Origin of the sequence: Lactobacillus sp. M0393, assembly GCF_016102025.1 — a bacterium.
GTDB lineage: Bacteria > Bacillota > Bacilli > Lactobacillales > Lactobacillaceae > Lactobacillus > Lactobacillus melliventris.
Genome location: NZ_JACFPK010000004.1, coordinates 173015 through 230685, shown reverse-complemented (window position 1 = coordinate 230685; position 57671 = coordinate 173015). Strand labels below are relative to the sequence as shown.

Sequence of the window (57671 nt, the reverse complement as noted above, 5' to 3'; positions counted from 1 at the left end):
TTGCTGTTGATCCAGTAATGTTATTAAAAGATCCATCTGTAATGTCAACAGTAGTTATTATGTATCCAATTGCAATATTTCTTTGTGCTTTCTTACCAGGTAACAATTTTCTTCCAGTTGCAAGCTTAGCCGCTTTACCATATTGGATTGGCGGAATGGCTCCATATACCAAAGGAAATATTGTTTATAACGTCATTTTGACAACTATTTGGATAAGTTTAACAACTATAGCTGCAACTCAACTAGCTCCACTTACAACTCAAGCTGCGCAGATGACTCACGTTCTTAATGGAGTCGTTGGTGGAAAAACGTTAGTTAGTTGCTGGGATGAAGGTGGAAATTTATTGATGTGGATTGTTGTATACTTTTCGAAATTATTAGGATTTGGAAACTAGAAGTTTTAAGTAAGAGGTTAAAAATATGAAGGCTTTACAAATTGTTGATAAAGAGAAAATGGTTCTTAATGAAATTGAGCCACCCCAAATTAAAGATAATGAAGTTTTAATTAAAGTTGCTTTTTGTGGTATATGTGGCTCAGATTTACCGCGCTACTTTCAAGGTGCAGTTCACCAATTTCCTCAAATATTGGGGCATGAATTTTCAGGAACAATAGTAAAAATAGGTAAAAATGTTCAGAGTTTAAAAAAGGGGGAAAGAGTCACTGCTGCACCTTTGACGGTATGTGGTTCATGTGAATATTGTTTAGCGGGATATCCAGAATTATGTGAAAATTATGGCTTTATAGGTTCTCATCAACCAGGAGCTTTAGCTGAATACGTGGCTGTTCCAGAAACAAATATTATTAAATTACCGAGCAACGTAAGTCTTAAAACAGCAGCTTTAGTTGAACCCTTTACGATTGGACTGAGCGCAACACAAAGATTCTCGCTAAAAGTTAATGAAACTGCAGTTATATTTGGCGCAGGAACTATCGGTCTGATGATCTTAACCGCTTTAAGGGCAGAAGGTTTGGGGAAAATTATTATGATCGATATTAATGATAAAAAATTGGATTTTGCCCATAAATTAGGAGCTGACATTACTATAAATTCGTCAAAGACAAATTTGATTGATTATTTTAATGATCATGAATGCCCTACAATTACTTTTGAGGCAATAGGCAATCCAATTACACAAGTGCAAGCCATATTAGTAACTAAAAAAAGAGGAAGGGTAGTATATGTTGGAACTAGTACCCATGATGTTACCTTTAAGGCAAATGAATTTGAAGAAATTTTTCGTAAAGAATTGTTAGTTACTGGTTCAATGATGTCATATTCAGCGCCATTTCCAGGCTATAAATGGCCAGCAGCAATTAGCTTATTAAAACGGCGATTAATTAATTTAGATCAGATGATAACGGCAACTTATTCGTTAGAAGACGGGGCAAAGCCTTTCTATGATCTAACTAAGAAAGATTCAGCTAATATTAAAGTTTTATACCAAATAGGGGGTGAAGAATAATGACAGATGCACTTTTAGGAATTGATATAGGAACATCAAGTTGTAAGTTAACTGCTTTTACTATTGACGGTAAAGTTATTATTTCTGTTAGTGAAAAGTACCCCACTTATTATCCTGCTGAAGGTTGGGTTGAACAGAAGCCTGAAGAATGGTGGCATGCTGTTTGCGAAGCTACTAAGAAAATTGTAAGTAATAAAAAAATGGTAGATGTTACTATCCAGGGAATTGGCGTAGATGGTCAGGGTTGGTCAATGATACCAATTGATTGTAATGGAAAAGTCATTTTTAATAACCCAATTTGGATGGATACAAGAGCTACAGATCTTTGTAATCGTGTAAAAGAAGAAATTGGAGAGGAAAAAATATTTGAAGTCAGTGGTAATCCATTTCAACCCACCTACAGTTTACCTAAACTGTTATGGTTAAAAGAAAACCATCAAGAAATATTTAAAAGAGTTTATAAAGTGCTTCAATCTAATAGTTATATAGTTTATAAATTGACAGGTAAAATAACTCAAGATATTTCACAGGGGTATGGTTTACATTGCTTTGATATGAAAAAAGGTGAATGGAGTGAGGAAATGTGTGACGCGTTCGGTATTCCTTCTACCATTTTTCCTTCAATTTACAATAGCGATGAAGTTGTAGGTCACGTTTCCAGTAAAGCATCAGCTGAAACATGGATGGCAGAAGGGATACCCGTTGTTGCTGGAGGTGTCGATGCCGCCTGTGGTGCTTTAGGCACAGGAGTTATTTCAAATGGGGAAACACAAGAGCAAGGCGGTCAAGCTGAAGGAATGAGCATTTGCTTAAATAAATATATTGCAGATCCACGGCTAATCATGGGTTATCACGTTGTTCCAGGTCACTGGCTCCTTCAAGGAGGCACTGTTGGTGGCGGTGGTGTCATTGATTGGGTAAAAAACAATTTTTGTTTTGAAGAAAAGTCTAATGCACATTATCACGGTACTAGCACATACTATGAAATGGATCAATTGTCTGCACGAGTTCCTGCAGGTTCGGAAGGAGTAATATTCTTACCGTACATGAAAGGTGAACGCTCACCTATTTGGAATCCATATGCTAAAGGTGTTTACTATGGCTTAGATTTTACTAAGACCAGATCTAATATTATTAGGGCTTCGCAAGAAGGAATTGCATACTCACTAAGGCACAATTTAGTTATTGCCGAACAATTAGGTGCTAAGGTAAAAGAGCTGTGGGCAATGGGTGGCTCAGCTAACTCTACTATATTGACACAAATAAAAGCTGATGTAACTGAAAAAATAATTCGTGTTCCTTCATCTGATACTGCCACTACTTTAGGAGCAGCAATTTTAGCTGGTGTTGGTGTCCATGTGTATAAAGATTATGAAGAGGCTAGAGCAAAAACAGTGAGAATTCAAAAAGTATATAAGCCCAATAAAAATAATTTAGAAACCTATAATAAAGGCTTTGCAAAGTACTTAAAATTGTATGAAAGCCTGAAAGGCTTGATGAAATGACATGAGGCGAATACAAATTGATTTTAACTGTAACACTAAATGCTTCGGTTGATATTACATATCTACTTGATAAATTTCAATTAGGGAAGACAAATCGAGCCTTAAATATTACAAAAACTGCAGGTGGTAAAGGTCTAAATGTTACTCGTGTTTTAAATCAAGTTGGTAATAAAGCTGTAGCAACTGGAATTATTGGCGGAACTACTGGTAGTTTTATTAAAAGTCGCTTAAATGAACAAGAAATTAAACATCACTTTTTTGAAATAGACCAAGAGTCAAGAAATAATATTTCTATAATTACTGGTAAATTACAAACTGAAATTTTAGAAGCAGGTCCAAAATTATCATCAGAAACTTGCACGAATTTTCTTAACTTTTATCATGAGATTATTAAAGATTTTGACACAATAGTCGTTTCAGGTAGTTTACCGCAAGGATTAAATCATGATTATTATAGTAAATTAACTGAAGTTGCTGTAAACGAGGGGAAAAAACTATTACTTGATACTTCCGGTTCAGCTTTAAAAGCTAGTATTTCAAGTTCAATAAAACCAATGCTAATCAAGCCTAACGAACATGAATTGGAAAGCTTGATAAACCGAAAAGTTGAAGTTAAGGATATGGGTGTTTTAAAAAAATATTTGTCTATGCCACTCTTTAACGGTATAGAATGGATTGTTTTAACTTTAGGGTCTGAAGGTGCTCTTGTAAAACATCGTGAATGTTTTTATGAGGTTAAGGTACCAAAAATTAATGCAATTAATGCCATTGGGTCCGGTGATTCGGTAGTCGCTGGCTTGGCACTTGGTATAGATCAAAATGAATCAACCGAAAAAATTCTTTTACGGTCAATGGCATATGGCGTTTTAAATGCTCTTGATGAACATCCAGGACACTTAAAGCTTGATGAATTAGATGCGATTAAAAATAATATTACTATAAATAGAGTTTAAAAAGGAAATAAAAATGGATTTAATAACAGATAAAGCTGAAAAAAGGAAACATATTAAAGATTGGTGGCCGGCTTCAATGAAGTGGACTGAAGAGCAAATAGATAATCATTTGCCTGCGGGAATTGTCGTTCCAAAATCAGTTGATGAAATTAAACAAGCTGTTAAATATGCTTCTGAGCACAAGCTGGCAATTGTAACATATGGCGGAGCTTCTGGAGTTTTAGGAGGGATAGTTCCTGAGCAACCATCATTAACAGTAGATATGCAAGAGCTGAAGGGAATTATCAATTTTGACGAAAATAACCATTTAGTGACAGCATATGCTGGAACTTTAGGTGGCGAAATCGAAAAGTATTTAAATAAAAAGGGCTATACATTGGGACATTATCCACAATCATTGTATTTAGCTAGTATTGGTGGATTGGTTGCAACCAAATCTGCTGGAACTTTTAGTAGTAAATATGGCAATATTGAAAATATTGTACAAAGCTTGGAAGTAGTTCTTCCAAATGGTGAAATATTTGTTAATAGAAATATTCCTCGTTCAGCAACAGGCCCTTATATTCCTAATCTTTTCGTTGGCTCCGAAGGAACACTTGGAATAATTACTAAAGTTACTTTAAAGATCTGGAAAATACCTGAAACTAAAGAATTTAGAGGTATTGAGTTTGATTCTATTGAGGATGCAATTTTTACGGCGCGTGAATTTTATCGTAGGGATATAGTGCCAGCAGTAGTACGTATCTATAATCCTGCTGAAGCACAAAATTTATATTCAACAATTAACTATCAATCAAATAAAGTTTTGATGATTATAGGCTTGGTTGGTGCGAAGACAGTTGTACCAGAAGTATTAAAACAAGTTTTAATTACCGCTAAGAAAAGAACGGGTCATGATTTAGGGGCATCAATAGGAAACAATTGGGAGCGGGATCGCTATAATGCTGCATGGCTCAAGGAAGGAAATGATAGTAATACAAAGATTGCAGATGCAATTGAGGTATCAGGAAATTGGACAATGCTACCAAAAATGTTTCATCTTGTTTCAGAGAGATTGGAAAATAAAGTAGATAAATTATGGGCACATTGTTCTCACTGTTATCCAAGTGGAGCTAATATATATTTTATTATTTTTGCTACTGGTAAAGATGCAGCTGATACTTTAGCTAAGTATAATGAAATTTGGAAAATTGTGATGGATTCAGTTCATGAAGTTGGTGGTTCTGGTGCCCACCATCACGGAATTGGACGTCAGAGGTTGCCATGGTTCAATGAAGAAGTGGGTCCTGTCTCTTTTGATTTATTGAAAAAAATAAAATCAAGCTTTGATCCCAAAGGGATGTTTAATCCAGGTATTTTAAATTTAAAAAATGACGAAAAAGAATAGTCATTATAAAAAGGAGAATTTTATGGTAATTAAATGCACAAATCAAATTGGTAAAGAATTGAGACTAAGTCGCTTCTTGAATCCTAAATCAAAGCGATGTGTAATGGTAGCGTATGCACATGGTATTTTAATCGGACCCAATCCAGGAATGGCTACAAAAGAAGAAATAAAAAGGCAAAATGAAACTTTAAGAGAAGCAGATGCAATTTTGATGCCAATGGGATTTCTTCCCGCATGCCAACAACTGTTTACTGGGAAAAATGCGCCTGAGATGATTGCATTATATGATTGGCAAAATGTTTCAAGATCAAAAAATCAAGTTGGTTATGACGAAGGAGTTGCTGAATCAATTACTTCAATTGAACGCGTCCTTTCAAGTGGAGCAATAGGTGTAATGACTTATCTTTACATTGGACAAGATAATCCTGAGGTTGAAGCCAGAGAAATGAAACGCAACTTTGAAGTAAATGAGCTTTGTCAAAAATACGGGCTCTTGCATATTATTGAACCTAGAACAATTAAAAATAAAGAAAAAGAAGAAGACGGGACTATGAAATTTGATTTAATGAAAATCAATACTCGTATGGCCGCAGAAATTGGTGCTGATTTTATTAAGGTCAAATATCCAGATACGCCAGAACAATTGCAAGAATTGCAAGAAATTTCTACCGCACCATTAATGGTTGCCGGTGGCTCGAAGATTGCTGAATCTGAAGCTGATAAAATGGCTGAAGCTGCTGTTAGTGCAGGAACGGCAGGAATAGTATTTGGCCGTAACATATATCAGTCAAAAGATCCTGTAGCAGCTTTAAGACGCTTCAGAAAAATTGTCCACCAACAATGTTAACTACTTAGAAATTTTATTTATTCAATACTTTTAGTATTAAACTTTAACTCTATATTTAATTAAAGAAGCTGAAGAATAACATGCATAGTTATTTTTTCAGCTTTTTTGTTAGAAATAGCTTCTATTAGGTTAATCTAGAATTTTTTTAAAAAAGTGTAGACATAAAAAGAAACTTATGCTAAATTATTAGAAGTGGTCGAGAGACAACAACAAAATGGAGGATTAGCTCAGCTGGGAGAGCATCTGCCTTACAAGCAGGAGGTCACAGGTTCGAGCCCTGTATCCTCCATAATAATGGTGGTGTGAAGGGAAGTTCGCGCCGCCATTATTTATTGATTTAACTAATAAATTGAATCCTTGCATTTTCTTTCAGAATAGGTATACTATTGAATGTGCTTTGATTCAGAACAATGACCCGTTGGTCAAGTGGTTAAGACATCGCCCTTTCACGGCGGTAACATGGGTTCAAATCCCGTACGGGTCACTTTGGAGGATTAGCTCAGCTGGGAGAGCATCTGCCTTACAAGCAGGAGGTCACAGGTTCGAGCCCTGTATCCTCCATCGTTCTATGGCTACCGAACATGCGGTAGCCTTTTTTATTATCAATATAATATATAAAAATATAGAACGAAGAGTAAAAAAAATCGGTTCAAGTCCTGAGAGGATCCTTTAACGGAGATGCCTTGTAACCGAATAGCTATTGTCTATAGGGGGACTATTATGGAAAAACGTTTATTTACTTCAGAATCAGTTTCTGAAGGTCATCCAGATAAAGTTGCTGATCAGATTTCAGATGCAATTTTGGATGCTATTATCGCCAAGGATCCGCAAGCTCATGTTGCTTGCGAGACTATTGTCAATACTGGAATTGTCTATGTTTTTGGCGAAATTTCTACCACTGCATATGTTGACATTCAAAGCATTGTTCGCAAGACTGTTTTGAGAATTGGTTATGATAAACCTGAGCTTGGTTTTGATGGCAATAATTGCGCCGTTTTAATTGATATTGATGAACAATCACCGGATATAGCTCAAGGTGTTGATCATTCACTTGAAACACGTGAAAATCAATCTGATGATGATCAGCTAGATCAAATTGGTGCAGGTGATCAAGGCTTGATGTTCGGCTTTGCAATCAACGAAACGCCTGAATTAATGCCTTTACCAATTTCACTAGCTCACCGCTTAATGCGGCAAGTTGCAAAACTCCGTAAAGATGGCACTTTAACATGGCTTAGGCCTGATGCTAAGGCTCAGGTAACGGTTGAATATGATGAAAAGCAAAAGCCTAAACGGGTTGATACTGTGGTCATTTCTACTCAAACCGATGATAAAGTTTCTAACAAGGAAATTCGTCAGGCTATGATTGATCTGGTGATAAAAAAAGTAATACCTGAGAAGTACCTGGATGAAAAGACCAAGTTTTTGATTAATCCGTCGGGTCGCTTTGTTATTGGTGGACCGAAAGGTGATTCAGGTTTGACTGGCCGCAAAATTATTGTTGATACTTACGGTGGCTATGCTCGTCACGGTGGCGGTGCATTTTCAGGCAAAGATCCAACAAAAGTTGATCGTAGTGCCAGCTATGCGGCAAGATATGTAGCCAAGAATATAGTTGCTGCAGGCCTAGCTGAACGTTGTGAAGTTCAATTGGCTTATGCAATTGGTGTCGCTCATCCTGTTTCAGTTATGATCGATACGGCAGGAACGGGAAAAGTTAGCGATGATTTATTGACCAAAGCTGTCCGCAAAGTTTTTGATTTACGTCCAGCCGGTATTATAAAAATGCTGAATCTTAGACGACCGATTTACGAGCAAACGGCAGCTTATGGTCATTTTGGCCGGACAGATATAGATTTACCATGGGAAAAGACCGATAAAGTTCAAGAATTGTTAGACTTTGTTAACGAAAATAAGTAATTTTTTTCATAAGTAAGGGAGTTGTAATTTTGAAGAAAACAAATGTACGAGTAGTAATGATTGCGATTTTTATGACCACATTTATGACTGCTATTGAAGGTACGATCGTTTCTACTGCAATGCCGACAATTGTTTCTGATCTAAATGGGTTGGAAATTATGAATTGGGTTGTTTCAATATTTTTGTTTATGACCGCTGTATCAACTCCTTTATATGGCAAATTAGCAGACAGTATTGGACGTAAACCAATTTTTTTGTTTGGAATAGCGTTATTTGTTATTGGGTCTGCACTTTGCGGCCAAGCTCAAAATATGGTTGAACTGATTTTATTTCGTGTTATTCAAGGATTGGGTTCCGGAGCAGTTCAGCCAGTAGCTATGACAATCATTGCTGATTTATACAGTATTGAAAAAAGAACAAAAATGTTAGGCCTCAATTCAGGATTTTGGGGCGTAGCTTCAGTCATTGCCCCATTACTAGGTGGCTTTATTGTGCAAAACCTTTCGTGGCACTGGGTTTTTTATATTAATGTGCCAATAGGGATCATTGCATTACTATTAATTATCTTTTTCCTAAAGGAACCCAAAAATAAGAAAAAATCAAAACTTGATATTAAGGGAACATTTTGGTTAATAGTTTTACTTTTGACTTTGATGTTCACATTGCAAGATTTGGGAACAATCAAACCGCTTGTTTTAGCCGCTCTAGTCGCTTTAATCGTTATCAGTGCTGTTATCTTCTATCATGAAGAAAAACGCGCAGAAGACCCAATAATGCCACTATCAATGCTAAAGGGCAGAGAGTTCCTAGCTGTAAATATGATTACGCTGTTAGTCGCCGGCGTAGTTATTGGCTTCGAATTTTATATTCCAACTTGGATGCAGGGCATTAATGGTACATCTGCTACAATTGCCGGTTTTGCTGTGACCCCAAGCTCTGTAATGTGGGTTGTAGGATCATTTTTAATTGGCGGTATGTTAAGCCGTTGGGGTGTTAAGAAAACTTTCTTTGGCTTATTAGCAGTGTTGTTAGTGGCAGATTGTATGTTGCTGATTGTGCCGATACACACACCGTTTTGGGTATTCTGTGTGATTGCTACCTTAAATGGCTTTTCCTTTGGGGGAGTTTTAACTGCTTCACAGGTGCGCTCACAAGTTTTAGTTTCTAAAGAAAATATCGGTGTAGCCACTTCTTTTAACACCTTGATGAGATATTTAGGTCAAACCATGATGGTTTCAATTTTTGGTATTACCTTTAATACCATTGTGGCAAACCAACTTGCTAAACATCCCAACTTGACACAAGGTATGATGAATAAAATTGTTTCGTCAGCTAAGGCTCAAGAACTGGCTGCAAACTTAGTACCTCAATTAAGACAAGTGTTGTTTAGCGCCTTAAAAGGTGTTTACTGCGTTTCACTTGCTGCAATTATTATCTCCGTTATTTTTAACTGTATTTATCAAAAAGCAGATAGTAATAATTAATAATACAAAATTTAAATAATACCGCTGGAAGAATTGTCCAGCGGTTTTTTGCTTAAAATGTCTTCCTTAGTAGAAATATCTTTTCTTAAAAATTATAATTAATACTATTAAAAATAAAATTTAACGGGAGCAGTAAAAATGGTAAGGGAAATTACAAATTGGCGTTCCTTAGGCGGAAATGTTGGCGCTGACGGAAGAAAGGTCAAAGATGGACTTTTATTTAGGTGTGGCCAGCTATATAATCTAACCGCCTATCAAAAAGAACAGGTGCAGAATAAATATCAAATTAGGAGAGTTTTTGATTTTAGGGGTGAGGAAGAAAGAAAACAATATCCGGATTACTTGTGGTCAGGATTAGATTATGTTGTAATTGATGTTTTAAAAGACGCTCAAGTTAATCAGGCAAGTGTAGATGAAATTATTTCTGCTAACAATCAAGCTGAAGAGGATATGCTTACCACCTATGAAGAATTAGCACTCCAAAATTCAGCACAAAAAGGCTATCACCAGTTTTTGCTGACACTAATAAATGATCCAGTGCCGACTGCCTTTCACTGTTTTGCTGGTAAAGATCGTACGGGTGTGGCAGCGGCTTTGATTTTGAAAAGCCTGGGAGTGAGTGATGAGCAAATTTTTGCTGATTACTTAAAAACAATAACGGCTAGAAAACAAGAAAATCAAGAAATTTTGGACTACTTAAGAGACCAATTAACCAGTTCCCAATTACAAGATGTGGCTGTGGCTTTAACTGTGCAAAAATCCTATTTAGAAAGATATTTTAAGACTATTAAGCAAAATTATGGTGATTTTGACAATTATTTGATTAAAGGGTTGGATCTGCCGCTTGACTTTAAAACTAAAATGAGACAAATTTATTTAGAGTAAAAAACAAAAGAGCCCGGGAAAAATATTTCTCCCAGACTCCTTTATTTTTAACTTATTTGACTATTATTACCTAATTTCTTCATCTGCCTTGAAAGCCATGGCCATGAAAAATTAAGGATTGTGAGCATGACAATTGAGACTATCAGAACTCTAAAGCCAAAAATAAAATTAAGCTGTGGGTTGTTAAATTTGGTTGCTAAGTTTCCAGTTGCCACCTGAGTTGAAAGCAGATAAGTCATTGGTATGTATTGCACAACTGCGGTTTTAGTCATTCCTTCAACACCAGAGGTTGATTGTAAAATAAATGGTAAAATTACACCACCTAACAGTATGAATAGTGCTAAGAAAAGACAACTTAATTGATTACGGGTAATTTGAGCTAAAAGCTGTACCAAAAGCACGATGAAGATGCACGCTAAGGTAGATAAAGCAAGCGCAGGCTTTAACCAAACAGAAAGTGGTTGATAAGTATTTTTGAGCATTCCTGGCAAAATAACTCCTTGAATTGGATAAGAGAGTGAGCCACTACCAAAAAGCAGACTGCAAAGTCCCCAGATTAAAACGCTGCTGAAAAGAGTTAGTGAAAAAGCAATTAGTAATCCAAAAGTGATATCTAGGGTTACACTGTGCTTGTTTGGTAACAACACGGCACGATTTAAATGATCAACATACTTTGATGCGAAAATATTACTTAATATAAAACAAAGCATGACGATGATCATTGCAGGCAAAAATCCTTCTGAAAGTTTAAATAGGAATAACCAGCCCTGTTTAGGATGCTGCTCATTTTGTTCTGGTAAATTTGCTTTTTTTAGAGCATGCAAACGGGCATTTTTCTGCTTAATTTCTTGTCTAAGTTCAGCCCCACCAATTTTGACTTGCGCTGCTTGCCTGTTGTTTTGACGAATCATCAGGTCATATGCATGATCCCAATTTTCATTATCTAGGGCTTTTAATATCTGCCGCTCATTTCTATTTTGATTTTTAACCGGGGGCAAATTAGCTTGGGACTGTTTCTGCTTGTTTAAATCCTGGTTTATTTGGTAACGGATTGTAGTTTGATCACCTTTTAAAGCATTATAGCCTAGAATAAACCCTGCACATATTAGCACTATACTTAAAATTAGCCATGTCAAAGTATTTTTAAATACTTTTTTAAATTGTAATTCGAAATAGGCCATAGCTCTATCCTCGAACTAATTGGTGGTGCTTTAATGTCAAAGTATCATCAACAATTCCTGCTACTTCATCTTGATAATGAGAAGCCATAATAATAAGCTTGTTTTGCTTTGCTAAATTAGCCAATTCCTGATAAAGAGTTTGCCGGCTATCACTGTCCAGGCCATTATTAATTTCATCCATTAGTAAGTACTGGGCATCACTTAACTCGTAAAGGGCAACCACCAATTTTTGCTTCATCCCCAATGAATATTTTCTAATTGCAGTTTTGATGTAATTATTCATTTCCCAGCGGTTTATGATATCTTGTAGATCCTGGTTTGAATGCCACTCGTTTTTAACAAATTGCATATAATCAAAACCTGAAAGATTTTTGTCAAACCAGTCAGAAGTTTCCAAGTAAAAAACTTGGCTCTTGACGTTAGCGAATGGCTTACCATCAAACAAGACTTGGCCTGAACTTGGCGCCAGTAAGCTAACCATAGTTCTGAGGACGCTGGTTTTCCCAGTGCCATTAAGTGCATGAAGCATGTATATTTTGCCATTTTGAAAGTTAAAATTGGCATTTTTGAGTATAGGTTCACGTAATGTAAGGCTTAGATCTTTAATTTCAATCATTTTGTTTTCCTCCCTTTTTGGGCTTTCTGCGCGATAAAGTAGTTTAAAAATAACAGGAGAATAATTCCTAGAGCTAAAACTAGCATGCCATTAGTAAAATTAACTTTTGGATAAGTAACTAATTTGGTTTCATCTGCAAAGACATAGGCATTACTGATGCCAAACATACCATCGACTGGTTGTAAGGAGAAAAAGTAGCTCATAGGAATAAATTGAGCAAAATTTCTCGCTGCTACTACGTATTGTGGGAGAACCATACCACCAACTAATATCAGAACAGAAATGAATAATGCCAACAGACGGTTTTTAAATACTTGTACGAAAAGCAAAACCACACTTGCAATGAACATAAAGCTAAATAATTCTAAAATTAAAGTAGGGCAAAACAACTGATACATTGGAATGAAGATATTCCGTTTAGCTACTGCGTCTATGCCCATCATCGGATATTTAAAGTTACCAGTACCAAAAAATATACTTGGAATAATAAAAAGCAATAGAAATGCTAATAAAAAATAGCCAAATCCAATTAACGAACCAGCGCCAAATTCAATTAGCAAATGCTTTTTTTGCGGTAAAAGATTTGCTAGACACATCCGTTCATAAAAACCGGACGAATATAACTTGATCAGAATAAAAATTATGGCTAAAACTGCTAAAGGTGGCAAGACTTCCTGCATCATTTCTAATATAAAAAAACCACCTTTAACAGAATAGTGCTCATTTTCTTCTGGTAAGTTATTTCGTTTCAGATACTGTAATTTTTGAATATTACTTTCAATTGCCAGTATATTATCTTTACTGGCATTATTACGTTTTGCATCAGCAAGATTGTATTTTTCTTGCCTTATTATGATTTGATAAGCCTGCTGCCACTTATTTGTTTGAATTGCCTTAATTAAGGTCTTAAATTCTTTCATAGTTGACTTATTTTCAGCCAGTTCCAGTTCAATTTTGCGGCGGGTTGTTTTGGTCAAATTAGCTTTTTGTAACTGTTTTTGATAATACCTGACATTTTTCTCTTCCAGAGCTATATTTTCTTTAGCTTCTATTATGCGCGGATTAATATAGCGAGAATTGTAGTTTTTTATCCAAAAATAAAAACATCCGAGTAAAATGGCTAAAAGGCTAATCCAGGTAAATTTACTTTTGAGCACCTGTTTGATTTGTAACTTAAAATATGGCATTTTTCTCACCTCTTTATATAAAAATTAAAAAGATAGTTTAGACGTTTTAAGATAATATTGATAAAGTTAACTTGTTTTTATTCCTTTTTGTGCTTTTTCGGCGACAAAGTAATTTAGAAGCAAAAGAATTAATATTCCTACTAGTAAAACAATTACACCGTTAGTAAAATTTACTTGCGGATAAGTTATCAATTTCGTTTCATCTGCGATGACATAGGAATTACTGATACCAAACATGCCATTCACTGGTTGTAAAGCAAAGAAGTAGCTCATCGGAATGAACTGAGCAAAACTCCGTTCAGCTACTATGTATTGTGGTATAACCATACCTCCAACCAATACCAGTACAGAAAAAAGTAACGCAATAATAGGATTCTTAAAAAACTGAACGAAAAATAACACCATGCCTGAGATAAAGATAAAACTTAACAATTCTAACATTAAAATTGGCAACAAGAGTTGATGCATTGGAATAAAAATATATTCTTTAGTCACAGGGTTCATGCCCGCAATTGGATAGTTAAAATTGCCAGTTCCGGCAAAAAGACTAGGTATCAAAAAAATCAACAAGAAGGTAACGAGAAAATAACAGAAACCCATTAAAGAACCAGTAGAAAATTCGCTTGATACCAATCTATTTTGCGGTAATAAGTTGCCTAACCTCATACGGTCAAAGTAATCATTGCAAATATTTTTACCAGAGCAAAAATAACGGCTAGGACTACAAGTATAGGTAAGAATTGTTCCATAACAAAAATAAGAAAGAAACCGCCTTTTACTGGATTAATAGTCTGTTCTTTTGGTAAATGTTGTTTGGCTAATGTTTGCAGTTCCAATAAATCACGTTTACTTATAGCAACGGCTTCACTATTCGAGCCATTTTTCTTAGCATCAGCAAGCCAAAATTTAGCTTCTTTAATCATGATCGGATAGGCTTTTTGCCAATCTTTGGACTGGAGGGCCTTAATGAGTTTTTGTTTTTCAGCTATATCTGATTGGGAACCCTTTAGACTTTTTCTTATTTGCTTCTTATTGTCCTCATCTAATTTTTTCTGTTTGAGTTCTTTTTGAAAATATATGACGTTTTTCTTTTGAATAGCTACATTAGCTTTTGCAGTACTAAGTTCCATACTGTCAGACTTGCTAGCATAATAATTCTTTGTCCAAAAAGAGAGGCAACCTACTAGAATAGCTATCAGACTGATCCAGGTAAATTTACTTTTGAGCATTTGCTTAACTTTTAACTTCATGTACGGCATTTTGGTCACCTCTTAATCTAGGTTTAAAAAAACTGCTAGATTAAAATTATTGATCTAGCAGTTTTTATGACTTTAATATTAAAATTAATATCACAGCAATAACACAATACCTTTTAAGTGCAAATATTTTGTTACTTGATGATATAATATTATTTCCTTTTTTGCAATCAAAAATTCATATAATATTTATTATCCAAAGGGTAAATTTAATTAATAAAATTGAAAAATTAATAAGTAGTTAAACTTTTGTTTTAAAAATTACTAGCTGACTTTAAAGAAAAAATGCGTTAAATTTGTATATATAATTTGAATTTTTGTTAAGGAGAAAATATGAAACGTGACGATTATATCAAAGCATTAAATCTTGAACCTCACCAAGAAGGGGGTTGGTTCAGGCAAGTTTATGCCAGTGATAAGCAGTTTTATGATGAAGATAGTAAAGCAGAGCGCTTTTATTATACTTCCATCTATTTTTTGCTTGATGACACAAGTTGCTCCCACTTTCACCGTTTGAATCATGATGAAATGTGGTATTACCATGACGGTGAAGCGATTACTATTCACTGTATTACTCCAGAAGGTAAATATTCAGCCGTTAAATTGGGTAAAAATGTTTCTGCTGGTGAAAGAATGCAATTCAGAGTTCCGAAGAATACCATTTTTGCTTCGGAAGTTGTAAAACCAGATAGTTTTTGTTTAGTAAGCTGTGTAGTTTCGCCAGGATTTGATTATCACGACTTTGAACTGCTTAAAAAGGGAGATTTACTCAAACAATATCCAGCCTACAAAAAAGTCATTGAGCGATTAGCGCTAGATTAGAATGATTTTGATATCAAAAAAAGGATTCAAAACTTTAAATCAGTTTGAATCCTTTTACTTAGTATAAATTGCTTTGTGCTCTTTGACTTTCTAAATAATAATGGTAAAGAAAGGAGTATCCAATTAAGAGAAATGCGATTCCCTCTAGAAAACCCCCAATTACGTCAGATGGATAATGGACATGACTGAAAATTCTGGTGTAACCAATTAATATTGGAAAGCAAGCCCAAACAAGACATAATACTGTTTTAGCAGCTTTATTTTTGATTAATAAAATTGTTAGAACAATTAAAATTCCAAATAAAGTAGCACTGCCAACAGAGTGACCTGAGGGAAAACTGTAACCATGAGCTGCAACAAGATGTTCAGTAAGTGGTCTTTGCCTTGCAATTGCATGCTTGATGATCCAATTATAGCCATTAGCACCTATCATGGTTCCTGCAGTAAAAACAGCACATGCAAATCTTTTGCTAAGTGCTAAAACAATCACCAAAATTATAGTTTCAATTGTGATTACATTTGTATTTCCTAAATTAGTAAAAGTTGTCGCAAACTTGATTATAATAGGATTATTGTTGCAGATAATATTAATCATTGTTTGGTCAAAATTGTGAATAAATTGATTTTCAGAAGCAACTAAAATTGCCCAGATAGCGTACAAAATCAAAAATATGGTCGCAGGTATTATCGTGTCTCTCTTTGTTTGTATCGTTTTGTTCAAAAATTTTCTCCCCTTGTTTTTTTTTGCATTTGTGGTAAATTATAATCATTATTGGTCAAAAAATAAAGATCAGGAACTAGTAGCAGTTTTATTTTTCTATAGAGAAAAGTCGGTTGGTGCAAGACTAGAAAAAAGATTGTGAACTGAGCCTGGAACAATTCTAACGTTTGCTATCCGCGTTAAGGGGCAAGAAGTGTCACGCTTTCGGCGTGGAACTTAGGTGGTACCGCGATTATTCGTCCTATGAAAGAATTTCATAGGACTTTTTTTATGAGGTAAAAATATGTACAATCACAAAGTTGTTGAAAAAAAATGGCAGGATTACTGGGAAAAAAATCAAACTTTTAAAACAGGTAACGACCCCAAAAAGAAGAATTTTTATGTTTTAGATATGTTTCCTTTTCCATCTGGTAAGGGACTTCACGTAGGACACCCCGAAGGGTACACAGCAACAGATATCATTGCAAGGATGAAACGTAGCCAAGGCTATAATGTACTGCACCCAATGGGCTGGGATGCTTTTGGCCTTCCGACTGAACAGTATGCTCTTCAGACTGGGCAAGACCCAGCAGTTGTTACTACTGAAAATATTGCCAATTTCAAACGGCAGCTTAATACTCTAGGATTCTCATACGACTGGAACAGGGAACTAGCAACTTGCGATCCTAAGTATTACAAGTGGACGCAGTGGACATTTGAGCAAATGTATAAAAATGGTTTGGCCTATGAAGCGGAAGCACCGGTTAACTGGTCACCTGATTTAGGTACAGTTGTTGCTAACGAAGATATTGTTGATGGTAAGACTGAACGCGGTGGTTATCCTATCTATCGGCGCAACATGAAGCAATGGATGCTGAGAATAACTAAATATGCAGATCGTCTTCTTGCCGGTTTGGATAATCTTGACTGGCCAGAAAATATTAAAGAAATGCAACGTAACTGGATTGGGCGGTCAGTAGGTGCCCAAATTACTTTTAAGGTTAAAAATTCTAATGAAACATTTGATGTCTTTAGTACCCGACCAGATACTTTATTTGGCGCAACCTATGCTGTTTTAGCTCCTGAAAATAAATTAGTCCAAAAAATTATGACCGCTGGTCAAAAAGATGAAGTTAACGCTTATATTAAGCAAATTGAATCTAAGTCCGACCTTGAAAGAACAGATTTAAATAAAACCAAAACTGGAGTCTTTACTGGCGCTTACGCCATTAACCCCGTAAACAACAAAGAAATTCCAATTTGGATTGCTGATTATGTTCTTGCTAGCTATGGGACTGGTGCCGTAATGGCTGTACCGGCCCACGACACCCGTGACTATGAGTTCGCTCGGAAATTCAATTTGCCTATTAAACCAGTTATTAAGGGCGGAGATGTTGCACAAGAAGCATATACTGGTGACGGCCCGCATATAGATTCAGAGTTTTTAAATGGACTTAACAATGCAGAAGCAAAGGATAAAATCGTTGGTTGGCTTACTGAACACCACGCTGGAGAAAAAAAGGTTAATTACAAGTTACGTGACTGGGAATTTAGTCGTCAGCGTTATTGGGGTGAACCAATTCCAGTAATTCACTGGGAAGATGGAGAAACTACATTGGTTCCAGAAGATGAATTACCTCTTGTTTTACCTCACGCTACTGACATTAAGCCGTCAGGTACACCTGAAAGTCCATTGGTAAACTTGAAGGACTGGGTAAATGTAGTTGACAAAAACGGTCGGAAAGGTAAAAGAGAAACTAATACCATGCCTAATTGGGCAGGTTCATCATGGTATTTCTTACGCTTTGTTGATCCACATAATGACAATAAGCTGGCTGATTACGAAATGCTAAAGAAGTGGATGCCAGTTGACCTTTATATTGGTGGCGCAGAACATGCTGTCCGGCACCTGCTTTATGCCAGATTCTGGAATATGGTATTGTATGATTTAGGTGTTGTTCCTAATGAAGAACCATTCCAAAGACTATTCAATCAAGGATTAATCTTGAAAGATCATGATAAAATGTCCAAATCAAAAGGCAATGTAGTTAATCCTGATGATGTCATTGATGAGTATGGTGCAGACAGTCTTAGAATGTATGAAATGTTCATGGGACCCCTTGATGCATCTATTGACTGGGATGATAATGGTCCTGCTTCAACCAAGAAGTTTTTAGACAGAGTTTGGCGTCTGTTTGTTAATGATTTGGATCTTAAAGCCATACCACAAGAAAATATTGTAGCTGAAAATGATGGCACTTTAGATAAAATTTATAACGAAACTGTTAAAAAAGTAACTGAAGATTTTGATGACTTACATTTCAATACTGCAATTTCTCAATTAATGGTCTTTGTTAATGCTGCGCAAAAAGCAAAAACGATTCCAAGAAAATATGCGGAAGGTTTCATTACGCTTTTAGCCCCAATCGCTCCGCACATGATGGAAGAAATCTGGCAAATCTTTGGTCATGAGCAATCCGTAACTTTTGCCAAATGGCCAACCTATGATTCAGCCAAACTGGTTGAATCAACAGTCGAAATTATGGTTCAAGTAAATGGCAAGCTGCGTGGCAATTTTAAGGCGGCTGTTGACATGGATAAAGATCAAGCTAAAAAACAAGCATTGGCATTGCCTCACGTCCAGAAATTTTTAGAAGGCAAAGATATTAAAAAGGTCATTGTTGTACCAAATAAGATTGTCAATATTGTAGCTAAATAAAGTTAATTTTTCCTAAAGTGCAAAGTATATTTGTTGTTAATTGCCCATTTTCATTCACAATAATATAGTTAGTAGACTAGATTTAGGGAACTTTAATGAAAGAAAATAATTTATCTGAACAAAATACACAAAATACCTTTATTAAGGGCAGTGCATGGATGACTTTCGGCTCTATTACCTCACGTATTTTGGGTGCTCTATATATTATTCCATGGTTTTATTGGATGTCGCCCTATGGTAATATTGCCAATGCCTTAACTGCCAGAAGTTATAACATTTATAGTATTTTTATTTTAATATCCACTGCGGGCATTCCAGGTGCTGTTGCTAAACAGGTGGCTAAGTATAATGCGCTTAATGAGTACGGAGTTGGACGTAAGCTTTTTCATCGCGGCTTAATATTAATGGTATTTCTAGGAATTATTTCTGCTGCAGTGATGTATTTTGCTTCACCTTTTTTAGCTTCTAATGGTTCACAAATTGATCCAAGACAAGTAAGGGTAATGAGAAGCCTGTCTTACGCCATCTTAATTATTCCTGTATTAAGTATTATGAGGGGCTATTTTCAAGGCTACGAAGACATGATGCCGTCAGCAATGTCCCAGTTTGTAGAACAATTAGCACGAGTAATTTGGATGCTACTAACTGCTTATATTATTATGCAAGTACAGCATGGTAATTTTGTTGATGCGGTGGTGCAATCAAATTTGGCTGCTGCGATTGGAGCAGTTTTTGGCATAGCTATTTTAACGTGGTTTTTGCTGTCTAGACGTAATAAACTTAACGAGTTAGTTGAAAATTCCAATAATGAAATACAGGTTTCAACTTCTGCTCTTTTTGCTGAAATTATTGCCCAGGCAATTCCTTTTATAATTATTGATGCAGGTATTCAACTTTTTTATCTGGTAGACCAATATAGCTTTCACCCAATTATCTCCAGTTTAGTTAGCGCAACTAATAATACAATTGAAACTTGGTATGCATTATTTGCGCTTAATGCCAATAAGTTGATAATGATCATTGTGTCTTTAGCAAGTGCAATGGCAGTGACAACAATTCCTTTGTTGTCTGCAGCTCACACTAAGCATGATTTTCGTGCAATTTCTGACCAAATTGGTAATACTTTAGACTTATTTCTATTTGTCATGATTCCCGCTTCCTTTGGCATGGCTGCGATTTCTACACCAATCTATACCATCTTTTACGGATATGACAAACTAGGATCAAATGTACTTTACCTTTCTTCCTTTACAGCTATTAGTTTGGGCTTGTTTACGGTATTAATGGCTATTTTACAGGGCCTATCGGAAAATGGACTTGCAATTAAATATTTAGTATTAGGGTTAATCATTAAGATTTTAATGCAATACCCCATGATTTATGTCTTTAAAATATTTGGCCCATTGATTGCCACTAATTTAGGAATGCTTGTCATTATCTTTATGGCGATAGAACACCTTAAGATTAATTACAATTTCAATCAGGATCGTACAAGACGACGTTTTATTGGCATTACTGCATTTTCAGTTATCATGTTTTTGCTGGTTTTGGCAGTAGAAAAAGGACTGGAGTTGTTCTTAAGTCCTGCAAGCAGTTTACAGTCACTCGTCATTGTTTTTGTCGCGGTCGTTGTGGGTTGCTTGTTTTATGGCTTTGCGGCTATCAAGTCTAATTTAGCACAGAAAATTTTAGGCAATAAAATCATTCCAATATTGGAAAAACTGCACATTCGTGCTTAAACAAACCCCAATATAATTAAATTTGATACCGATATTCTTTCGGTATCATTTTTTATTTTATTTAACTAAAAAACTTAAGATTAATTATGAAGTACGTAAAATGTGAGAAAAAATGAAAAAGCTCGTAGGCTGCTAGAATGAACTCTGGCGCTTGCTGAGCTTTTTTAATATAATAATCTTTAAATTATTCTTGTAATTTTATACGTGCTACTTATTATAATTCAAAGTGTAATCTACACAATCAATAATTTTTTGTACACCTTTTACTAAAATTCCTTTTTCGGTTGAAAGAGAAATTCTGAAGTATCTGTCTGAACATTGGAAATCACTTCCCTTGGCCACAATTACATGAAAGTGTTTTTCCAGCAATTTATAGTATAGGTCAATGTCCTTGATGGTTTCTGGTACTTCAATAAACATGTATAAGCCACCCATGTATGAGGAGCAAGGAAAATACTTACTCTTAGCAAAAAGTCTGGTTAATTCTGCACCGGTCTGTTTAATTTCCTCAATATGGTGGGTATATTTCTCTGGTTCTTCCAAAATTATTTCCCCAATGAATTGACTAATAGTTGGGGCACTGAAAGTGATCCCTTCATTATAAAAGCCGTCCCGCTCAATAATATTGGCTGGTGCAATGACATAGCCAAGACGTATTCCTGGTATGGCAAAACTTTTGGAAAAGCTGCTTACTAAAATTTGATGGGAAATATCAGTTGAGATTGGCTGGTATTGATATTTACAGGGATAATCGCTGTAAACATGATCGTCAACCACGAAAATATTTTTCTCTTCACAGAGATTATTCAAGAATTCCCGGTCCGTTTGCGACAAACTGGCTCCAGTAGGATTGTTAGGATAATTAATAATGATGGCCTTAGTATTTGCATTGACGGCTTTTTTGATTTGCTCAATTGGCAGTGCAAAAGTAGGAGCCTCTGATTTAACAATTACTGGAGTTGCGCCCACTCCCGCAATTAAATTTAAGTATGAAGGGAAAAATGGGGCAATAACAATAATTTCATCAGATTTATTTTTGATGATAGATCTTAATGATAAAAAAGCACCGTGCAGACATGAAACGGTGATTTGAATATTATTGATGTCAATATCCTTGATACCGTAAGTCTCACTGTAGTATGACACAATTTTTTCTCTCAGTTTAGGCAGTCCCAAACCCGGAGTATATCCATTTCCAGCATGCTCAACTCTTTTTACCAATTTATCAATTATTCTTTTGTTTATTCCAGAACGAAAATCTCCAATAGACAAATCAATATAGTCGGAGGGAAGTATATTAACGTCTAAGCTCATAATACGCTAACCTTTCTTTAAGTAAATTATTGTCTAAATCATATTCTTTAATTAAAAAAAGGTCAACTTAACTAAAAAATAAATCCAAGTATAAATGAGCAGTTTTGCCCATATATACTTGGATTTTTAGCTGATCTCACATTAATTTAGTTTTGAAAGGCTTAAATAACGTGTTGAAATTCAATTTATATTTTTACAATAAGTTTAAGGCTTATGAAATTCACCATCAAGAGTATCATCATGACGATTTTTTTCAGGCATCACAATAGCAGCAATAATATATAAAAGCAGTCCGGGAAAGGTTGTACATAGTATTAATGCTGCACCACCAATTCTGGTCCACGCTTTATCCCAACCGAAATATTCTGCCACACCGCCAAATACGCCGGATATAACTTTATCCTGGGATTTTGTTAATCGTTTTTGCATGACTGTGCCTCCTTTTGTATTAATTTTAATACAAAATAATCATTAAAGTACATATTAAAATATTTTTTATTATAAAAATACTAGTTACAATATCAATATGGGAAAAATCAAATTCAAAGCATCCCACACAAAAAAATTTTTAAAAATATATTATTGTTTGCAACATATAAGGATTATGATGTTGGTTTCATCAGAGTCGAGTAGTTAAGTTGGAGTCAGGGTCTTTGGAGCTTTCACTTTTATTGCTTGCGCATCGCAAAAGTATCAGAATAGCAAAAGAGCTAATCCCTAGAGATTAGCTCTTCCTACACAAATGCCCCGAAAAAGATTCGAACTTTCACTTAGTTACCTAAACAGCGACCTGAACGCTGCGCGTCTGCCAATTCCGCCATCGGGGCTTATTATTTTTAGCACAGTAATAATCATACCAAAAATTTGGTAAAATGTAATCATAAAACGTAAAATAATTAAAAAAAATCAGGAAAGGGTGATTTGTACTTGAAAAAGAAAGCTAAAGCGATCATTTTAATTTTTATCAGTTTATTACTTTTAGTGGTTCCTGTGGATGTAAAAGCCGCCCCAGAGTTACCTGATAACTATAATAAAAATGAAGTCAACATTGATGCCAAGGCGGCAATTGCTATAGACAGTAAAACAGGACAGTTGCTGTATGGTAAAAACATTAACAAGCAATTACCTATAGCTTCGATGACCAAACTGGTGACTGTCTATCTGACACTAAAGGCGATTGATCAGAATAAAATAAACTGGGATACTAAAGTAACGCCAACTCAGCAAATCTTTTCTGTTGCAAGTAACAGAGAATATTCCAACGTTCCACTGCGTATGAAGCATACCTATACAATCAGGCAGTTGTATCAGGCAACGTTAATTGAATCGGCTAATGGAGCTGCAATGATGCTAGCACAAGCAGTTAGTGGTTCCCAAGTAGCTTTTGTCAAGCAAATGAGACAGCAACTAAATAAATGGGGTATTAAGAGCGATCAGATATACACGACTTGCGGCTTGCCTAACAAGAGTGTGGGTAACGATGGCTATCCGGATGCAGATAAAAATGCCGAAAATATGTTGTCGGCCAAAGAGATGGCAATCATTGGGCAGCATTTAATTCAAGATTTTCCGGAAGTGCTTAAAACTACTAACATTGCTAAAATGAATTTTGTTGACCAAAATATGGCAATACCAATGAGCAATTTTAACTGGATGCTAAAAGGGCTGCCGCAGTACCGCAAACGGTTTAAGATTGATGGCTTAAAGACGGGAACAACAGATGCTGCTGGTGCTTGTTTTATTGCAACCGCGCGCCATCAGGGTGGCAGAATCATCACAGTCATCATGGGAGCAAAACATTTAACCAATACTGACCCAGCGCGTTTTATTCAGACTGGCAAGTTACTTGATTATGTTTATCAGAACTATCAGCCTCTAGTCTTTCAGCGTAATGAAGTAATTATTGGTCATACTAATGTAGAAGTTCACAACGGAGAAGCCAGACAAATAAATATTGGTATGAAGAATAAAAGTCTGATTTGGGTGCCTCAAAATGGTCCAAAATTTAAAGTGGGTTTAAAGGCAAAAGTTGTTGAAGCTCCCATTAAAGAGGGGCAAAGAATTAATTACTATTTCTTTAAAGCCGGTAAAAATAAAATTATTTCTCTGCAACAGCCTAATGGCTTACTTTTACCTGCTCAGGCATTACAATCAACTAATAAAGTTAACTTTTTAATTCGATTTTGGCGTTGGCTATTTGGAGGCCAATCATGTCTGAAATAACTGCAAAGATTTTGACAAAAGTAATTAAAAAACGACCCAGTAATTCACATAAGGGTAATTATGGCAGAATCCTGTTAATTGGGGGCAATGAAAATTATGGTGGTGCAATCATCATGGCAGCTGAAGCTGCGCTTAATAGTGGTGCAGGTCTAATTTCAGTAGCTACCCATGCTGCTAACTTGAATGCACTACATGCTCGTGATCCTGAGGTAATGTTCATTGATTGGCGTGATCGGAACTTACTAAATTTAATCACTAAAATGGATGTTATTGTTTGCGGACCAGGGTTAGGAACTAACTCTTTTGCTCATCAAATGATGCTTACTCTTTGTCAGAATGTTTCCTCAAATCAAACATTAGTTTTGGACGCAAACGCTTTGGATTTAATTGGACAAGACTCTAAGCTAATCCCGACCAGTGCTGGCTTGATCGTTTTAACACCTCATCAAATGGAATGGCAGCGTTTAAGTCAAATTAGAATTCCTTATCAAACTGATAGTGCTAATTTGAGTGCTTTAAAAAAGATTTTTCCTAGCCAAAATGTTATTTTGGTTTTAAAATCAAATCGCACTCATGTTTATACTAGTACTAATGAAATTTTTGTAAATACTAGCGGTAATCCTGGTATGGCTACTGGTGGAATGGGAGATACATTAGCAGGGATAATTGGTGGCTTTATAGCACAGTTTGGTGGCACGCTAGATCCAGTCCTGGCTGCAATTTATCTTCATTCCTTAGCTGGCGATAGAATTGCTGAAACGGATTATGTTGTGCGCCCAACTAAAATAAGTGCAATATTGCCTCAGTTGATGAATCAATATGCTGACAAAGGATAGATTTTCCGTTGAAACACAAATATGATTTGGAGAAAAGTTATTATATGAAAAAAAGTCTATTAAAAGTTCTTACTGCTTTTTGTATTATTCTAATATGCGCTATCAGTCTTGCGCGAGTTTTCATGCCTACTCAGCCCAAAATGGATAATAAAACTAAGGATGCCAAGAAAACAGTGGTTATAAAAACTGCTGCATCTTACCGTCCTTATCAAGACCCTAAAGACTTGCGTTCTCCTTTCAATTGGAAAAAAGCGAGTGAAACTAAGCCTTATCCCAAAATAAAGCATTCTGAAAACAATTTGAAAATTAGAGTATCGCTTAAAGGTAATCGTGTTTATGTTTTACGTGGCAATCAAAGAATATATACCATGTTAGCGAGTGCAGGACTTTTTAAAAAGAATAAATCGTTAACACCAACCGGAACATACAAAATAAAGTATGATCGTGGAGATTCTTTTTATAATCCTGAATTAAACGAGGGCGCTAATAATTGGACCAGCTGGGACAAGGAAAATGTTTATCTTTTTCATTCGGTTCCGACAAAAAGTAATGGCAAATACAACATTAAAGAGGCTGAAAAGTTGGGAGTAAAGCCTGCTTCTCACGGTTGCATCAGATTAAGCGTTCCCGACTCACGTTGGTTGGTTGAAAACATTCCTGCCGGCACAAAGGTAATTATCAAAAATAACTAAAAAATTTGGCGCAGACATTATTTGCTGTTATAATCATTTGATGAAAGTAGTTAGAAGTAGTAGGCATTTTTTCCAATATAGCGAGCTTGAGATTGATGAGAGTCAGGCTGGAAAAATGACTGAAGGCGTGTCTAACCGACCAATTAGAAAATTTAATAAGCGGATACTTTGTATCAAAAAGAGTGGTACCGCGGGTTATACTCGTCTCTTCTTCAAGTTAGTGAAGGAGAGACTTTTTTTGGCATTTAGGAGGGAAAAATGGATTTTAAGAATAAGGTTGTCGAGTTGGTTGCTGGACAGGTTGATCTTTCCAAAGAGCAGATCAGTTCGTTAATTGAAAGGCCCAAAAATGAAAACATGGGTGACTATGCATTTCCAGCCTTTGCTTTGGCAAAAGTGGAACACAAAAATCCTGCAGTTATTGCACAAAATATTGCCAGTGAGCTAAAGAGCACTGATTTTGCATCTATCACAGCTGTAGGTCCATACGTTAACTTTTCAATAGATCATAGCAGATTGATCTCACAAACTCTTGCAGAAATTTTGCAGCAAAAAGAGCACTTTGGTAATCAAAACTTAGGAAAAGGCAATGTTCCGATCGATATGTCTAGTCCTAATATTGCCAAGCCAATGTCTATGGGCCATTTAAGGTCGACTGTGATTGGTAATTCAATTGCTAAAACTTTGGCAAAAGTTGGCTATACGCCTATAAAAATTAATTATTTAGGTGACTACGGCACTCAATTTGGCAAATTAATTGCTGCTTATAAGCATTGGGGCGTTGAAGAAGATGTGAAAAAAGACCCCATCATGAATTTGTTTAAGTACTACGTAAAATTTCACAAAGAGGCTGAAAAACATCCAGAACTGGATGATGAAGGACGTGCTTGGTTTAAAAAACTAGAAGATGGCGATCCCGAAGCAGTTAAATTATGGCAATGGTTCCGTGACGTATCTCTAACTGATTTTAATCGTATTTATAAAGAACTCGGTGTAACTTTTGATTCTTATAAAGGCGAAGCTTTCTTTAATGATAAGATGCAGCCGGTTATTGATGAATTAAAAGAAAAAGGACTTTTGCATGAATCTCGCGGTGCACAAGTTGTTGACATGGGTAAAGATGAAAATCCAGCTTTGATTGTGAAATCTGACGGCACTAGTATTTACTTAACACGTGATTTGGCAGCAGCCATTTATCGTCAAAATACGTATCATTTTGTCAAAATGCTTTATGTTGTCGGTAATGAGCAGTCCCAGCATTTTGTGGAGTTAAAAACCGTTCTGAAGAAAATGGGCTATGATTGGGCTGACGAAATTTATCATGTTCCTTTCGGCTTAATTACTCAAAATGGTAAAAAGCTTTCTACTAGAAAAGGGAATGTAGTTTTCCTTGATCAGGTTTTACAGGATGCTGTTAACTTGGCGCAAAAGCAAATTGAGCAAAAGAATCCTGATTTAGCTAATAAAGACCAGGTCGCTCATGATGTGGGAGTTGGAGCAGTAATTTTCCACGACTTGAAAAACGAGCGGACTGAAAACTTTGATTTTGATCTTGACGAAGTTGTCCGTTTTGAAGGAGATACTGGTCCTTACGTGCAATACACAAACGCGCGTGCTCAAAGCGTTTTGCGTAAGGCTGCTGAACAAGGGCATAAACCCGGTCTTTCTAATATAAAGATAGATGATAACTGGTCTTTTGGAGTTGCTAAATCTTTGGCCGACTTCCCTCGAATCATTGCTCGCAGCAGTGCTAAGTTTGAACCGTCAATTATTGCTAAATATGCACTTGATTTAGCTAAGAAGTTTAATAAATATTATGCTAATGTCAAAGTGTTGGTTGATGATGATCAAATAAGTGCTCGATTGGCACTAGTTCAAGCAACCTCAATTGTTTTAACCGAGGCTTTGCGACTATTAGGTGTCAATGCTCCTAAAGAAATGTAAAAATTTTCAAAAATAACGTTTTCATCAAATAAAAGATTGTTCAATGCTTAATTAATACGATACAATATGACTGTAAGTTTATTAGGAGGTATATTTAATGGCATATTTAGATAATGGTAATCAAATCTTTAAGGATGCTCGTAAAAACCATTATGCAGTAGGTGCTTATAACACTAACAACTTGGAATGGACACGTGCAATTTTGCAAGCAGCTGAAGAAACTAGAACTCCGGTTTTAATTCAGGTTTCAATGGGTGCAGCTAAGTACATGGGTGGCTATAAAGTTGCTAAAGACTTAGTTGAAGATGAAATGGATGCAATGGACATTTCTGTTCCAGTTGTATTGAACTTAGACCATGGTAGCTTTGAAGCTGCTAAAGAATGTATTGCTCTTGGTTACTCATCCGTTATGTTTGATGGTCATGCTTTACCAACTGAAGAGAACTTAGCTAAAACCAAGGAAATCGTTAAGTTGGCTCATGAACGCGGTATTTCAGTTGAAGCTGAAATTGGTAAAATTGGTGAAAACCAAGGAGCCGATGGTGGTGAATTAGCATCTGTTGAAGACGCAAAAACTTTCGTAGCCGCAGGAGTTGACAAACTTGCTTGTGGTATTGGTAACATTCACGGCGTTTACCCAGAAGGCTGGAAAGGTCTAAACTTTGATCGCTTAAAGGAAATTGCTGATGCAGTTTCTGTTCCATTGGTACTACATGGTGGTTCAGGTATTCCTGAAGAGCAAGTTAAGAAGGCTATTTCCCTTGGAATTTCTAAAGTTAACATTAATACTGAATTCCAATTGGCTTTCCAAGCTGCTACTCGTAAGTACTTTGAAGCCCACAAAGATGAAGACAAGGACAACAAGGGTTATGACCCTCGTAAGCTTCTTCTTCCTGGTACGGAAGCAATTACAGCTTCAATGAAGGAAATGATCACTTGGCTTGGTACTCCATCAATTGATGACAAGATTAAGTCAGCTGGTTTTGATAAGAGTTCATTGAATTTGGAATAAATTGATAATTAAGTAAAGGGAGATCAACTGTTTAGGTTGATCTCCCTTTTTTGCTTATTTTAGCAGCTCGGATTAAATATTGATTGCAAACGAAAAATACCATCTTCATATTCATATTTTAAAACGGCACAATTCCGAATGTGATCTTTTCGCTTAAATGTATTGTATTCTTCCCATTTCCTATAGAAATTAGCTATAGCACCTCCATGGGAGACAATTAAAATCTGTTTATGGCAAGAAAATTCTGTGATCTCTGTAATTGCTTTATTAATTCTGGCAACTACTTGTTCTTGAGACTCTCCACCAAACTGAACAAAAAAATCTTTGTATGGTAAAGGCGGATTAAGGTGCTCTCCTTCACCTTCATACGTACCAAAATTCCATTCTCGTAAATCTTTATGAGTTTTAAATGGTAAATTGGTGACTAATTTTAAAGTATCTATCGCCCTTTCAGAAGTGGAGCAATGAGCTTCTTCTAAAGTAATCTGTTCATTTTCAAAATATTCTTTTTTCGTAGTTTGTGCTTGTTTAATTCCCAGAGTGGTCAATGGTGAATCACAAAAGCCCTGTATTTTATGTTGGACATTAAACAAAGTTTGTCCGTGACGCATTAAGTAAACATATTTCATAAATTTGCCTTCTTTTATCTATTTAAACTAAATTGTAACTAAAAAAGTTTTAAAAATCTAAATGAAAAATGATTGACTTAAACATGAAGTTAAGCGTTATACTCAAGAAAAGGCATAAGGAGGGAAAAATTATGATTTTTGAAGAAACATTTACACTTAATAACGGGGTAAAGATCCCTAAACTGGCATTGGGAACTTGGAAAATTCCCGATAGTGAAGTGGCTTTACCAGTCGAATCTGCTTTAAAAATGGGCTATAGGCATCTTGATACTGCTCAAGCTTATCATAACGAGAGTGGAGTAGGTCAGGGGATTAAAAATTCAGGTATTGCTCGTGACCAAATTTTTGTTAACTCAAAAGTAGAGGCTGAAATTAAAGACTATCAAAAAGCTAAAAAATCTATTGATGAAACTCTTTTGCGAATGGATCTTGATTATTTAGATATGATGATTATCCATAATCCGCAGCCATGGAAAGAGGTAAACCAATCTGATGATCGGCATTTTGCAGGTAACTTAGAAACTTGGCGCGCTTTAGAAGACGCTTTGAAAGAGGGGAAATTACGTGCTATTGGAGTTTCTAGTTTTCAACCGGAAGACTTGCAGAACTTAATTGACAATAGTGATGTTAAGCCTATGGTTAACCAAATTTTGTGTCATATTGGTGCGACACCTAAAAAGCTAATTGATTTTTGTCAGCAGCAGAATATTGTAGTTGAGTCTTTTTCACCTGTTGCGCATGGCGAAGCTTTAAATAATGCTGTAATTCAAAAGATGGCAGAAAAATATCATGTTTCAGTTGCACAACTTTGTATTCGTTACGATTGGCAACTTAATACCGTAGTTTTACCTAAGTCTGTCAATCCAGAACATATGAAACAAAATTCAGAATTGAATTTTGAAATAAGTGAAGATGATATGGCTACTTTGGAAAATATTAATAGTTTTGATTATGGCTCTGCCAGTCATTTTCCAGTTTTTGGCGGAAAAAGATAAAACATTACAAATATTCATGAAATGGATTTAATTATAGCTTATGTCAAATATTTTTGATGTTGCACGACTTGCTGGAGTTTCAAAATCAACCGTCTCAAGGGTGTTCACAGGTAATGGTTATGTTTCAAAAGCAAGTAGAAAAAAGGTGTTACAATCGGCTAAAAAGTTGGGTTATGTTCCTTCTATATTAGCTAGACAACTGGTAGAACAAAGTACGAAAACAATAGGATTTGTTGCTAAAACATATTATCCTGAAGTTGGGCAACTACTTGATTTGGTAACACATTATGTACAAAAAAAAGGTTTTAAAATTGCAGTATATTTTACTCGTAATAAGCAAGAAGAACTTTTAATCTTGAAAGAGTTTAAACTTCATGGTTTGGATGCGCTATTTTTTGTGGCCAATCGCAATAGTTGGAAAAAAATTGCTGAATTTTCTCAATATGGACCAATTGTGACTTGGAGGAGAATAGATAGTAAAAATATTTATTCATCATACATTGACCATTATCCTTTATACAAAGACATACTCAAATATTTAAAAAATCGTTATGGAGATATTTCGGTAGGTCATATTCTTAATGACCCAAGAAAAAATAATACAAAGGCGAGAATAAAAGCAATAAAGGAATTTAAATTGGAAAATTCAAAATTTGATTCTTGGGAGGTTTTTTATTCAGAACAAACAGGTGCAGGTGAAAGTGCGGCCATGGAGTATTTAAAACTTGAAGACCCACCTGAAGCCGTTATAGCTTATTCTGATTATGTAGCAGCTGGTTTCATTTCAACTTTACGTAAGTATAAAAAAAGGATACCTACTGATGTTAAGGTTTTTGGTTTTGATAATAGTGATTACGGTAAATACATGGAAATATCAACTATTGACTCGTTTCTTTCACTTCAAATTAAAAATGACATGAATAAAATTATATGTAGATTGGAAAACACAGAATTTAAGAAAATAACAATTCAGCCTAAAATGATAATTAGAAAAACCTGCTAAATAAAGTTATTCAATTTTATTGAATAACTTTATTTTTTTCTTGACATGGGAACGTTCCCATAAATTAATATTATTTTGTCAATATGAAAGCCGGCTTCAATTGATAAATCATTAATTAAGGGAGGATTTACAGTTGAAGTATTTAGATTTAGCTACCGATATATTGAATTATATGGGTGGAGCAAGCAATATTAAAAAAGTGTGGCATTGTGCAACGCGGTTGAGATTTAACGTTAAAGATAATAACAAAGTAAATCAAAAGGAGCTTGAAAAATTAAAAGGTATAATTCAAGTTGTTTATGGTCATGAACAATGGCAGCTTGTAATTGGTACTCAGGTGGCAGATGTGTATGATCAATTAATAAATATGAAGGAAATTAAAGACAGTAAAAATTTAATTAAAGAAAAAGAGGCTAAAAACAAGGAAAGGACAGGCTTCTTAGGTTTACTTAATAAATTTATTTCCTTCATTTCTAGTCTTTTTATGCCCTTTCTTAACGCTATTTGTGGTGCAGGAGTTTTAAAAGGGGTGTTAGCTCTATGTACAACAATGAAATGGCTTAAAGAAACTTCGGGAACGTATGTATTATTAAATGCAGCTGCCGATTCACTTTTTTATTTCTTACCAATATTTATTGCTTTTAATGCCGCTAAACAATTAAAAGTAGATCGGTTTGTAAGTGTTACGATTGCAGGAGCATTGTTATATCCACAAATTACTACTTTGGCAACAAAGAATATCACCATTAAATTTCTAGGTATTCCCGTTATTCCAATGTCTTATTCTTCTTCTGTAATACCAATTATACTGTCAATTTGGCTTCTAAGTTATTTAGAACCCATGTTAAAAAGGTTAATTCCAGATAGTTTAAAGTATGTTTTTGTTGCTCTGATTGAATTAGTAATAATGGTTCCACTAACATTAATTGTGGTTGGTCCAATTGGCTCAACGATTTCAAGCGCTTTGGCTAACTCCATCATGACGATATATAACCACGCTTCATTATTTGCAGGATTGTTAATAGGTGGGTTGTGGCAAGTAATAGTAATGTTTGGATTTCATTGGATGATTTTACCTTTAATTATGAGTAATATTGCAAAACTGGGGCAAGATCCAATTTTTCCTATTGCCTGTGCTGCAGTTATGTCGCAAGCGGGTGCAGCTTTAGGGGTATTTCTAAAAGCAAAAGATAATAAAACAAAACAAATATCAGGTTCTGCATGCATAGCTGCTATTTTTGGAATTACTGAGCCAACCCTCTATGGTGTGACGCTCAAGTATAAAAAGCCGTTTTATATTGCTATATCTTGTAGCGCATTAGGTGGAATTGTGATTGGACTTTCAAATGTAGAAGCTCATGCTTTTGCCTTTCCAAGTATACTTTCAATTCCAACTTATTTAGGGCATGGCTTTGTCGGTGAAATTATCGGTTTAATAATCAGCTTTGTTGGCGCTGCTATACTGACTTATTTTTGGGGGTTACCTAATGAGCTAAATAATAAAGAAGATTTTAGGATACCAGTTGAGGGTAAAAAAGTTTCTTTAAAAGATGTTTCTGATCCAGTATTTTCATCTGGAAAATTGGGCGATGGAATAGGTATTGTACCTATGTCTAATGAATTAGTAGCACCAATTTCAGGAACAATCACAGCAACGTTTAAAACAAATCATGCTATCGGAATTACTGATGATTTTGGCACTCAAATATTAATACATATTGGAATAAATACTGTTGAACTTAAAGGAAAATATTTTAAATGTCTTGTAAAAAAAGGAGATAAGGTAAGAAAAGGACAAAAATTAATCATTTTCGATTATAAACTAATCGAAGAAGCTGGATATGATTGTACTGTGATTATGACAGTTTTAAATGACAAGGATCATTTGATAAATAAAAATTTAGATGATTCAGATACTAATGCATTTTCAATAGATTTTTCAAGTTTAAATAAATGAAAGAGGTATTTCTAATGAGTAAATTTCCTAAAAACTTTTTATGGGGTGGAGCTACAGCAGCAGATCAGTATGAAGGGGCATACAATAAAGATGGGAAGACTTTATCTTCAGCTGATATATTACCTTTAGCTGGAAATGGAAGAAAATGGGCATTAAGTCATCCCCTTGCAGCAGCAAAGAAAGATTATGAATTTTATCCTTCTCGCACTAGTATTGATGGATACACACACTGGAAAGAAGATTTAGAATTGTTTGCAGAAATGGGATTTACTGTGTATCGTATGTCGGTCTCATGGCCTAGAATTTTTCCTAAAGCTAATATGGATAAACCAAACGAATTAGGTCTAAAATATTACGATAATGTTATACGAACTGCTAGAAAATTAGGAATGGACATAATTTTAACTATTGATCATTTCGATACACCTTTTTGGGCAACAGAAAAATACAACGGTTGGATTAATCGAAAAATGATAAAAGAGTATCTCAAACTAGCTAGAACCCTTTTTTATCGCTATAAAAAAGAAGTTAAATATTGGATTACCTTTAATGAAATTAATGCCCTTTTAAATTATCCTTTTTTTGCAGGTGGGATTGATATTTCTAAATGCGATAATCCATTAGAGGCAAGATACCAAGCAGCTCATAATCAACTAGTAGCCTCAGCTGAGGCAGTAACTATGGGTCATAAGATAAATCCCAATTTTCAAATTGGTAGTATGATCGCGGGAGTAGTCAATTATCCTAACACCCCGAATCCGGAAGATGCTTTATCTGCTCAACAAACTACTAAAAAGTCATACTTTTTCCCTGATGTACAAGCTAGAGGATATTACCCACGCTATGCTCAAAAATTTTTTGATAAAAAGAATTTAAAAATTAATTTTGAAAAGGGAGACAAAGCAAAATTGCTTAATGGGAAAGTTGATTTTGTTTCATTTAGTTATTATAGTTCTAGTGATGTTTCAACTGATCCTAAAATAAAAACTAAGAAAAATGCAGGTAACTTTTCAATAACATCATCAAAAAATGATGGGGGTACTGTCACTTGGGATGCAGATAATACGGTTATTAATCCTTATTTGAAAACGAGCTCTTGGGGATGGGCAATTGACCCTATAGGCTTAAGATACTTGTTAAATGATATTTATGATAGGTATCAAAAACCAATTATGATAGTTGAAAATGGAATTGGTGAATATGATGTTTTAAATAAAGATAATCATATACATGACAAATATCGTATTTCTTATATGAAAGATCATATTAAGCAAATGGCGTTAGCTCTAAATGATGGAGTTGATCTTAGAGGTTACACTATGTGGGGTCCCATAGATATCATAGCCAATTCGACAGGTGAAATGTCAAAAAGATATGGATTTATATACGTTGATCGAGATGATAATGGAAATGGTACCAATAAAAGAATAAAAAAAGACTCTTTTAATTGGTATAAAAAAGTTATTGCATCCAATGGTGAGGAAATTTAATGATAATCTATCACTTTTTATATGAAAAAGATTGATTGCAATTAGATCCGTTACCCAATAACAGCCAATAAGGTCATTACTAAAATTCTGAATCTTATTAATATGAATAGTTAGATTATTAAAAACTCCAATTTTTCATGTTTTGTATAAAAAATTTGTTTAGTGTGTCAAAAAGTAGTTATATACATTTATACTATTTAAATAATAGTATACTATATATTGTATTTTACAACTAAAAAACTTACACAAGGAGATAATTGACGTGCGTGAAGAATTACGGTTTTTAAAGTGCATTGATCATGAAGTGCCGATAGAGATTGATATTCCAGATAGTGGAGATAAATTTCCGGCTATGTTGTTGGTTCATGGCTTCATGTCCTCTAGAAACAATGATAATCATATGCTGGCAAGAATCAGTAAAAAAATAGTTGAGGCAGGAATAGTAGCAGCTAGAATAGATTTATGCAGTATGGGTGAGAACCTATATTCTAGAGAAAATTATGGTATGAAAGTAATGACAGAAGAAGTCAAGGCCAGCTTTAGCTATTTACAAAACTTACCGTATGTTGCAGAAAATAATGTTGGCTTGTTAGGTCATAGTCTTGGTGGCCGTTTAGTATTTACCTGCTCAGATTTACCAGCTAAAATTATAGTTTCTTTAAATGGTGCGATTAATACTTCAGAACCATTGGAAATGGCATATGATAAATTTGAAATGGATAATTTAGGCTACTGCATTGTTCATACTAGTAGCGGTGGTGTTGAACTCGTATACCGCAGATTCTTTGACGAATTGAAAACAACTTTGAATGATAACATTAAAAACTTTAAAAATCCGATTTTAGTTGAAGTATGTACCAGTGATCCAACTTTAGACCCTAATATTAGCTTAAACTTTATTAAAAATTGTCATATGACCAACGTAGATTCTTTTACTTTAGAAAATGCAAATCATACTTATAATGTTGAAACTGGCGATTTTACCAAGCTTAATGAGCTAATAGGTAAAGTTGTGCCATGGATTAGTTCGCATATCAAATAAAAAACCAGCTTTCTTAATCAAGCTGGTTGCCTAGAAAATATTATGAGCCTAGCTTTAATGTCAAAAAAGCTAGGCTTTTTAGTTTATCTTTTTAAATACTGTTGGTTTGTTAAGTGCGCGGTCAGTCCATAATAAAACTTGTTTTTCCTGAAGTTCAATTGGCAAAAGTTCGTGCTGGTACAGCCTTTCTTCTACAAACATTTTGCCTTCCTCATTTACAAATACCGGGTAGTCCCATTTACCGATGGTAACCAATAAATCACCATTTTTTTCTTTTAGTGTAATTAAACCATAGCCTGGGTTTTCATAATCACCTAAAAGATTATCTTCTGCTTCAGCACTTTGTGGGATTTCCCCTATTTGTTCTTTAATTCTTTCCTCACGAGTTGCTGCTTTTTTATCAACTATCTTTTTAATTTTACTGGTCCAGTCTGGTTCGTGAATATCCAGAACATTATCAATAGTTTGATAAGCTAAAGCAAAAATGGCATCAGTTGAATCCATATTTGTTGTTGAGACAAAAGCTAAGTCAAGGTCAGGAACAAAGCCCATGAAAGAACAATAGCCAATATATGAACCGCTATGGTAGAAATATTTATGTCCCCGGTAATCTTCCATCATCATGCCCAGACCATAAGCGCCAAAATTTGCGCCGCCATACGCACGGCTAGGAGACATAATAGATTGAGGCAGAAAATGCTCAGCCATTGCGTTATTTTTGCTTTCTTTTTGCAATTTTAATTGGTATTTGGCCCAAGTTAGCAAATCAGATATAGTTGAAAGCATGCTGCTGGCACCACCAACTTTTCCAGGCGCAATAAATGGCACTTCTTCGGTAACGTCATTATCTCTAATATACGGCTTGACTATTCTTTCACGTGGTGCTTCGTGATGATTAACATAGGTATTATTCAAATGCAAAGGCTTCAGTAAATGCTCGTGCTCATAAATACCATAATCTTGATTAATAGCTTTTTCAAAAGCATATGTCGCAACAGCAAAAACCAGGTTACTATACTGCATTTTGTAACGCAGTTCATGATTAGGCTCTAAAAAACCAACATGTTCTGCCTTTTCTTTTAAAGTAAGATCGTGCTTGTTCATATTAGTAAAACGCATTAAGTCATGAGCTGGCAATCCACTTTGGTGACTTAGAGCATCCCTCCAAGTTAAATGGTCTGCGGCATATTTATCTCTTAGTTTGAAATCAGGCCAATATTTTTTTAACGGGTCATCCAAAGTAATTTTACCTGAATCAGCTAATTGGCAAACTGCAGTGGCAAAAAATGTTTTTGAAATTGATGCTAAAGGATACAAACTATTTTGCTCTGCATCACCAAAGACGTGACTGTAACTTTCACCTTTATGATAAACGCCTACACCTAAACTAGGTAAATTAAACGTGTCAATAACATTTTTTGCTAAATCAGCAATTTTTTGATTATTCATGTTCACTCTCAATTTCTTTATATAAATTTTCAATAATAGAATTATACAAGAGCATCTGGTAATTTACACTAATGAAGTCGCGTAATTAAGATAATAATTGTGCTAAATGTGATATTGGTTAGATGACCATTGTTTTATTATGGGAAACAGCAACAGGATTTTTAACTACTTAATACCTAAGTAAAAGCTCTTGAGGGATTTTTTACTTGAGCAAAGGTATTTTAGCTTTAGGCAGATTGACTTTTAATTCTTCAAATGAAAATGGCAGTACCACAGAAATTTGATAAGCGGTTAAATGTAAATATTCTTTGCTTATAAAAGTAGGATTATATAAAGGATCACCCACAATCGGACAACCTATTGCCGCTAAATGAACACGGATTTGGTGTGTTCTTCCTGTTTCTAAGTCGAGCTTAATTAAAGCAGTATTATTGCTAAAGCACTTTAGAATTTGGTAATGTGTGATTGCTTTAAGTCCGTCAGCAACAATCTTGCGCTTGCGCTTATCAAGTGGGTCTCGTCCAAGGGGCAGGTTAATTATGCCAGTATCTGCTATTGGCTTAGTCATATTGACTACTGCTAAGTATTCACGGTGAAAAATTTTACTGCTTAATTCACGATTTAAAATAGGAACAACTGCCGGATTCTTAGCAACCAAAAGTAAACCACTGGTTAGCATATCCAAACGATGTACAATAAAAGGAGAGTACCTTAAATAAGTAGCACAATCATTCAAGGCAGTGTTGGTTTCATTTAAGTTAGGATGTGTTTTTTGTCCTGCTGGTTTATTAATAATTAACAGATTTTGATCTTCGTAAATCACTTCTGGCATTTGTCCGCTTGCTGGGTAAGTATTTTGACTACTCTCAATGTGTTTTAGCCACAGCTCAATTTTATCGTCTGGAAAGACCATTTGATTAAAATAATGATAAGTGCCGTTAATCAAAATCTGGTGTTCAGTTCGTAAGTAATGACGCCATTTGCGTGGGATCAGCAAAAGACGCAATAAGTCGTTTACTGAGCATGGTTTGAGATTTTGGGGAAAATTAAATGTAAAATAATAGCTCATAAATATTTGTTAAATCTTTTTGAAAATAAAAGTAATATCCTCTAATATGATACAATTTTAATTGTTTCTAAAGGAGCAGATAAAATGGAAAACAATGAACCAAAGAAAAACGAGAAACGTGGCTTATGGTACCGTTTTGATCATCGTTTTTTTATCGGTCGCTGGATCATTTTGATTTTGCTTACCGTCATTCTCTTGGTTTGTACTTATTATACCGTTAAAGTTAAAACATCCAATATATCAAATTTAAAAGCGTCATTACCTGTTACGACGGGAATTTATGACCAAAAAAACCAACGAGCAGGCTCATTATACTCACAAAAGGGAACTTATGTTGAATACAACAAAATTTCACCTAACGTGAAAAATGCTGTAATTTCGACCGAGGACAGGACTTTTTGGAAAAATCCCGGCTTTAGTATTAAGGGAATGGGGCGTGCCGCTCTAGGTATAGTGCTTAATCACGGGCAAATTGCCGGAGGCGGTTCAACTATCACCCAGCAATTAGCTAAAAATGCCTTATTAACTCAAAAACAAACATTTTCGCGTAAAGTTGAGGAACTTTTCTTTGCTATCGAACTTAATCATGTTTATTCCAAAAAAGATATACTAACTATGTATCTTAACAATTCATATTTTGGTAATGGCGTCTGGGGCGTAGAAGATGCCAGCCAAAAATATTTTGGCAAGAATGCCAGTCAGCTGACAGTTGGTGAAGGTGCCACGTTAGCAGGTATTTTGCGTAATCCTAGCAAGTATAATCCCATTGATCACATGTCTTATGCTTTATCGCGACGCAATTTAATTTTGAATTTGATGGTTGATAATAAAAAATTATCAAAATCACAGGCTGAAAGTGAACAAAAAATTGGTTTAACTTTACGTGATACATATCATAATAAAGATGGTTATCGTTATCCCTACTTCTTTGACGCTGTCGTGGATGAAGCAATTAATCGCTATGGCTTAAAAGAAGAAGATGTCATGAATAAGGGCCTGAAAATATACACTACTCTTAATCAAAATTATCAGAGTCAGCTGCAAGAAAGGTTTAACCAGGATTACTTATTCCCTCAAAATGCCGCTGATGGAACTAAAACTCAGGGTGCTACGGTAGTGATGGATCCTACTACTGGTGCAGTCCGCGCTGTGGTAGGAGGACGGGGCAAGCATGTCTTTCGCGGTTATAATCGCGCGACACAAATGAAGAGACAACCTGGTTCTTCTATTAAACCTATTGTTTCTTATGCGCCTGCCTTGCAGCAAGGATATCATTATGATTCCCAGCTTTCTAACAAATTGCAGCGCTTCGGGAAGAATGGCTATCAGCCCCACAATGTTGACAACGGTTATTCGGATAAAATTCCTATGTATGTGGCTTTGGCGCAAAGTAAAAACGTGCCTGCTGTTTGGCTATTAGACCGCATTGGAGTAGCTAAAGGCGTCCAGTCTGCTAATAATTTCGGCTTGAAGGTAGCAAAAGAGGATCAAAATTTAGCTTTGGCTTTAGGCGGATTATCGACTGGTGTTTCACCTATTCAAATGGCTCGTGCCTATTCGGCTTTTGCTAATAAAGGTAACTTACCGAATAATTCTTACTTTATTACCAAAATTACTGATGCAAGTGGCAATGTGATTGCGGAAAATCACGATACAGGTACTCATCGAATTATCTCTGAAAATACTGCTAAAGAGATGACCACAATGCTGTTAGGCGTATTTGCAGGCGGTACAGGAACTTCAGCTCAACCTGCCGGATATCGAGTTGCCGGCAAAACCGGTTCTACCGAAGTTCCTAATTCTTACGGTTTTGGCACTAAGGACCAATGGATCGTTGGTTATACTCCAGATGTTGTTGTAGCAACTTGGGTCGGCTTTGATCGCACTAATCAGCAGCATTTCATGCACGGTGTATCCGAAACTGGTATCACAAGGCTTTATAAAGCTGAAATGGAAGGTATTTTGCCGTATACAGCACAAAATCAATTTAGAGAACAAGCGCCAAGGCAAATTATTCAAAATAACGGTGCTGGTACTGATTGGACGCAAGGTTTTGGTAAAAAAATTGAAAAAGGGCTCGGATCTGCCAGTGAAAAGATTAATGAATGGTATAATGACATAAAAGGACTTTTAGGTCACTAATTAGGAGGAAAAAATATGATAAATATTTACGATTCAGCAAATCAGGTGGCGACAGATTTCCAAAAGCTTGATGAATTTAAGGCTTTAGAAAATGCTGTCAATGCCGTGAAAAATAATGAGGAAAGTGCAGCTTTATTCAAGCAAATGGATGAGATGCAAACTAAAATCATTAATTCTCAAACTGAAGGAAGAGACTTTCCTAAGGATTTAGAGGAAGATTATAAAAAGTTGAATGAAAAAGTGCAAAAGAATGATCAAATATTGCAACTTTTGCAAGCTGAGCAGGCTGTCTCTAAAACAATTGAAGATGTTCAAAAGGCAATTACCAAACCCATTAATGACCTTTATGACGGCCTTAGAAATTAAAAAATAACGATGAAATTTATCCATTTTGCTGACGCACATTTAGATAGTCCATTTTTGGGGCTATCTTTTTTACCATCTAAGAGCTTTAATCAAATTCAAAAAGCTCCAATGCAATCTTTAACTAACATTGTCGATTTAGCTATTAGGGAAAATGTTGATCTAGTCTTAATTGCAGGCGACACTTTTGACAGTTTTAAGCCTAATCCCAGCGCCCAGATTTTTTTTGCTCGCGAAATTGAGCGGCTAATCACAGCTGAAATACAAGTAGTTATGGTTTTAGGTAATCATGATCATATGGCAAAAGAAGACCTATTGGTGCCTGAAAGCCCGTATTTTAAATTATTAGGTGAGGACGAAAAAGTTGAAACTGCCTCTTACACTACCAGAAGTGGTTTTGACTATGATGTGACTGGTTTTTCATATTTGGCTAATCACATTACAGATGATCTTGCTGCCCAATTTCCTCCTAAACATAACCATTACACTTTTGGTATTATGCATGCTCAGGAAAGGGCGGGTTTGAGCTCTCAAAATGTATATGCTCCATTTACCTTAAGTGAATTACAAAATCTTAATTATGACTATTTTGCTCTGGGTCATATCCATTTAAGGCAAATATTGTCAGAAACGCCACTAATAGTTTATCCTGGTAATATTCAGGGCCGTCACATTAACGAAACTGGTCCCAAAGGCTGTTATTTAGGCACTATTGATGAACAAACAAAGAAAACCAAAATTCATTTTGTTCAGACTAATCTTATTACTTGGGATAAAAGGCAGCTTGAATTAACTAAGCCAATAGCAAAAACCGAGCTGGAAAAGATGATAATTAATTGTTTGCCAGCGACTACCACTAGCTATTTTTGCCTACAAATAATCGGTGCAGATTTTTTAAATGAAAAAGAAGCCGAATTAATTCAAGACAGTGATTTTTGGCAAATGATTTCAGAAAAACTTGCTCATGGTTCTCAACTGGTAGATGTGCGTTTCCTTAATGGAAGCAAATTAGCTGTTGCTGTTAATGATCAAAAATATTTTACACAGGCTGAAGAAGAGATTTTTACGCCGGATCAATTTGCCCAAATTAGTAAAGACTGGTCCTTAAAAACTGAGTTTACCAATAATTTGGCCCAGGACCCAAGTTTTATTCAGGAAGTTAAACAACTGGCAGAAGTCAAGCTGAACAGTAAATTGAAAGGAGTCAATGATGAAATTAATTAAACTTAAGATAATTAATTTTGGTCAATTTTCAAATTTCACTTTTGATTTACTTAATCCCGACGTTAACGTCTTTTATGGTACAAATGAAGCAGGGAAAAGCACAATCGTTGCTTTTATTAAACAAATTTTGTTTGGCTTTCATCTTGCTTCACACAATTCCCCTTTTTTTGAAAACTACACTCCTTTGGCCCAAGTTAGCCCAATGGGAGGGTATTTGCTTTTTGAAAATGAAAAAGGACAGCGCTATGAACTGGAACGCCTTTACGCCCACGGCAAAGGTTCTAAATTGGGCACACTAACAGTTAAATGTGATAATCAAGTAGTGCCCGAAAATGTTTTTTTTGACCAAATAAAGAATATTGACGGTGACTTTTATGCCGACAGTTTTATCTTTAACCAGGATATGTTGACAAAAGTTGACCAGATCAAGCAAAATGACTTATTAGAACGTATATATTACTTGGGCGCAGCCGACAGTGATAAATTGATAACTGTGCGCGATAATTTTGCCAAAAATGCTGATAATTTATTTAAAAAGAGGGGCAGAAAACTTCCGGTTAACCAACTTTTACTGCAGATTCAAGAGCAGCAAAGTAAAGTCAGTGATTCTGAAAATGAATTTTCTGTGTATAAGGAGCTGAATAGTGACTTAAAAAAACAAGAAAAGCTGCAACACCATGAAGAAGCAAAAAGACTAGATCTGCAAAGAAAATATGACAACTTGGAAAAAGTTGAAAAGCTTGTACCCAGTTACGAAAAATTGCAGGATTTACAATGTCAGACCAAAGCAATTCATTTTGACTCGGAGCAATATCAATCTGCCCAAAATTTAGCAATTCAAGCAGAAACTTTGCGTAAAAAACAGCAAAAAATCACGGAAAAGCTAAATGAATATTCTCAAGTTAAAGATGAGGATAATAGTGAAACAAAGCTGCTGCAAAAAAAGCCGGAAATTTTGCAGTGGCAAGCGGAATACCATAGCTGCTTACAAAAAGAGACGCAAATTAAAAGCGAACAACAGCAGCTCATTACTCTTGATCCCAACTTGAACAAAATTGCTGCATTGACTCAAGAGCAAGTAATTAAGTTGCAGGAAGATTTTCACAAATTACCGCAAAAAGAATCGTCTATTAGCCAAGATAAAAGTACAAAACCAAGGCAATTTCTTTTGCTAGGTGGAACTATTCTCATTTTAGGACTAATTTTATTGTTCATTACTCGTGCCCTTGGTTTTTTGGCTGTTGGTGTTGGTGCAGCCTTTGAAGTGCTTGGTTACTACCAGCAAAAGCAAGTGCAAAAATCAAATGAAGCACAGTCTGAAAAAAGCAGAAAAGTTAAAGAGCAACGATATTTATTTGAGCAACAATATGGCATTGATCCTAGCAATTTAGATCTTAATAATTTGATCAACGAATGGCGGCAGTACCAGGTTTTATCCCAAAACTTAAGGAGAAATCAGTTACGTAAAACAGAAATATCTGATTTGCTCACGCCCTTTGCAATGCAGTTAGGTCAAGAACTGAAACAAGCAATAGGTACTAATTTTTCTGATGTATTGACTGCATTAGATCAACTTGCTGAAAAAATAGACACGGATCGTAAGCACAGAGAAGAGCAAAATAGTTTAAAAAACAATTTAACTGAAAATAATGAAGAGCTCCAAGAAGTTAATATTAAATTGAAAATGATTTTGGCAAGAGCTCAAGTTAGCAGCTTAGATGAATATCGAGAAATCCAAAAACAAAAGCTGAGACAGGATAATATTAAAAACCAGATTAGTGCTCTCAAATCCAGTTTGCAAAACGACCTTATCCAGCTGCAAGAATATGTACATGATAAAAGTAGTGGACAAAAGAAATTACAGGATTTAGCTGCTCAAATTTCCTTACTAAATGAAAATATTAACCTTTTACAAAGTAAAAAGGCTGAAACTAAAGTCAAGATGGAAAATCTGGCCAGTTCAACGGCGGTATTCGAGGAAAAACAAAAATTAGCAAACTTAAGAACCAGACTTAGAAATTTAAGCGCAGAGTATTTGGCTAATTTATTTACTGCCAAGTGGATTAGCCGCGCACTTGATCTTGCATCTAATGAACGTTTTCCGAAAATGCTGATTACTGCTAAAGAATATTTGCGACTATTAACAAATAATCGGTATAATAATATTGAAATAGGTAAAAAAATAACCGTTACTCGTTTTGATGGTAAAAAATTAGCGGTGGAATATCTTTCTCGGGGTACCTCTGAGCAACTTTATTTTGCTTTGAAATTGGCTTTTGTTGAACAAATAAAGGATCAAATTAATTTACCAATTTTGATTGATGACTCTTTTGTTAACTTTGATGACCAAAGGATCAATGAAATTGAAAAGTTGCTGCAGACAATTGCGCAAAGCAACCAGGTATTGATCTTTACTGCTCAAAAAAGCCTTGTTGATAAACTGCAATTACAGCCGCTAACTTTTAAGAAAGGAACCGAACATGTATAAACGTTTGCTGGATTATAATGATGGCGAAGAGTTAGAACTGGTCGTGTTAATTAAGAACTCTCAACTAAGACATACCAAAAAGGGTAAGCTCTATTTAGCAATGTCATTTGGTGATTCATCTGGTGAAATTCGCGGTAATTTTTGGGATGCCAATGACCAAGATGCCTCTACATTTAATTCAGGAACAATTGTTGAACTTAACGGCAAACGGGAAGAATATCAGGGGCAGCCACAAATAAAAATTTATAGTCTACGGGTTGTTGGCCCTGAAGAAGGTTATGATCTCAGGCAGTTTATTAAATCAGCCCCAGAAAAAGTTGCTGATATGAAAGAAGAAATCAATCAGTACGTTTTTGAAATTTTGAATCCAACCTGGAACAGGATAGTACGGTTTTTATTAAAAAAATGGGACAAGCGGTTCTTTGAGTTTCCAGCTGGAAAAAGTAACCACCATGCCGTGCGAGGAGGTCTGGCATACCATACATTATCAATGTTGCGGGATGCTAAAGGCCTGGCAAATAATTATGCGCAAATTAATCGTTCATTATTATATGCTGGCTGTATTTTACATGATATGGGTAAAGTATTGGAATTAACTGGTCCGGCTGCCACTCAATATACTAATGAGGGTAACTTGATTGGCCACTTGGTTTTAATTGACGAGCAAATAATGTTAGCGGCGCAACAACTAAATATTGACCTTGAATCTGAAGACTTGCTCTTATTGCGTCATATGGTTTTGTCTCATCATGGTAAATTTGAGTATGGCTCACCTAAATTGCCGGCACTCCTTGAAGCAGAATTGTTACATCGCATTGATGATTTAGATGCGTCAATTTACGCTATTACTAATGCTTTACAACATACACGACCGGGCAATTTTACCGAAAATATTATGAGTCAGGGTGGCCGGAAATTTTATAGACCTAAAGATGATGAATCTTTAGCTAAATCACATAAATTAGAATAATTGCTTAGAGAATATGAGAAGCAAATAACTTTATTGAGGGTTAGCAAAAAATATAAAATATTAGCTTTATACTTGCAAACGGAGAGCTAGAAAGCAGCTAAAAGTACGACATTACTTTTAGCTGCTTTTTCATTTGCCTTAATTTAAGCAGAATTTCTCGTTCACGCAACATTTTGATAAATGTAAAAATAATTTTGATCAAACTGCTTTTTTATAATCTTAAAAAATATGATGCCGTGCTTTTCATGGAAGATAACACTATTACTGTAGAAGGTTCTTATGAAGAATTGATTGAGCAAAAAGGTGATTTATATAATCTATGTAGTTTAACTGCTAATTAGTTAGTAAATTGTGTCAACTTAGTTATTCAATCAGAATATTTTAAAATTAATGCAAAAAAATCCCGTTAGCCGCCATTTATAAAAATGACTGTTAACGGGATTATTATATTTTCAGCAAAGAACTAGTCTTAACTGTAATAGTTTTAATTACTTCTTATTTGTTGAAGTAGAAACATAAGCAGCTAAAACATCCTTTAGATCATTATCCTTTATGTTGACTCCCGCCTTTTTAATTACCTTGGCAAGGACATCATGCATAGTTTGTTGATCTTGAGACATTGATTGATAAATTTGATCATCAATTTCTTTTTTATGTGAAGCAAAAGAACCTTTGGCAGGGTGTTTAATCATTCTAATTACGTGGTAGCCTGATTGAGATTTAACGGGGCTCTTCGTAGTTTCACCGGTCTTTAGCTTAAATGCTGCATTTTTAAAAGCAGGATCTAAACTAGTATCAGTGGAATCAAATGCTGGCAGTTTACCTTCATTACTTTTGGTTCCAGTATCTAAAGAATACTTTTTAACTAGGCTCTTGAAGCTTTTACCATTCTTTAATTCTTTAGTAATTTCTTCGGCTTTAGATTTCTTAGAAACTAATATGTGTTGCACTGTAACTTTAGGCTGATATGCTTTCCAGACTTTTTCTTCTTGGCTCTTTGAGATCTTTTTAATATCTTTCAAGGCGGCTTCGGTCAGCAAGTTTGTTTTTAGGTTTTGCTTGAAACTTGCAGTAGTCATACCATTTTGTTGCAAAACGGCATCAAACTGACTACCATATTGTTTCTTATAGTTGCTATATTGTTTATCAACTTGCTTTTTTGAAACCTTATTGCCATATTGTTGCTCTAAAACACGATTAATAATCATATTTGCCAAAGCGGTTTTACCAGCCTGAGATTTTTTCATATCATCATAATACTCTTGCTGGGTAATCTTGCCGCCTTTATAAGAAGCAACAGTTTTGCCACCATTAGAACAAGCAGCTGTTGATAATGCCATACCGGCTACGGCAATCACAGCTGCAGCTTTTTTAATATATTTTTTCATAAAATAAATTCTCCACATCCTTAATAAATTAAGTCACCGACAACTAATATAACATAAACTGGCAAAACTGGTTTTCATTTTTATTTTTTTAAAACAAAAAAGAGAGTTTCTTTACTATTTTTTAGAACTATTAGTTTCAGTTGCGTTATTGGAATTAATTGTCGCAGTTTTGGCTTTCAGCTTGCCGACGATACGATTAATGCTGATCTGATAATATTCTATTTCGTTTTGTAACTCAGAAACAGCTTTCTTTGCTCGCGGTAAAGATTTTTTTAATTCTTGCTGAGCAGTTTTAAATTTACTACTTGCAGCAGAAATGTCATTAATATCTTCTTTTAATGACTTTACTTGCTTTTGCACAGGTGGAAACAGGCGGTTGCCATTTTGATCTTTGAACAGTGAAAGGATCACGCCAAAGCCTGCACCTACAGCCAATCCTAAACTAAAACGTTTCATCTTGTCACCTTAAAATTGTGCTCTAATGGCAGCAGCAACCTTTTCATAATCTTCGTCAGTGTATTTTTCCGCATTGTTACGGGTGGCAATCTTTAAGCCATCACCTTCAAATCGCGGAATAAAATGAATATGTGAATGCATAACTACTTGACTTGCACTGGCACCATTATTGCTGCTAATATTCATACCGGTGATTCTCGGATCAAATTTTTTAATTGCATTAGCAATTGTAGGAATATATTGTAAATAGCGTTGAGCATCTGCCTGGGTATAATCAAAAAAGTTTGTGATGTGTTTTTTAGGCACCATCAAAGTATGACCAGGATTAACCTGGGATAAATCTAAAAATGCTTTAACATCGTCATTTTCAAAAACAGTGTAGCTGCTGGCTTCCCCTTTAATAATTTTACAAAATAAACAATCTTTATCTAAATCTTCCATTTTAAAACCTCTACATTTCAAAATTTAGTTTCTTTTAATATCATGCTATCATATTAAATGAGTAAATTCATTAAAAGAAAGATAGGAATTATGACTTTAAAAATTGAGCATTTGACTGGGGGCTACACGGGTATACCAGTCATAAAAGATATTAACTTGGAAATAAAACCCGGGGAAGTTTTAGGAGTGATTGGCCTAAATGGTGCTGGTAAATCTACTACTATTAAACATATTTTAGGATTACTCAGACCGCAAAAAGGGAAAATCACTCTAAATGGCATTGATTTAACGGCTGAACCTACTAAATTTAAAAGACAAGTCGCATATATTCCCGAGACACCAGTTTTATATTCAGAATTGACTTTAAAAGAGCATCTTGACCTGACTATTCTTAGTTACCAGCTAAATGAAAAACAGGCTTGGGCAAAGGCTCACGAGCTGTTACAGCTGTTTAGGCTGGATGACAAGTTAGATTGGCTGCCGATTCATTTTTCAAAGGGTATGAAGCAAAAAGTAATGATTGTTTCAGCGTTTTTAGCAAATACTGACTTGCTGGTAATCGACGAGCCGTTCACTGGACTTGATCCGTTGGCAGTGGCCAATTTGGTGCAATTGATTAAAGAAGCTGCTGGTCAGGGCAAAATGGTGTTAATGTCAACACACATTTTAGCTGACAGTGTGCAGGCAGTTTCTCGTTATGCGGTCTTAAATAATGGCAAAATTCAAACTGCTGGTACTTTGGCTGAAATTCGCATGCATTATGGCCTAAAGGAGACAGATTCATTTGACCAAATTTACCAAATTTTAAGTCAGGAGCAACAAAATGCGTGATTTGGCTAAAAGAAGGCTGCAGGAAAACTTGCGCCAGTCTTTGAAATACCTAGTATTGGTTTTTAATGATTTCTTTATCCTAGCTCTGATTTTTCTTTTTGGAGCACTCATGTTCTGGTATGCACAGGCAATGAAGACTATGCCTGAAAATCTGTGGTATTACCGTCCCCTAGTTGGTATTTTGCTGTGGTTGCCACTTTTAATAGGCAAACTGGTAACATTGCTAAAACCAGCTGATTTACAATTTTTACTGCCTGAAGATGAAAATTTAGCATCATATTTGCAGCCAATGCTAAATTACAGCTTGATTGTACCTACAATTTGCTTAGTTTTAATGGCGGGAATTATATTTCCTTTTGCCACGATCAAGGCAAAGATTGAACCGTTAGATTATGTTTTCGCGGTTTTTGCTGTTTTTCTGGCCAAAGTGATGCAGCTGAAAATTATGGAATATAATTTATTCTTTAACCGTAAAATTTCTATCTCAATTTTGAATATTTTCTTACTGCTTTTATTCATTTTGGGAATGTTTAAACCAAAAAGTATGATATTTATTGCTGGTTTGCTGTTAATTATTGTAATCATTTTTATTTTAAAACCGCAACATGCAGCACTTTTTGACTGGCAATTTGCCATCGAGCAAGAAGAAAAACGTAAAAACGTTGTTTATAACGCTTTTAGCATGTTCACCGATGTTAAGGAAAGGCAAACTAATATTAAAAGACGGAAATATTTGGACTTTTTATTACCTCATAATTTGACAAGAGAAAATCCTAATAAGTTTTTGTATAGGCGCTCAGTTCTGCGCAATCCGGAAAACATTAATCTAGTAGTTAGAATGACTGCTTTTGCAATTCTAATTTCGTGGTTAGTGCAGAATTGGCTTTGGGCATTAGGCTTGTCCTGCTTAGTAGTATTCTTAACTATTTACCAATTAGTACCGATGGTTGATGAATTTGACACCAATGTCATGTATCGTGTTTATCCTATTGCGCGTACTAAACGAGGCTTAGACTTAGTTTCTGCACTTACTGGGATAATGTTGGTACAATGGTTGATTATTAGCATTTCATGGCTGATTACACTGCCTATTAGTTTGCACTTGTTTGAAGCAATGGGGATTTTAGTTGTTTTCAGTTACGCGGTATTAAGGTTATACTTACCAGCAAAAGTAAAGAAAAGGAAGTTGTAAATAAATGAGACTACGTAACAAACCGTGGGCTGTAAAACTTGTGCAAGAGCATCCAGAAAGTGTGATAGATCGTCCAGATCCAACCCAAAAGATTGATTGGTCAAAGCGGTTTGCTGACATTTCAAAACCATTAGAAATTGAAGTTGGTCCGGGTAAAGGGAAGTTTATCACCACAATGGCTGAAAAGCACCCTGAAAAAAATTTCGTTGCTCTTGAACTGCAGATGACCGCAGCTGGAATTATTTTACGGTCAAAACTAGCTCAAAATTTGCCTAATTTACAAATTTTATGTGCAGATGCTGCTAATATTGATTGCTTTTTTAAAAAACATAGTGCAAATACCATTTACCTTAATTTTAGTGACCCGTGGCCTAAAACCAGGCACGAAAAGAGAAGGTTAACCTATAAGACTTTTTTACAAAAATACCAAACTGTTTTACAAGAAAATGGTCAGATACAGTTTAAAACAGATAATGCAGGTCTTTTTGCTTATTCTCTTCAAAGTATGAATAATTATGGGATGTATTTTGATTTTGTTACAGTGGATCTGCATAATGAGAAAGAAGATATTTTAACTTCAAATATTGAAACCGAGTATGAGCACAAATTTGCCGGCCAAGGTAACCCAATTTATGCCCTGCATGCTGATTTTGGGGTAAAATAAGTAATAATAAGGATTGAGAGGTTTTTTCAAAATGGAACAAATAAAAGAATTAAATCAAGAAAAATTAGATGATATTACCAAAAATGGTCGTGTGGTTTTGGAATTTTCTGCTGGTTGGTGTCCAGATTGCCGCTTTTTGGATCCGTTTATGCCGGAGATTGAAAAAGATTTTTCTGACAGTAAATTTTATCAAATTGACCGTGACGGTTCTGTAGATGTAGCTAAAGAAATGAATATCATGGGTATTCCTTCATTTGTGGTCTACCAAGATGGTAAAGAAATTGGTAGACTAGTTAATAAGGACCGTAAAACTAAAGAAGAAGTTGAGAGCTTTTTGCGGTCACTGGACTAAGTGAAAGAGGATAATTGATTCATGATTACTAGTATTAATAAACGCAGCTATCCCAATACCTTAATTGTGATTTTAGGTCAGGATAAGGGCAAAAGTGAGTATGAAGAAAAAGGTGATGTCACACGTATTACTGATGAAGAAGGTAATGTGACCGGATATAATTTCTTCAATGTCGACCAGGTAATTGATTATGACAGACTAGCAGACGGCCAAGTCAAGTTGACTAATGACGATTTAGCAGCATTAAATAAAAAGTTGGCAGAAGTTGGTTTTAATGATCAACTTGCTTATGGTAAACCAACGCTGGTTTACGGCTATGTGAAAAGCTGTGAAAAACATCCTGACTCTGATCACTTGCATGTGACCACTGTTGATGTTGGCCATGGTGAGGAACAGCAAATCGTCTGTGGTGCACCTAACATTGCTCAAGGACAAAAAGTAGTAGTTGCCTTACCTGGCACCTTGATGCCAAATGGTCAAATGATTTGGCCGGGTCAGCTGCGCCATGTGGATTCTTATGGGATGATCTGTTCAGCACGAGAACTAGGTTTGCCCCACGCACCACAAAAACGAGGAATTTTAGTAGTTCCAGACGATTTTACTGTGGGAGACGCCTTTGATCCTGAAAAATGTGATGAACTTTTGGCAAGTGGGCAGATTAAATTATAAGATTAAAGGACTTTATCAAGTTATTGGTAGAGTCCTTTTTCAGTAATACAAAGTAAGATTATGATTTTTCATGGCTTTTCAATGATTCTGCTCTTTTTCCGTTAGAAATGGTAAAATAAGAAACAATGATAAAAAATATGGAGCTTGGGAAATGTTAGATAAAAATAAGCAAATTTGGTTTATTGGAATTAAAGGAACGGGAATGGCTTCTTTAGCCTTAGTGTTAAACGATTTAGGCTTTCATGTTGCCGGTAGTGATATCAAAAAGTATACTTTCACACAAGAACCACTTGAAAAAGCAGGAATTAAAGTAACAGAGTTTGATGCAAGTAATATCAAAGACTCGGGTCAGGTCATAATTAAGGGCAATGCTTTTAAAAATGATAACGTTGAAGTTAAAGCTTGTGAAGATAAAAATATAACTTGGCAAAGTTATCCTGATACCGTAGAAGAAATAATCAAGATGCATACTGGTATTGGTGTTTCAGGAACTCATGGCAAAACATCTACTACCGGTCTTTTAGCTCACGTTTTAGGTGAAGCAGCGCCCACGTCTTATCTGATAGGCGATGGTGAGGGTAAAGGAGTTAAAGGGTCACGCTTTTTTGTTTATGAAGCTGATGAATATCGCCGCCATTTCTTGGCTTATCATCCTGATTATCAAATCATGACTAACATTGATTTTGACCACCCGGATTATTTTAAAGACCAGGCAGATTATACTTCAGCCTTTCAAACTGCCGCTGATCAAACTCAAAAAGGTCTATTTATATGGGGAGGTAATGACAGACTAAGACAATTGCATTCCGCCGTTCCCAAATACACTTATGGTTTTGAAAATGATGATGATTTCCAGGTGGTTGATGTCAACCGCACTACTGCAGGTTCAAGTTTTACGGTTTTGAGACAAGGTAAGAAGATAGGTGAATTTACAATTCATCTTTTTGGCGATCATAATATTTTGAATGCTACGGCCGTAATAGCAGTTGCTTATACCGAAAACATTCCTCTTAGAGATATTCAAAAGGGTTTACTTACTTATCAGGGGGCCAAACGACGCTTTTCTGAAAAAGACTTTAAAGATATTAATATCATTGATGATTACGCCCATCATCCAACTGAAATGCGTGCGACAATTCAGGCTGCTAGGCAAAAGTTTCCTCATAAAAAACTAGTTGTCGTATTCCAACCACATACTTTTTCCAGAACGAAGAAATATGCGCAAGATTTTGCAGAAATTTTGCGCGGAGTGGATAAAGCATACATTACTCCCATTTATGCTTCCGCAAGAGAGACTATCGGCGACATTTCAAGTAGTGATTTAGTAGCCGAAATTCCTGGCTCTGAAGTGATTGATCTTGATAATATTGCTGACCTAACGCAGAACAAAGACAGTGTCATTGTTTTCATGGGCGCAGGCGATATCCAGAAATACGAAGATGCTTTAGAAAAATTACTAAAATAAATTAAGTTATTAAGATCGAGTTTCAAGACTTGATCTTTTTGCTTTATATAACAGATTTTACATGTCATAAGGTTCAGGAAAATCGGTATTATGCAAGATGAATGGAAAAACTGTTAAAATGGTAGTTGAATAAAGAAACTTGGTTTAAATTTAAGGAGATCAAATGGCTGATAAAAAATTACTTTTAATTGATGGTAATTCAGTTGCCTTTCGTGCTTTCTATGCACTATACCGCCAACTTGAAAATTTTAGAAATCCTGAAGGATTGCACACTAATGCCATTTATACATTTAAAAATATGCTTGATGTCGTGCTAAATGACGTTGAACCTGACCATGTTTTGGTTGCTTTTGATGCAGGTAAAACTACTTTTAGAAATAAGATGTATGCTGACTACAAAGGTGGCAGACAAAAGACCCCATCAGAATTATCTGAACAGCTGCCGTACATTCAGGAACTTTTGCATGATTTGGGCTTGTCTACATATGAGCTTGATAACTATGAAGCTGATGACATTATTGGTACTTTTGTAAGTATTGGAGAAAAAGAGGGCTTTAAAGTCACGGTTGTTACGGGCGACAAGGACTTGACGCAGCTGGCATCTCCTCAAACCACTGTTATGGTTACTAAATCAGGGGTTTTAAACTTGGAAGCTTATACCCCTGAACACATGAAAGAAGTTAATGGTGTTACTCCAACTGAATTCATTGATATGAAAGCATTAATGGGTGATAATTCTGATAATTATCCTGGTGTTACTAAAATAGGACCCAAAAAAGCTTCGCAACTTATCCAGGAATATGGCTCAGTAGAAAATTTATATGATCATATAGATGATATGAAGCCTTCTAAAATGAAGGAAAACCTGATTAATGATAAAGATAAGGCTCTACTGGGTAAAAAGCTGGCGACAATTGATCGTAATACCCCGTTAACCATTGGGATTGCTGATGTAAAAAGGCGTGCAGTCGATTATCAAAAATTGCGCAGATTCTATGAAAAAATGAATTTCCGTAAGTTTTTGAGCCAGTTAAACCCTGAAAACGCTGCTGGGCAAAAAGACCAACCAGTAAAAAATAATAAAGCAGTTGCTTTTACAGAGCTTAAAGAAAATGACATTAATAATTTTGCAGTTAAAGCTGGCCAAACTATTACTTTTTACTTAGGAATGTTGGGTGCCAATTATCATTTAGCGCAATTTGTTGGCTTTGCCATTAAGATAGATAAGCAAATATATGTGAGTCGCAATGTTGACCTGTTAAAAAAGCCGCAACTTAAGAATATTCTGGAAAATAAGCAAATTGCCAAAAATGTCTTTGATTTAAAACGAACTACAGTTGGTTTGAACCGATTGGGTATTCACGCTTGCTCTATTGATTATGATATGCTACTTGCTTCATATTTAATCAATAACGAAAATAATTCTGACGACATGGGTGAAATTTGTCGCATGTATGGTGATAATTCGGTTAAAAGCGATTATGATGTTTACGGCAAAGGTAAAAGCGTCCATATTCCAGAGGACGATCAGGTGTTGTTCAACCATTTGGCTGGCAAAATTGAAGCAATCGCAAACTTAAAAGATACTCTGCTGGCTAAACTAAAAGAACATGAGCAAGACGATCTTTTTGCCAATATTGAAATACCGGTTGCGCGGGTTTTGTCTGTCATGGAAATAAACGGTATCAAAGTCCAAGCTGATACCTTAACGCAGCTCCAAGATGAATTTGCGGTTGACCTTAAGAAAATGGAAAAGCAAATTTATGATGAAGCCGGTGAAGAATTTAATATTAATTCACCTAAACAATTAGGTCATATTTTGTTTGAAAAAATGGGCTTAAAGCCTGTTAAAAAGACTAAAACCGGTTATTCGACTTCAGTTGATGTTTTGAATCAGTTAAAAGATGAAAACCCGATTATTGATCAAATTTTGACTTACCGGCAAATTGCTAAAATCCAGTCAACTTACGTCAATGGCTTACTGGATGTTATCCAAAAAGACGGTCGGGTTCATACCAGGTATTTACAAACATTGACTGCTACTGGTCGTTTGTCCTCAGTTGATCCTAACTTACAAAATATTCCTACCAGAACGGAAGAAGGAAAGCAAATTAGAAAAGCCTTTGTGCCAAGTGAACCAGATGGCTACATTTTCTCTTGTGACTATTCTCAAATTGAATTACGAGTCTTGGCACAGGTTTCCGGTGACGAACAAATGCAGGAAGCTTTCAGAACGGGTTATGACATCCACGCTCATACGGCTATGAAAATTTTTCATCTGAAATCAACTTCTGACGTTACGCCGTTAATGCGTCGCAGAGCAAAAGCGGTAAACTTCGGTATTGTCTATGGTATTTCTGATTATGGCTTATCTAAAAATCTCAATATCAGTCGCAAACAAGCTAAGGAATTTATTGATAATTACTTTGAACAATATCCGCAAATTAAGGATTATATGGATAAGGCAGTTCAAGTTGCCCGTGAAAAAGGTTATGCCGAAACAATTATGCACAGAAGGCGCTATTTACCTGATATTCATGCCAAGAATTATAATGTGCGGTCATTTGCGGAAAGAACTGCGATTAACTCACCAATTCAAGGTTCAGCTGCAGATATTATCAAGATTGCGATGATTAATATGCAGAAAAAATTGGATGAGATGCATCTTAAAACTAAGATGGTGGTTCAAGTTCATGATGAATTGATTTTTGATGTACCAAAAGATGAATTAGAAACTATTAAAAAGATTGTGCCAGAAGTTATGCAGTCTGCTGTGAGACTTGATATTCCTCTTGTAGCTGATTCTGGTTATGGTCACAATTGGTTTGATGCTAAGTAAGGAGTAATTTTAATGCCCGAAATGCCAGAAGTTGAAACTGTCAGGCGGACACTACTTCCCCTGATTAAGGGAAAAACGATTAAAGAAGTAACTGTTTGGTATCCTAAAATAATAACTGGTGATGCAAAAGAATTTAAAAAGCAGTTAGCTGGTAAAAGAATAGAAACAATTGATCGTTATGCTAAGTATTTGCTTATTCGTCTTAGTGGTCATTTAACTGTGGTATCGCATTTACGCATGGAAGGTAAATATCGTTTAGTCAAAGTAAATACCAAAAAAGATAAACACGATCATGTGCAAATTGTTTTTAACGATAATTCTGCTTTGCGTTACAATGATGTGCGTAAGTTCGGGCGCATGCAGTTGATTACAACGGGCACAGAGAAAGAAAGTACCGGTATTGGCAAATTAGGCGCTGAACCAAATTCACAGGCGTTTACAGTTTCATACTTGCAAAAAGGCCTAGCTCGTAAAAAGAAAAATATCAAAAATACCTTGCTTGATCAGTCAGTTGTGGCCGGTCTTGGTAACATTTACGTAGATGAAGTTTTGTGGGAAACAAAAATTCACCCATTAAGTATGGCTAATAGTATCCCAGCAAAAAAAGTAGCAGAACTGCATGATAATATTAATTCGTTGATAGAATTGGCCATAGCAGAAAGGGGCACTACTGTTCATACATATCTTGATGCTAATGGCAAGACCGGCGGTTTTCAAAAAATGTTGCAGGTCTATGGTCATAAAGGCGAACCTTGTGAACGTTGCGGAACTCCTCTTGAAAAAATTAAAGTAAACGGTCGGGGCACTACTTTTTGCCCTAAATGTCAGGTGATTTATAAATGACAACTATTTTGGGCTTAACTGGTGGAATAGCCAGCGGTAAAAGCACAGCAGATATCTTTTTTAAAGAAAAGCACATACCCGTGATAGACTGTGACCAAATAGCTCATGATATTTTAAATGTTGGTAATAAAGGTTATGAATTGGTTAGAAAACAGTTTGGTCTCCAAATAATTAATGAAGATCAATCAATCAACCGATCAGTTTTAGGCCAAATGGTTTTTAATGACGCAAAGCAGCTTGACATTCTTAATAAAATTACCCATCCGTTGATTTTTAAAGAAATACAAGCTAAAATTGCGCTAAACAAGGTTGCTAAAAAGCCTTTAATTATTGTAGATGCACCAGTTTTGTTTGAAGCAAATGGTCAAAAATATTGTGACTGCACTTTATTAATTGCCATACCTGAATCTTTGCAGTTAAAGCGGCTGATGTTAAGGGATCATTTAAGTAAAGATGCTGCTTTGAAACGTATTCGCAGTCAGATGTCCTTGTCTCAGAAAGAAAAACTAGCTGACTTTGTAATTAATAATGTTGGTACAAAGCAAGATCTGAAATATCAACTTGAGCAGTTGCTTCTTAAAATAAAAGAGGAGTATTAATATGGAATGTCCTAATTGTCATAAAAATGCATCAAAAGTAATAGATTCTCGCCCCAGTGATGAAAATCGTGCAATCAGACGGCGGCGTGAGTGTGAAAACTGTGGCTTTCGTTTTACTACGTTTGAAAGAGTCGAGACGACACCACTACTGGTAATCAAAAATGATGGCACTCGTGAACCTTTTAACCGGAAAAAAATTTTACACGGCGTCATGGCTGCGGGACAAAAGCGTCCTATATCTAGTTCGCAATTTGAAGAATTAGTTGATCATGTAGAAAACAAAGTACGTCAGCAAGGAGTTAGTGAGATTTCTTCCAAAAAGATTGGTCAATTGGTAATGGATGAACTAGCTAAAATTGATGATGTCGCTTATATTCGTTTTGCCTCTATTTATCGTGAATTCAAAGATATGTCTAGCTTCATGA

At 35.5% G+C, this 57671-nt stretch carries 51 protein-coding genes, 4 tRNA genes and 1 riboswitch (2 of these 56 running past the window's edge); of the genes, 40 read left to right on the top strand and 15 right to left on the bottom strand.

The window, feature by feature from the left end:
* The 12 genes from H3R29_RS04770 to H3R29_RS04715 form a co-directional block, all read left to right on the top strand.
* Nucleotides 1-395: the 3' end of a PTS transporter subunit IIC gene (locus H3R29_RS04770; protein ID WP_198202079.1), read on the top strand. It extends 880 nt beyond the left edge of the window; only the last 395 of its 1275 coding nucleotides appear in the window; the start codon falls outside the window, past its left edge; it ends in the stop codon at nucleotides 393-395.
* A 25-nt stretch (nucleotides 396-420) separates the two neighbouring features.
* The gene (locus tag H3R29_RS04765; RefSeq protein WP_198202080.1) at nucleotides 421-1464 is read left to right on the top strand and encodes a galactitol-1-phosphate 5-dehydrogenase; all 1044 of its coding nucleotides are present in this window, start codon (nucleotides 421-423) and stop codon (nucleotides 1462-1464) included.
* Nucleotides 1464-2969, top strand: coding sequence for an FGGY-family carbohydrate kinase (locus H3R29_RS04760; protein WP_198202081.1), 1506 nt, complete (start codon nucleotides 1464-1466; stop codon nucleotides 2967-2969). The genes H3R29_RS04765 and H3R29_RS04760 overlap by 1 nt, the downstream gene beginning before the upstream one ends.
* Before the next feature lie 17 nt (nucleotides 2970-2986).
* Complete coding sequence (locus H3R29_RS04755) at nucleotides 2987-3922, top strand: hexose kinase (protein ID WP_198202082.1); 936 nt, start codon at nucleotides 2987-2989, stop codon at nucleotides 3920-3922.
* Nucleotides 3923-3935: 13 nt separating this feature from the next.
* Nucleotides 3936-5309 carry an FAD-binding oxidoreductase gene (locus H3R29_RS04750; RefSeq protein WP_198202083.1) on the top strand — a complete coding sequence of 458 codons (1374 nt, stop codon included), beginning with the start codon at nucleotides 3936-3938 and terminating at the stop codon, nucleotides 5307-5309.
* Between the two features lie 22 nt (nucleotides 5310-5331).
* Nucleotides 5332-6156, top strand: coding sequence for a class I fructose-bisphosphate aldolase (locus tag H3R29_RS04745; RefSeq protein WP_198202084.1), 825 nt, complete (start codon nucleotides 5332-5334; stop codon nucleotides 6154-6156).
* Between the two features lie 216 nt (nucleotides 6157-6372).
* Nucleotides 6373-6445 (top strand) — tRNA-Val (locus H3R29_RS04740).
* 123 nt (nucleotides 6446-6568) lie between these two features.
* Nucleotides 6569-6640, top strand: a tRNA-Glu gene (locus H3R29_RS04735).
* Nucleotides 6641-6644: 4 nt separating this feature from the next.
* Nucleotides 6645-6717, top strand: a tRNA-Val gene (locus H3R29_RS04730).
* An 81-nt stretch (nucleotides 6718-6798) separates the two neighbouring features.
* A riboswitch (SMK box riboswitch) is annotated at nucleotides 6799-6879 on the top strand.
* Entirely contained in the window at nucleotides 6877-8076 is a 1200-nt protein-coding gene (gene metK, locus H3R29_RS04725; RefSeq protein ID WP_198202085.1) for a methionine adenosyltransferase, read from the top strand. (Overlaps the previous riboswitch by 3 nt.)
* Before the next feature lie 29 nt (nucleotides 8077-8105).
* On the top strand, nucleotides 8106-9560 hold the full coding sequence (locus H3R29_RS04720; RefSeq protein ID WP_198202086.1) for an MDR family MFS transporter: 1455 nt from the start codon (nucleotides 8106-8108) through the stop codon (nucleotides 9558-9560).
* 138 nt (nucleotides 9561-9698) lie between these two features.
* Nucleotides 9699-10445, top strand: coding sequence for a tyrosine-protein phosphatase (locus H3R29_RS04715; protein WP_198202087.1), 747 nt, complete (start codon nucleotides 9699-9701; stop codon nucleotides 10443-10445).
* Between the two features lie 47 nt (nucleotides 10446-10492).
* Here the strand turns inward: H3R29_RS04715 and H3R29_RS04710 are convergent, their stop codons facing one another.
* The 5 genes from H3R29_RS04710 to H3R29_RS04690 form a co-directional block, all read right to left on the bottom strand.
* On the bottom strand, nucleotides 10493-11626 hold the full coding sequence (locus H3R29_RS04710) for a hypothetical protein (RefSeq protein WP_198202088.1): 1134 nt from the start codon (nucleotides 11624-11626) through the stop codon (nucleotides 10493-10495).
* 4 nt (nucleotides 11627-11630) lie between these two features.
* A complete protein-coding gene (locus H3R29_RS04705) occupies nucleotides 11631-12242 on the bottom strand; it encodes an ABC transporter ATP-binding protein (RefSeq protein WP_198202089.1) in 612 nt (203 codons plus the stop codon).
* Entirely contained in the window at nucleotides 12239-13429 is a 1191-nt protein-coding gene (locus H3R29_RS04700) for a hypothetical protein (protein ID WP_198202090.1), read from the bottom strand. Before H3R29_RS04700 ends, H3R29_RS04705 begins: the two co-directional genes overlap by 4 nt.
* A 66-nt stretch (nucleotides 13430-13495) precedes the next feature.
* Nucleotides 13496-14095 carry a hypothetical protein gene (locus H3R29_RS04695; RefSeq protein ID WP_198202091.1) on the bottom strand — a complete coding sequence of 200 codons (600 nt, stop codon included), beginning with the start codon at nucleotides 14093-14095 and terminating at the stop codon, nucleotides 13496-13498.
* Nucleotides 14092-14688 carry a hypothetical protein gene (locus H3R29_RS04690; RefSeq protein ID WP_198202092.1) on the bottom strand — a complete coding sequence of 199 codons (597 nt, stop codon included), beginning with the start codon at nucleotides 14686-14688 and terminating at the stop codon, nucleotides 14092-14094. The genes H3R29_RS04695 and H3R29_RS04690 overlap by 4 nt, the downstream gene beginning before the upstream one ends.
* Nucleotides 14689-15018: 330 nt before the next feature.
* Between H3R29_RS04690 and H3R29_RS04685 the strand changes: the two genes are divergently transcribed.
* Nucleotides 15019-15507: a cupin domain-containing protein gene (locus H3R29_RS04685; protein ID WP_110446322.1), complete on the top strand. Its 489-nt coding sequence runs from the start codon at nucleotides 15019-15021 to the stop codon at nucleotides 15505-15507.
* A 58-nt stretch (nucleotides 15508-15565) separates the two neighbouring features.
* On the opposite strand, the gene H3R29_RS04680 is transcribed toward H3R29_RS04685, so the two are convergent.
* Nucleotides 15566-16228 (bottom strand): phosphatase PAP2 family protein, encoded by a 663-nt coding sequence (locus H3R29_RS04680; RefSeq protein WP_110446321.1) that lies wholly within the window; start codon nucleotides 16226-16228, stop codon nucleotides 15566-15568.
* 283 nt (nucleotides 16229-16511) lie between these two features.
* Here H3R29_RS04680 and leuS point away from each other — a divergent pair, with 283 nt between their 5' ends.
* Both leuS and H3R29_RS04670 read left to right on the top strand, forming a co-directional pair.
* Complete coding sequence (gene leuS, locus H3R29_RS04675; protein ID WP_198202093.1) at nucleotides 16512-18926, top strand: leucine--tRNA ligase; 2415 nt, start codon at nucleotides 16512-16514, stop codon at nucleotides 18924-18926.
* 95 nt (nucleotides 18927-19021) lie between these two features.
* On the top strand, nucleotides 19022-20665 hold the full coding sequence (locus H3R29_RS04670) for a polysaccharide biosynthesis protein (RefSeq protein ID WP_174795424.1): 1644 nt from the start codon (nucleotides 19022-19024) through the stop codon (nucleotides 20663-20665).
* Nucleotides 20666-20872: 207 nt separating this feature from the next.
* Here H3R29_RS04670 and H3R29_RS04665 read toward each other — a convergent pair whose 3' ends face one another.
* The 3 genes from H3R29_RS04665 to H3R29_RS04655 form a co-directional block, all read right to left on the bottom strand.
* A complete protein-coding gene (locus H3R29_RS04665) occupies nucleotides 20873-21979 on the bottom strand; it encodes a pyridoxal phosphate-dependent aminotransferase (protein ID WP_198202094.1) in 1107 nt (368 codons plus the stop codon).
* 204 nt (nucleotides 21980-22183) lie between these two features.
* Nucleotides 22184-22408, bottom strand: a complete 225-nt coding sequence (locus H3R29_RS04660; protein ID WP_046325161.1) for a PspC domain-containing protein — start codon at nucleotides 22406-22408, stop codon at nucleotides 22184-22186.
* A 314-nt stretch (nucleotides 22409-22722) separates the two neighbouring features.
* Nucleotides 22723-22806: transfer RNA gene (locus H3R29_RS04655), tRNA-Leu, on the bottom strand.
* A 94-nt stretch (nucleotides 22807-22900) separates the two neighbouring features.
* Between H3R29_RS04655 and H3R29_RS04650 the strand changes: the two genes are divergently transcribed.
* The 5 genes from H3R29_RS04650 (at nucleotide 22901) to fba (ending at nucleotide 28686) form a co-directional block, all read left to right on the top strand.
* Nucleotides 22901-24202, top strand: coding sequence for a serine hydrolase (locus H3R29_RS04650; RefSeq protein WP_198202095.1), 1302 nt, complete (start codon nucleotides 22901-22903; stop codon nucleotides 24200-24202).
* A complete protein-coding gene (locus tag H3R29_RS04645; protein WP_198202096.1) occupies nucleotides 24190-25038 on the top strand; it encodes an NAD(P)H-hydrate dehydratase in 849 nt (282 codons plus the stop codon). Before H3R29_RS04650 ends, H3R29_RS04645 begins: the two co-directional genes overlap by 13 nt.
* 44 nt (nucleotides 25039-25082) lie before the next feature.
* Nucleotides 25083-25730, top strand: a complete 648-nt coding sequence (locus H3R29_RS04640; protein ID WP_174795420.1) for a L,D-transpeptidase — start codon at nucleotides 25083-25085, stop codon at nucleotides 25728-25730.
* A gap of 258 nt (nucleotides 25731-25988) precedes the next feature.
* Entirely contained in the window at nucleotides 25989-27674 is a 1686-nt protein-coding gene (argS, locus tag H3R29_RS04635; protein WP_198202097.1) for an arginine--tRNA ligase, read from the top strand.
* Nucleotides 27675-27771: 97 nt separating this feature from the next.
* Entirely contained in the window at nucleotides 27772-28686 is a 915-nt protein-coding gene (gene fba, locus H3R29_RS04630) for a class II fructose-1,6-bisphosphate aldolase (RefSeq protein ID WP_034980057.1), read from the top strand.
* Between the two features lie 59 nt (nucleotides 28687-28745).
* Here the strand turns inward: fba and H3R29_RS04625 are convergent, their stop codons facing one another.
* A complete protein-coding gene (locus H3R29_RS04625) occupies nucleotides 28746-29315 on the bottom strand; it encodes a histidine phosphatase family protein (protein ID WP_122026257.1) in 570 nt (189 codons plus the stop codon).
* Between the two features lie 128 nt (nucleotides 29316-29443).
* Here H3R29_RS04625 and H3R29_RS04620 point away from each other — a divergent pair, with 128 nt between their 5' ends.
* The 5 genes from H3R29_RS04620 (at nucleotide 29444) to H3R29_RS04600 (ending at nucleotide 35802) form a co-directional block, all read left to right on the top strand.
* The gene (locus H3R29_RS04620; RefSeq protein WP_198202193.1) at nucleotides 29444-30310 is read left to right on the top strand and encodes an aldo/keto reductase; all 867 of its coding nucleotides are present in this window, start codon (nucleotides 29444-29446) and stop codon (nucleotides 30308-30310) included.
* A gap of 40 nt (nucleotides 30311-30350) precedes the next feature.
* Nucleotides 30351-31313 carry a LacI family DNA-binding transcriptional regulator gene (locus tag H3R29_RS04615; RefSeq protein WP_174795416.1) on the top strand — a complete coding sequence of 321 codons (963 nt, stop codon included), beginning with the start codon at nucleotides 30351-30353 and terminating at the stop codon, nucleotides 31311-31313.
* Between the two features lie 133 nt (nucleotides 31314-31446).
* Nucleotides 31447-33270: a beta-glucoside-specific PTS transporter subunit IIABC gene (locus H3R29_RS04610; protein ID WP_198202098.1), complete on the top strand. Its 1824-nt coding sequence runs from the start codon at nucleotides 31447-31449 to the stop codon at nucleotides 33268-33270.
* Nucleotides 33271-33284: 14 nt separating this feature from the next.
* A complete protein-coding gene (locus H3R29_RS04605) occupies nucleotides 33285-34760 on the top strand; it encodes a family 1 glycosylhydrolase (protein ID WP_174795414.1) in 1476 nt (491 codons plus the stop codon).
* A gap of 262 nt (nucleotides 34761-35022) precedes the next feature.
* Nucleotides 35023-35802 carry a S9 family peptidase gene (locus tag H3R29_RS04600; RefSeq protein WP_198202099.1) on the top strand — a complete coding sequence of 260 codons (780 nt, stop codon included), beginning with the start codon at nucleotides 35023-35025 and terminating at the stop codon, nucleotides 35800-35802.
* Between the two features lie 78 nt (nucleotides 35803-35880).
* On the opposite strand, the gene H3R29_RS04595 is transcribed toward H3R29_RS04600, so the two are convergent.
* A complete protein-coding gene (locus H3R29_RS04595) occupies nucleotides 35881-37251 on the bottom strand; it encodes a serine hydrolase (RefSeq protein ID WP_198202100.1) in 1371 nt (456 codons plus the stop codon).
* Nucleotides 37252-37453: 202 nt separating this feature from the next.
* Nucleotides 37454-38320, bottom strand: a complete 867-nt coding sequence (locus H3R29_RS04590) for an RluA family pseudouridine synthase (RefSeq protein ID WP_198202101.1) — start codon at nucleotides 38318-38320, stop codon at nucleotides 37454-37456.
* An 84-nt stretch (nucleotides 38321-38404) separates the two neighbouring features.
* Here H3R29_RS04590 and H3R29_RS04585 point away from each other — a divergent pair, with 84 nt between their 5' ends.
* The 5 genes from H3R29_RS04585 to H3R29_RS04565 are packed head-to-tail and all read left to right on the top strand — an operon-like array spanning nucleotide 38405 to nucleotide 45507.
* Nucleotides 38405-40462: a PBP1A family penicillin-binding protein gene (locus tag H3R29_RS04585; protein ID WP_046325143.1), complete on the top strand. Its 2058-nt coding sequence runs from the start codon at nucleotides 38405-38407 to the stop codon at nucleotides 40460-40462.
* Nucleotides 40463-40477: 15 nt separating this feature from the next.
* Entirely contained in the window at nucleotides 40478-40828 is a 351-nt protein-coding gene (locus tag H3R29_RS04580) for a YlbF family regulator (RefSeq protein ID WP_046325142.1), read from the top strand.
* Between the two features lie 9 nt (nucleotides 40829-40837).
* The gene (locus H3R29_RS04575; protein ID WP_046325141.1) at nucleotides 40838-42049 is read left to right on the top strand and encodes a DNA repair exonuclease; all 1212 of its coding nucleotides are present in this window, start codon (nucleotides 40838-40840) and stop codon (nucleotides 42047-42049) included.
* Nucleotides 42033-44537, top strand: a complete 2505-nt coding sequence (locus H3R29_RS04570; protein WP_232352216.1) for an AAA family ATPase — start codon at nucleotides 42033-42035, stop codon at nucleotides 44535-44537. The genes H3R29_RS04575 and H3R29_RS04570 overlap by 17 nt, the downstream gene beginning before the upstream one ends.
* Nucleotides 44530-45507, top strand: coding sequence for a 3'-5' exoribonuclease YhaM family protein (locus H3R29_RS04565; RefSeq protein ID WP_122026246.1), 978 nt, complete (start codon nucleotides 44530-44532; stop codon nucleotides 45505-45507). Before H3R29_RS04570 ends, H3R29_RS04565 begins: the two co-directional genes overlap by 8 nt.
* A gap of 488 nt (nucleotides 45508-45995) precedes the next feature.
* On the opposite strand, the gene H3R29_RS04560 is transcribed toward H3R29_RS04565, so the two are convergent.
* From H3R29_RS04560 to H3R29_RS04550, 3 genes are all read right to left on the bottom strand, one after another.
* A complete protein-coding gene (locus H3R29_RS04560; RefSeq protein WP_198202103.1) occupies nucleotides 45996-46895 on the bottom strand; it encodes a peptidylprolyl isomerase PrsA in 900 nt (299 codons plus the stop codon).
* A 114-nt stretch (nucleotides 46896-47009) separates the two neighbouring features.
* A complete protein-coding gene (locus tag H3R29_RS04555; RefSeq protein WP_198202104.1) occupies nucleotides 47010-47351 on the bottom strand; it encodes a hypothetical protein in 342 nt (113 codons plus the stop codon).
* Between the two features lie 9 nt (nucleotides 47352-47360).
* On the bottom strand, nucleotides 47361-47792 hold the full coding sequence (locus tag H3R29_RS04550; RefSeq protein WP_198202105.1) for an HIT family protein: 432 nt from the start codon (nucleotides 47790-47792) through the stop codon (nucleotides 47361-47363).
* Between the two features lie 90 nt (nucleotides 47793-47882).
* Between H3R29_RS04550 and H3R29_RS04545 the strand changes: the two genes are divergently transcribed.
* The 10 genes from H3R29_RS04545 to nrdR form a co-directional block, all read left to right on the top strand.
* Entirely contained in the window at nucleotides 47883-48623 is a 741-nt protein-coding gene (locus H3R29_RS04545) for an ABC transporter ATP-binding protein (protein WP_122026242.1), read from the top strand.
* Nucleotides 48616-49815, top strand: a complete 1200-nt coding sequence (locus tag H3R29_RS04540; RefSeq protein ID WP_198202106.1) for an ABC transporter permease — start codon at nucleotides 48616-48618, stop codon at nucleotides 49813-49815. Before H3R29_RS04545 ends, H3R29_RS04540 begins: the two co-directional genes overlap by 8 nt.
* Nucleotides 49816-49819: 4 nt before the next feature.
* Entirely contained in the window at nucleotides 49820-50479 is a 660-nt protein-coding gene (gene trmB, locus H3R29_RS04535) for a tRNA (guanosine(46)-N7)-methyltransferase TrmB (protein ID WP_198202107.1), read from the top strand.
* Nucleotides 50480-50510: 31 nt separating this feature from the next.
* Nucleotides 50511-50831: a thioredoxin family protein gene (locus tag H3R29_RS04530; RefSeq protein WP_198202108.1), complete on the top strand. Its 321-nt coding sequence runs from the start codon at nucleotides 50511-50513 to the stop codon at nucleotides 50829-50831.
* Between the two features lie 21 nt (nucleotides 50832-50852).
* Nucleotides 50853-51500 (top strand): YtpR family tRNA-binding protein, encoded by a 648-nt coding sequence (gene ytpR, locus H3R29_RS04525; protein ID WP_198202109.1) that lies wholly within the window; start codon nucleotides 50853-50855, stop codon nucleotides 51498-51500.
* A 151-nt stretch (nucleotides 51501-51651) separates the two neighbouring features.
* The gene (gene murC, locus H3R29_RS04520; protein ID WP_198202110.1) at nucleotides 51652-52965 is read left to right on the top strand and encodes a UDP-N-acetylmuramate--L-alanine ligase; all 1314 of its coding nucleotides are present in this window, start codon (nucleotides 51652-51654) and stop codon (nucleotides 52963-52965) included.
* 163 nt (nucleotides 52966-53128) lie between these two features.
* Nucleotides 53129-55804, top strand: coding sequence for a DNA polymerase I (gene polA, locus H3R29_RS04515; RefSeq protein WP_198202111.1), 2676 nt, complete (start codon nucleotides 53129-53131; stop codon nucleotides 55802-55804).
* Nucleotides 55805-55816: 12 nt separating this feature from the next.
* Nucleotides 55817-56647 carry a DNA-formamidopyrimidine glycosylase gene (gene mutM, locus H3R29_RS04510; RefSeq protein ID WP_046325126.1) on the top strand — a complete coding sequence of 277 codons (831 nt, stop codon included), beginning with the start codon at nucleotides 55817-55819 and terminating at the stop codon, nucleotides 56645-56647.
* On the top strand, nucleotides 56644-57246 hold the full coding sequence (gene coaE, locus H3R29_RS04505; protein WP_046325125.1) for a dephospho-CoA kinase: 603 nt from the start codon (nucleotides 56644-56646) through the stop codon (nucleotides 57244-57246). The genes mutM and coaE overlap by 4 nt, the downstream gene beginning before the upstream one ends.
* A 1-nt stretch (nucleotide 57247) precedes the next feature.
* Nucleotides 57248-57671 carry the 5' portion of a transcriptional regulator NrdR gene (gene nrdR / locus H3R29_RS04500; protein ID WP_046325124.1) on the top strand. The gene runs 44 nt beyond the window's last position, so only the first 424 of its 468 coding nucleotides appear in the window; the start codon lies at nucleotides 57248-57250; its stop codon lies beyond the right edge, outside the window.

What these genes read in the sequence shown, in the direction of transcription:
- H3R29_RS04765 (WP_198202080.1), top strand. Translation starts at nt 421, where the DNA reads ATGAAGGCTTTACAAATTGTTGATAAAGAGAAAATGGTTCTTAATGAA.
- H3R29_RS04760 (WP_198202081.1), top strand. Translation starts at nt 1,464, where the DNA reads ATGACAGATGCACTTTTAGGAATTGATATAGGAACATCAAGTTGTAAG.
- H3R29_RS04750 (WP_198202083.1), top strand. Translation starts at nt 3,936, where the DNA reads ATGGATTTAATAACAGATAAAGCTGAAAAAAGGAAACATATTAAAGAT.
- H3R29_RS04745 (WP_198202084.1), top strand. Translation starts at nt 5,332, where the DNA reads ATGGTAATTAAATGCACAAATCAAATTGGTAAAGAATTGAGACTAAGT.
- metK (WP_198202085.1), top strand. Translation starts at nt 6,877, where the DNA reads ATGGAAAAACGTTTATTTACTTCAGAATCAGTTTCTGAAGGTCATCCA.
- H3R29_RS04715 (WP_198202087.1), top strand. Translation starts at nt 9,699, where the DNA reads ATGGTAAGGGAAATTACAAATTGGCGTTCCTTAGGCGGAAATGTTGGC.
- H3R29_RS04710 (WP_198202088.1), bottom strand. Translation starts at nt 11,626, where the DNA reads ATGGCCTATTTCGAATTACAATTTAAAAAAGTATTTAAAAATACTTTG.
- H3R29_RS04705 (WP_198202089.1), bottom strand. Translation starts at nt 12,242, where the DNA reads ATGATTGAAATTAAAGATCTAAGCCTTACATTACGTGAACCTATACTC.
- H3R29_RS04700 (WP_198202090.1), bottom strand. Translation starts at nt 13,429, where the DNA reads ATGCCATATTTTAAGTTACAAATCAAACAGGTGCTCAAAAGTAAATTT.
- H3R29_RS04695 (WP_198202091.1), bottom strand. Translation starts at nt 14,095, where the DNA reads ATGAGGTTAGGCAACTTATTACCGCAAAATAGATTGGTATCAAGCGAA.
- H3R29_RS04690 (WP_198202092.1), bottom strand. Translation starts at nt 14,688, where the DNA reads ATGCCGTACATGAAGTTAAAAGTTAAGCAAATGCTCAAAAGTAAATTT.
- H3R29_RS04685 (WP_110446322.1), top strand. Translation starts at nt 15,019, where the DNA reads ATGAAACGTGACGATTATATCAAAGCATTAAATCTTGAACCTCACCAA.
- leuS (WP_198202093.1), top strand. Translation starts at nt 16,512, where the DNA reads ATGTACAATCACAAAGTTGTTGAAAAAAAATGGCAGGATTACTGGGAA.
- H3R29_RS04670 (WP_174795424.1), top strand. Translation starts at nt 19,022, where the DNA reads ATGAAAGAAAATAATTTATCTGAACAAAATACACAAAATACCTTTATT.
- H3R29_RS04665 (WP_198202094.1), bottom strand. Translation starts at nt 21,979, where the DNA reads ATGAGCTTAGACGTTAATATACTTCCCTCCGACTATATTGATTTGTCT.
- H3R29_RS04660 (WP_046325161.1), bottom strand. Translation starts at nt 22,408, where the DNA reads ATGCAAAAACGATTAACAAAATCCCAGGATAAAGTTATATCCGGCGTA.
- H3R29_RS04645 (WP_198202096.1), top strand. Translation starts at nt 24,190, where the DNA reads ATGTCTGAAATAACTGCAAAGATTTTGACAAAAGTAATTAAAAAACGA.
- H3R29_RS04640 (WP_174795420.1), top strand. Translation starts at nt 25,083, where the DNA reads ATGAAAAAAAGTCTATTAAAAGTTCTTACTGCTTTTTGTATTATTCTA.
- argS (WP_198202097.1), top strand. Translation starts at nt 25,989, where the DNA reads ATGGATTTTAAGAATAAGGTTGTCGAGTTGGTTGCTGGACAGGTTGAT.
- fba (WP_034980057.1), top strand. Translation starts at nt 27,772, where the DNA reads ATGGCATATTTAGATAATGGTAATCAAATCTTTAAGGATGCTCGTAAA.
- H3R29_RS04625 (WP_122026257.1), bottom strand. Translation starts at nt 29,315, where the DNA reads ATGAAATATGTTTACTTAATGCGTCACGGACAAACTTTGTTTAATGTC.
- H3R29_RS04615 (WP_174795416.1), top strand. Translation starts at nt 30,351, where the DNA reads ATGTCAAATATTTTTGATGTTGCACGACTTGCTGGAGTTTCAAAATCA.
- H3R29_RS04605 (WP_174795414.1), top strand. Translation starts at nt 33,285, where the DNA reads ATGAGTAAATTTCCTAAAAACTTTTTATGGGGTGGAGCTACAGCAGCA.
- H3R29_RS04595 (WP_198202100.1), bottom strand. Translation starts at nt 37,251, where the DNA reads ATGAATAATCAAAAAATTGCTGATTTAGCAAAAAATGTTATTGACACG.
- H3R29_RS04590 (WP_198202101.1), bottom strand. Translation starts at nt 38,320, where the DNA reads ATGAGCTATTATTTTACATTTAATTTTCCCCAAAATCTCAAACCATGC.
- H3R29_RS04585 (WP_046325143.1), top strand. Translation starts at nt 38,405, where the DNA reads ATGGAAAACAATGAACCAAAGAAAAACGAGAAACGTGGCTTATGGTAC.
- H3R29_RS04580 (WP_046325142.1), top strand. Translation starts at nt 40,478, where the DNA reads ATGATAAATATTTACGATTCAGCAAATCAGGTGGCGACAGATTTCCAA.
- H3R29_RS04575 (WP_046325141.1), top strand. Translation starts at nt 40,838, where the DNA reads ATGAAATTTATCCATTTTGCTGACGCACATTTAGATAGTCCATTTTTG.
- H3R29_RS04570 (WP_232352216.1), top strand. Translation starts at nt 42,033, where the DNA reads ATGATGAAATTAATTAAACTTAAGATAATTAATTTTGGTCAATTTTCA.
- H3R29_RS04565 (WP_122026246.1), top strand. Translation starts at nt 44,530, where the DNA reads ATGTATAAACGTTTGCTGGATTATAATGATGGCGAAGAGTTAGAACTG.
- H3R29_RS04560 (WP_198202103.1), bottom strand. Translation starts at nt 46,895, where the DNA reads ATGAAAAAATATATTAAAAAAGCTGCAGCTGTGATTGCCGTAGCCGGT.
- H3R29_RS04555 (WP_198202104.1), bottom strand. Translation starts at nt 47,351, where the DNA reads ATGAAACGTTTTAGTTTAGGATTGGCTGTAGGTGCAGGCTTTGGCGTG.
- H3R29_RS04550 (WP_198202105.1), bottom strand. Translation starts at nt 47,792, where the DNA reads ATGGAAGATTTAGATAAAGATTGTTTATTTTGTAAAATTATTAAAGGG.
- H3R29_RS04545 (WP_122026242.1), top strand. Translation starts at nt 47,883, where the DNA reads ATGACTTTAAAAATTGAGCATTTGACTGGGGGCTACACGGGTATACCA.
- H3R29_RS04540 (WP_198202106.1), top strand. Translation starts at nt 48,616, where the DNA reads ATGCGTGATTTGGCTAAAAGAAGGCTGCAGGAAAACTTGCGCCAGTCT.
- trmB (WP_198202107.1), top strand. Translation starts at nt 49,820, where the DNA reads ATGAGACTACGTAACAAACCGTGGGCTGTAAAACTTGTGCAAGAGCAT.
- H3R29_RS04530 (WP_198202108.1), top strand. Translation starts at nt 50,511, where the DNA reads ATGGAACAAATAAAAGAATTAAATCAAGAAAAATTAGATGATATTACC.
- ytpR (WP_198202109.1), top strand. Translation starts at nt 50,853, where the DNA reads ATGATTACTAGTATTAATAAACGCAGCTATCCCAATACCTTAATTGTG.
- murC (WP_198202110.1), top strand. Translation starts at nt 51,652, where the DNA reads ATGTTAGATAAAAATAAGCAAATTTGGTTTATTGGAATTAAAGGAACG.
- polA (WP_198202111.1), top strand. Translation starts at nt 53,129, where the DNA reads ATGGCTGATAAAAAATTACTTTTAATTGATGGTAATTCAGTTGCCTTT.
- mutM (WP_046325126.1), top strand. Translation starts at nt 55,817, where the DNA reads ATGCCCGAAATGCCAGAAGTTGAAACTGTCAGGCGGACACTACTTCCC.
- coaE (WP_046325125.1), top strand. Translation starts at nt 56,644, where the DNA reads ATGACAACTATTTTGGGCTTAACTGGTGGAATAGCCAGCGGTAAAAGC.